Below are 55,970 nucleotides of genomic sequence, written 5' to 3' on the forward strand. Positions count from 1 at the left end.
AGGGCCAAACTCATCCTCGGTCGCGTCACGACAGACACGACCCGCGGAGTGACGGCCGCCTGACCGCGTCGGGAGGCCTCGCCACGCCTTCCGACGCTCAAGCAAACCACAAATCAAACACACAAGCGGAGTTTGAATCGCGACCCTCAGGCCGCCGCTTGCGCCGGTAGCGCCGTCTCGACGAGCTTGACCCAATAGGAACAGCCGTAGGGGATCACCTCGTCGTTGAAGTCGTAGCCGGGATTGTGCAAGGCCGCTCCCGGGCCGTTGCCGACGAACAGGAACGCGCCCGGCCGGGCTTCCAGCATGAAGGAGAAATCCTCCGCGCCCATCATCGGCGCCGCCTCGGTGCCGACCCGCTCCGGCCCGGCGATCGCAGCCGCGACCTCGGCGGCAAAAGCGGTTTCGTCCGTGTCGTTGATGACGACGGGATAGTTACGCTCGTAGCGAAGCGTCGCCGTCGCGCCGTAGGCGGCGGCCGTTGCCGGCACCAGCTCCTTCAGGCGTGCTTCGACATGGTCGCGGACCTGCGGATCGAGGGTGCGGACGGTTCCGGCGAGACGGGCCTGCTGCGGGATAACGTTGTCCGTGTCTCCGGCATGAAACTGGGTGATCGACACCACCGCCGCCTTGAGCGGATCGACCGAACGCGACACCACCGACTGGACCGCGTTCACGATCGTGGAGCCGACCAGGATCGGATCCACCGTCGTGTGGGGCCAGGCGGCGTGACCGCCAACCCCGTCCACGACGATCTCAATCAGATCCGCCGACGCCATGAAGGCCCCCGGGCGCACGGCGAAGGTGCCGAGCGGAAGGTCCGGCAGATTGTGCAGGCCGAAGATCCGCTCGATTCCGAAGCGCTCCATGAGCCCATCGTCGAGCATCGCCTTGCCGCCGGCACCGCCTTCTTCCGCCGGCTGGAAGATCACCGCGACGGTGCCGTCGAAGGCACGGGTTTCGGAGAGATAGCGCGCCGCCCCGAGCAGCATGGCGGAATGCCCATCGTGGCCGCAGGCATGCATTTTGCCGGGAACGGTCGACGCGTAGGGCTTTCCGGTCGTCTCCGTTATCGGCAGCGCGTCCATGTCGGCGCGAAGCCCGATCACCCGGCCGGATCCCTTGGTGCGGCCATGGATGATGCCGACCACGCCCGTTTGCCCGATGCCGGTCACCACCTCGTCCACACCGAAGGAGCCGAGCAACTCCGCAACCCGCGCCGCCGTTCGATGGACATCGTAAAGGGTCTCGGGATGGCGATGGAAATCGTGACGCCAGGCGGTGATTTCCGGCAGGAGATCGGAGAAGCGGTTGATGATCGGCATCTGTAGCTCCGGTTGGCTCGAGCAGGATCGCGGACACGGGGAAACCGGGTCTTGCCTCCGTCCGCTCTACCACGAAATACGATCGACTTGTTCCAGAACGCGTTTGCAGGCCAAGTGGAAACCGGTTGGCCGTCCGGAAACGCGTCGAAACAGAACTTAGACCCGCTCCGCAAGTCCGAGAAAAGGAAACGGATCTAAAACGGCAGAATGGGCCGCCAAGGCGCACCGCGCTACGGAGCCGCGAGCCACGGCGGTTCGGCTTCCCTGGTCAGAAAGTGCATCATGCCAACACCCAGCGCAGGCGGAAAGCGAACGGAGACCCGGCCCGGTGCCACGTCGTCGGGCTCGATTTCCGCTTTTTCGAGCGTGGAGAGCACCGGCGCAAGATCGCTCACACCGATGCCGTAGGCCGCCAGGAACGGCGCCGGCGGGACGGGCCCGGAAACCGCGACGCCCGCCATTTCCGGCCGACACAAGGTCACCCGGCCGCGCTCCAGCTTAAAGGTGCGTCCGCAGGCGACCGGCGAGGATCTCCGCCCCAGAAAGCGTTCCCAGCGCGTCGTGGCCGGCTCCAGGTCCGACACCGTCAGGATCTGATCCGTCAGGCTGTAGGCGCCGTTCGGGTGCTGCATCATCTCCGCGCGCCAATTGGCGGTTTCGGTGCGGTGCATGATAAACTGGATTCGCCCTTCCGCCATGGCGCCGGGCACGGTGCGCGCCACGGAAAATGCCAGGTCGACCTCGAAACCGTCCGGATCGGCATAGCAGCGTCTGAGATCGACGATCGGCTGCACCGCAAAGCCGGAGTTGGCGAGCCGCGCGCGCTCGTAGACGGCATCGCGGGTCGAGAACGTCACCAGGTGCACCCCGACATAGCGCTCCATCGCCTGCTCGAACTGACGCGCAAGCGTGGTCTCAGCCGTCTTGGCGAGAATCTGGACATAGCCCCTATGGAACATGAGGCAGTGATTCCCGGTCCCCGTCAGAACGGGTGGTCCACCCAGCGGATCGGGTGAGGTCAGCACCGTCCAGGGCGTGGTGATGAAGCCGAGCGCGCGCAGCGCTTTCGCGGCGGCCTCGTGATCCGGTACGAAATGCCCGACATGATCGAGGAAAATCGATCCAAGATCCGGTGGCACCTGACGATCTTCGCCGGCGGTCGGAGCGCTCATGAAGAGGCCTTCCCGTCGCTACGGCCCCCTTTCGGCGCAGGCCCCTCGTACAGTCTGAACTGACGCATCCCAAGACAACCAATTCCACACGCCAAAGATGTATAAATATTAAAATAACAATTCAAAGACGCAACCTTTCTGGGCGCGGCCAGAAGTCTCCGGCCAACACTCCGAAGCCGTCGCGAACCGACAACCATAGTGCGTCCTTCGTGGATGCGCACATTCCGGCCGTGCCACGGTGGTATTGGACGCATCCGGTCCCGGTACCGAGCAATTGACTGCCATTATCCCGCATTGGACCACGCCCGCCAAAGCGAAGCGAATCGTCATTTGGAGGCCGCACGTGCCGTTCGACTGAGTCACCAAACAGGCGGATCGCCCCCGACCGACCACGACCGAAACGCTTTGCGTCGCGTTCGGTTTCTGGCATCACCCAATCCGGTCGGGACGTCGAGGCGATCGCGGCTTTGATGTAACCTGTTCGGCCAGGGCCGACCTCGGCCACCTACCTCTCGTTGTTCTGAGTCCAGATGCGTCTTTTTCCGCTCGAGCCCATCCGATGGCCGCCGCCCAGTCTTCGCGAGATCGCCCGGTCGATTTCGGCGGAGGGCGTTTCGGCGGCGCTGATCGCACTGATTCTGTCGGCGACCGGCACTTTCGCCATCCTCCTCACCATCGGCAGAGAAGCCGGCCTTCCGGCCGATCTGATCGGATCGTTCGCGGCGGTGGTGTACGGCTTCGGCGGCGTGACCACGATCGTGGTGTCGCTGCTCTACCGCCAGCCCCTGACCGTGTTGTGGACGATCACCGGCGCGACCTTGCTGCCCGCCGCGCTCACCCACATGAGCTTCCCGGAGGCGATGGGCGCCTGCATGGTGGCCGGTCTCGGAATGATGGCGCTCGGGCTGTCGGGTTCCATGCAGCAGGTAACGCGGCTGATCCCCTTGCCGATCGCGCTCGCCATGCTTCTCGGCGTTTTTCTGCCGTTCGGCACCGGAATGGTCAAAAGCGTGGTGGACCTACCCGAAGTCGCCGGCCCGACCGTTCTGGTCTATCTGATCTTCGCTGCGGTTCCCCGCATCGCTCGGCGGTGCCCGCCGGTGTTCGCCGCCCTGGTGGCGGGATTGATCGCGGTCGCGGTCTTCGACCCGGTCGCCGTCGGCGATTTGCCGACGCTCCACATCGTCGACCCGATCCTCGTCGTCCCGGAGTTCCGGCTGCAGGCGATTCTCAGCCTTGCCCCGGCGATGTTGCTCACCTCTGTCGCCATTCACAACGCACAGTCGATCGCGATCCTGAAATCGCGGGGATTCGAGCCGCCGGTCAACGGGCTCGTGACCGCGCTCGGGGCTCACAGCCTGGTGACGGCCTTGTTCGGCGGCGTGCCCGCGGCGATCGCCACGGTTCACACGGCACTGTTTTCCGCCGCCGGAGAGATGGACCGACGCTATGCCAACGCGGTCGTGTTCGGCGTGTTCGCCATCGTGCTCGGGCTGTGCGCCCCGATGGTTGCCAAGCTCGCGCTTGTTCTTCCCAACGGGTTCACGGTGACGCTGGCCGGACTCGCCCTTCTCGGTGTCCTGGAAGAGTCCCTCACCCAGGCGTTTTCCGGCCCGCATCGCTTTCCGGCCCTGGTGACGCTGCTCGTCTCCGCCTCCGGAATTGCCCCTTTCGGTCTCGCCGCCCCGTTCTGGGCGTTGGTTGCGGGCGTGAGCCTGGTCTGGCTGATCGACAGGCCGAAGAAAGAAGCCTAGGTCATGGAACGGCGCCTACGCCTTGTTCCGGCGCGCGTTCGAAGTGCAAGGCAGTATCTACGTCGTCAAGATGGGTCCCTGGAGCGAACGAATTCCGACGCAAGCCGTTTCCCCACCGGTTGCAGAGGTTGCAGACTTCGCAGAGCGAAAATGACTGAGATCATTTTCGCATTCCGCACGTTTCTTTAAAAATTTCTCATTTCGTCGCGACTTCGCACGCCAAAACGACGACCAACAGTTGCAAAGCCGTACGCTGTCGCGTTTGATAGTTTGAGATCCGACTGAAGGCCCACTCATGCCGCAGATCAAGAAGCAGGCTGTTGCTGATGCGATCCTGCGTGGTGCGAGCAGGTTGTTTCGCGAACGCGGCTATAGCGGCACTTCGATGGCCGAAATCGCCCGGGCCGCAGACACATCCACCTCCAACATCTACGTCTATTTCCTCTCCAAGCTTGATATTTTGTTCGCCATCTACCAGCCTTGGCTGGACGAACATTTTCTCAAATTGGAACGAGACCTTGAACAGATCTCCGAGCCGGCCAACCGGCTCGAGCACATTCTTCTAACGCTTTGGCGCGATCTGCCGGCGGCAGACAACGGCTTCGCCAACAACATGATGCAGGCGCTGTCCACCGCCTGCCCGAACGAGCGTTACGATCCGGGCCTCCTGCAATGGATGGTAAAGCGCGTGTCGGCGTTGGTGCGCACCGCCCTACCGAGCGAACATGCCGGTCTCGCCGAGGATGATGATCTAGCCCAGATCCTGGTGATGACCTTCGAAGGCTTTTCGATGAACCGCCAGTTGCCGGGTACCGCACCGACCATCGATCCGGCGGTGCGGTTGATGGTAGGACTATTGTTGGGCGATGCCGCAAGCAGCGGATCCCGCATACAGCCGGTACAGGTCACTTCAATCCGCTGACCCAATCCACATGTGAACGTTGCCGTTGCGGACGTGCGGTGTAAATGTCCGCGCGCAAACCACACGTGATGGAAGACATGCCCGGTCCGATCCGCATCGCCCCTTCGATTCTCGCCTCCGACTTCTCCCGCCTTGGCGAGGAGGTCTCCGCCATCGACGCGGCTGGGGCGGACTATATCCACCTGGACGTGATGGATGGCCATTTCGTCCCCAACATCACATTCGGCCCGCCGGTGGTATCGGCGATCCGCTCCGCCTCCAAAAAAGTGTTCGATTGCCACCTGATGATCTCGCCGGCGGATCCCTATCTCTCCGCGTTCGCCGCCGCGGGCTCCGACATCATCACCGTGCACGCCGAAGCCGGCCCCCATCTGGACCGCTCCCTGCAAGCCATCCGGAGCATGGGAAAGCGCGCCGGTGTTTCGCTCAACCCCTCCACGCCGGAATCGGCGATCACCTACGTGCTCGACCGGATCGACCTCATCCTTCTGATGACGGTCAATCCCGGCTTTGGCGGCCAGGCCTTCATCCCGGCGGTGACCGACAAGATCCGACGAATCGCTGAGATGATCGGCGACCGCCCCATTGAGATCGAGGTCGACGGGGGCATCACGGCGGAGACGGCCGGTATTGTGGCCGAGGCGGGCGCGACGGTACTGGTCGCAGGCTCTGCGGTCTTCAAGGCCGGCCCCGACGGCTATGGCGCCGCGATCGCCGATATCCGAGCGGCGGCCGAAGCAGGCGCAGCACGCCGGAATCGATAAGCGTCTCAAAAAGCTACTTTTTCCGCTTGTCCGGCCCGGTCTTTTCGCCAGCCGAACGCTCGACCGTCCCGAGCGCATCGGCCAGCCGGGCCGACGCCGACCCCGGCTTCAGGGGCTTTTGCTGGCTCTCGTGCGGGCGCCAGCCTGAGAGCGCGACCAGATCGAAGGTGGCGCGCAAGCGGCCATCGGGATCGGAAAACTGGTCCCGATAGATCGCATCGGCACGCGCCAAAACCTCACCCGGCAGCGGCCGCCGGTCGCGCCCGGAAAGGATGTTGGTCGCGCCCATCGCCCTGAGGTCCGCGACCAGATCGCCGAGACCGCCATAACGCACCGTGTAGCGGTCCACGTCGGCCACGGGGATGGCGAACCCAGTCCGTTGCAGAAGGCCCGCCGCGTCGCGCAGATCGGCGAACGGGTGCACTCGCGGGCTTGCGCCTCCCCGGAGATCCGCCTCCGCCGCCATCAGCGCCGTGCGCAGCTCGATCAACGTCTCGCCGCCGCAAAAGGCAGCCAGAAACAGGCCGTCGGGCACCAGAATTTGAGCCACCTGAGCAAACAGGCCCGGCAAGTCCGACACGCTTTGCGCCTGCAGTAAAGAGACGACCAGGTCGGCGGAATTTGCCGCGAACGGCAAAGCCTCCTCGTCGAACACCAGGGCCGGGCCGCCATCGGCCGGATTGGCGACCAGACTGTCGGCACGCACCACCCGCTTCGCCCGCCCTTCGGCCAGAAGACGCGTCCCGAAGGCACCGGAATGCCCGCCGAGATCGATCGCGGTTTCGAAGCTGCGCTGAACGGCGGCCAGCCGGTCGAGCGTATCGTCGGCGGCCACCCTCATCAGAAAATCCGCGCCTTCGCGTGGCTCCGCGAGCGCGCGGCGCCTGCGCTTGGTCAGCAAGGCGCGGTCGAACAAATCGGCGGCCATGGCAAATCCACTTTCCAATCCGTTGGCGGAACCCGACCGCAAGCGCTCCGCCGGGACCATCGAGACGACCCGTGGCGAAGCTGCCCGTCGATCACGTTTTTCGACCCCTGATCGATTTCAGCCGAATTCCGCGTGCGGCAGAGCTACACTTTCTTCATGTGGGAAGGCGACCCCGATCTTGCCGCCCCGCCGGAGCGGCGCCCAGGCGACAGTTTCGCCGCGCTCGTCGGCAGCGCCCGACGCGGCGGACGGATGTTGCTCGACCTGGTCGTTCCGCCGATCTGCGCGTCCTGCCGCATGCCGGTCGCCGATCAAACCGGGCTGTGTTCCGCCTGTTGGTCCAAACTCGCGCTTATCGAGCGGCCCTATTGCGAGCGGCTCGGCATTCCGTTCGCCTACGATCTCGGCCCCGGCGCGTTGTCGGCGGAAGCGATCGCCGCCCCGCCCCCGTTCGAGCGTTCCCGCGCGGTCGCCCGCTACGACGACATCGCCCGGCGACTGGTGCACGCCCTCAAATATCGCAACCGCCAGGAAACGGCGATCTTGATGGGCCGGATGATGGCGCGGGCCGGCCAGGAGATCCTCGCCGACACCGATCTGATCGTCCCGATCCCCTTGCATCGAACCCGGCTGCTCCTGCGCGGCTTCAACCAATCCGCGGCGCTCGCCAAGGTGGTCGCGCGGGAGACGAACCGTCCGCTTTCCCTCGACGGGCTGTTGCGCGTGCGGGCGACCCGCCACCAGGTCGGCCTGAGTGCGCAGGAGCGTGAAAGCAACGTGCGCGGCGCCTTCCGCATTCGCCCGGAAGCGGCAATCGAGATCACCGGGCGCCGGCTTCTCCTCGTCGACGACGTCTTCACCTCCGGCGCCACCGTCACCGCTGCCGTGCGCGCCCTGAAGCGAGCAGGAGCGGCCTCCGTCGACGTCCTGGTCTTCGCCAGGGTTGTTGGCAAACTCGACCAACCCATATAACCGGTTCGGTTCTTTCCCAAGATTCCGACCGAAAAAGCATCATGGCAACCGTCACCATCTACACAAGACAGTTCTGCGGCTTCTGCGATGCCGCCAAGCGCCTGCTCGATCAGAAGGGCATCGACTACGACGAGATCGATGCCACTTACGATCCGATCCGCAAGCGCGAGATGATCGAGCGCTCCAATGGCGGGCGAACCTTTCCGCAGATCTTCGTGGGTTCCGTCCACGTTGGCGGCTGCGACGAGCTCCACGCGCTGGAGCGCGACGGCAAGCTCGATCCGCTCGTCGCCGAGGCCCGGCAATGACGACTGCGGAGGCGGAGGCAGACGGAACCGTTTGTGTCGCTGCGATCCAGATGCGCGGCACGACCGATGCTGCGCAGAACGGCGACGAGGCCGAACGGCTGATCCGGGAAGCCGCCCGCCAAGGCGCGGTCTACGTCCAGACCCCGGAAATCACCAATCTGGTCGACCGGGACGGCGCCCGCATGCGCGCGGCGATGCAGACGGAGGCCGACGATCCGACCCTTGCCCGGCTTTCCGCGCTCGCACGCGACCTCGGCATCCACATTCACATCGGCTCGCTCGCGCTGAAGGAAGGCGACGCCGCCGTCAACCGCGGATTTCTTGTGGGGCCGGATGGCTCGGTGCTGGCGCGCTACGACAAGATTCACATGTTCGATGTCGACTTGCCGGACGGCGAATCCTGGCGGGAATCGCGGACCTATCGCCCGGGCGAGAAGGCCGTGGCGGTCGCCCTGCCGTTCGCCGGGCTCGGCATGACCATCTGCTACGATGTGCGTTTTCCAGTGCTCTATCGCGCGCTCGCCGTTGCCGGCGCCGATATTCTTACCGTTCCCGCCTGCTTCACCAAGCAGACCGGCGAGGCGCACTGGCACGTGCTCACCCGCGCCCGCGCGATCGAAACCGGCAGCTTCCTGATCGCCGCGACCCAGGGCGGCCATCACGAGGACGGACGCGACAGCTACGGCCACGCCATCGTCGTCGACCCTTGGGGCAAAGTCCTGGCGGAGGGTGACACCGACCCATGCGTGGTGGTCGCCGACCTCGACCTGACGCGGGTCGCCGCCGCGCGTCGGCGCATTCCCGCGCTTGCCAACGCCCGCACATTCGAAAAGCCCGAGACGATCGTCCGGGCGGAGGCGAACACGTGATTCGCTACCGTCTCGTCTGCGACCAGCGGCACGATTTCGAAGCCTGGTTCCGCTCCTCCGACGACTGCGACCACCAGCTTGCAAGCGGCGCGCTCACCTGTCCGATGTGCGGGTCGGCGACGATCGAGCGCGGCCTGATGGCGCCGTCCATCTCCAAGGCCCGCCGGGAGGTGACCCCGCAGGCCCCGGCGCCGGAGGCCCAGAGCGACAGCCAGCCCGTGCTCGCCCCGGATCCGAAGCTTGCCGCCATGGTGAGCGCCCTGCGCGAGATCCGCGACCGGATCGTCGCCTCGTCCGACGATGTCGGAGATCGCTTTTCGGAAGAGGCCCGCCGGATCCACTACGGCGAATCCGAAGCACGCGGCATCTACGGCCAGGCCTCGGCCGACGAAGCGGCGGAGCTCTTGGACGAAGGCATCCAGGTGATGCCGCTTCCCGTGTTTCCCGACGAGCGGAACTAAAGCGTTTCCAGGCCAAGTGGAACCCGGTTGGCCGTTCGGAACCGCGTCGAAACAAGAACTTTGACCCGCTCCGCGATTTCGAGAAAAGCGGAACAGGTCAAAAAAAGAGAACCGGTAAGCCGTCTTCCGAACGCCAGGCCTGTCGGCCCCCTCCGCAACCGACGCGCGCAATCGCGTTGCTTTGCCGCAAATTTGCTGCAGCGCAGCATTCATGCATTGGTCAGGAGCGCCTTCGCCGCCTCGTGAAGCGTCGGATCGCCGACCGCGAGTGCCGTGCCGTCGGAGGCGGCCGGGCCGCCGTTCCAGGCCGTCAGCGAGCCGCCCGCCGCCGCCAGCATCGGCACGAACGGGGCGACGTCATAAAGCTGAACGTCGGCCTCCGCGACGATGTCGCCCTGCCCGGCCGCGACCATGGCATAGCCATAGCAATCGGTGCCGTAGCGGACCGTTTTGACCGCATCGGCCAACCGCTCGAAGCCAGCCTTGCGCGCGCCCTTGAACATGTGCGGCGAGGTGACGAACAGGGTCGCCTCCGAGAGCTCGGGACAGGGCCGCGTGGACAGTTCCCGCCTCTCCTCGCCATGCGCCCAGTAGGCCGCACCGCCATCGACCCAGAATCGCTCCCCCACAAAAGGCTGCGCCATCATGCCCGCCACGGGCGTGCCGCGCTCCAAAATGGCGATCAGCGTGCCCCAGATCGGCAGGCCGGTTATAAAAGCGCGGGTTCCGTCGATCGGGTCGAGCACCCAGACCCGCTCCGCCTCCGCCCGCACGATGCCGTGCTCCTCGCCGATGATCCCGTCTTCCGGAAACACCTCTTCGATCAGCGCCCGCATCACCGTCTCCGCGCCGCGATCGGCCACGGTCACCGGATCGAAGTCGGTTTCGCCCTTGCTCTCCACCGTCTCCACCTGGCGAAAATGCGGCAGAACCGCCGCACCGGCCGCATCTGCCAGCCGATGCATCAGGTCGACGGCCTGTTGCAGATCACGCATATCAGCCATGCTTGTCCTCAAAATGCTTCCGTTAAAGCCGCAAACGCCCTGCGCTCGGCTCGCCACCCGGACCCGAAAATGCCAGGAAATCCGGGGTTTTTCGAGCCTTTTCCGATTTTTCAGGCGGCGATCCCGGACGCAATCGGTTGGCCGTTTTGTACACAGATCCGCGCCCTGATAGCCCAGTTCGACGTTCGAGGCACTTGACCTTTTTGCAGTGCACTGCCAATTTACCGCAATGCGATATGACGTTGTCGTATCGCAGCCCTCCTTGGGCGTTTCCTCCCTAGACTTGGGCCGCTTCGCCAGAAGCGGCCCTTTTTTCTTGTCGGCCATATGACGGCGAATGGATCGCGTCGGTTGTGGTGCGGGGCGCGACCGGATGGGGAAACGCGGGCGCCGGATTCCGCGGCCGTCCCCTACCGATTTTTCGCCGTCGCTCTATTCGGCGGCGTCGGCGAGCGAGCCGCTCAAGGGGACGAGCTGCATCAGCCGCTCGGCGAACCAGGTCAGATCCTCGGCAAGTGCGGTGAACCCCGCCATCCGGCGATAGTGGCTCTCGTCCATATAGAGACCGCGATTGACCTCGATCTGCAGCGCGTGCACGCCGACCTGCGGGCGACCATAATGCTCGGTGATGTAGCCGCCGGCATAGGGGCGGTTGCGGCCGACCCGGTACCCCAGCTCGCTCAACAGCGCCACGGCGGCATCCGCCAACGCCGGCGCACAGCTCGTCCCGAAGCGATCGCCAACGATGAAGTCCGGCCGCGGCCGACCTTCGAACCCGCGCGCGGACGACGGCATGGAATGGCAGTCGACCAGAACGGCGATGCCGAACATCTCCAATGTCGAGCTGATCAGCCCGCGCAGCGTCGCGTGATAGGGCTTGTAGAGCCGCTCGATGCGATCCAGCCCCTCTTCCACGGTCAACCGGTCGCGATAGATCTCTTCCGCGTCCGCCACCACGCGCGCGATCGTGCCCAACCCGCCGGCCACGCGAATCGAGCGGGCGTTGATGTAGGCCGGCAGTCGGCCGACGAACATCGCGGGGTCGAGTTCGTAGGGCTCCCGGTTCGCATCGAGATAGGCGCGCGGAAAATGCGCCCGCATCAACGGCGCTCCCAGACCGACCGCGCCGGCGAACAGCTCGTCCACGAACGTGTCCTCGGAGCGACGGATCTGGACCGCGTCCAGCCGGGAGCTCCGCAGAAAGGCTGCGGGATAGGCAACGCCGCTGTGCGGCGAATTGAACACGAAGGGCGTGCGTTTTCCGGTGGGTTCCAGGATTTCGAAGGCGGGTGTCGTCTCGAAATCGTCGATCGTCCGCATTCTCAATCCTTTTTCTGAGCGCCGAACGCACACCCGCGGAAGCTCCAGTTTGCCGCCTTAGACCCGCATCTGTCCATCGCGCCGGGCCCTCCGATGGCAACATTCCGGAAACCTTGTTTTTTGACGCCGCTTTTACGTGCACCGGGCCAAGAGGGAGAGACAAGGCGGCGCGCCAAGACGCCGCGGCGGCTCAAACGTGGAAAAGGGGGCTTCGTTGCGCATCCTTTTGGCCGAAGACGATCATGATATGCGCGCCTTCCTGACCAAGGCGCTGGAACGGGCGGGCTATCATGTCCAGGCGTTCGACAATGGATGGAGCGCGTACGAGCGGCTTCGCGAGGAGCCCTTCTCGCTGCTCCTGACCGATATCGTCATGCCGGAGATGGACGGGATCGAACTCGCCCGTCGTGCGACCCGGCTCGACCCCGACCTGAAGGTGATGTTCATCACCGGCTTTGCGGCTGTGGCGCTCAATCACGAGACCGACGTGCCGCGTCCGGCCAAGGTGCTGTCGAAGCCGTTCCATCTGCGCGAACTCGTGCGCGAAGTCGGGCGCATGCTCGAAGCCGCCTGACGGCCCGGCGCGGCCGGGCGCCGCGATCCGTGTCCTTTTCCCGAATAAGCACGGGAAAATTCCAACGCCATTCTTGCGAGCGGCTGCGAACCTCGCTATACGCACGGATCTCGACGGATCGCAAACGCCATCCGGTGCCGTGATCCTTGCGCGTCGATATCCCACCTTGTCGAACAGGCCTTCGAAGGCACGCTTCGGCGATGGATCGCGCAGCTCGGTCGGGCGGTTAGCTCAGCGGGAGAGCGCTACCTTGACACGGTAGAGGTCACTGGTTCAATCCCAGTACCGCCCACCATCCACCCCCTTCCGTTCCGGCCATGCGACGCCCCTCTCACTCCGCAGGGGACGGCTCGTCGTCGCCGGTATCGGGAAGTCGACCATTCGCCGACAGAATGATAGCGACCGGCCGCAGCGACGGCACCTCCGCGCAGATAACGGTGACAACCGTCAGGACTGGAACGGCGATGAGAGCGCCGACGATCCCCCAGACCGCACCGCCGGCGAAGACCGCAAACAGCACCGCCAGCGAACTCAGATTGAGCGACCGGCTGGTAAGCTGCGGTAACAGCACGTTGCTGCAGACGATCTGGACGACGCCGAGCACGACCAGGACGATCAGGAACGGCTCCAGCGCGGAATATTGCAGGAACGTCATCGCCGCCGGCACCGTGATCCCGAACAGGGTCCCGATCGTGGGCACGAAGCTGAAGACGAAAATCAGCACCGCCCAGAACAAGGCAGCGTCGACGCCAAGCAGCGCCAGAACCGCGAAAGTCGGGACCGCCTGCAGCACGCCAATCAGAACCTGAACGCCGAGATAGTCGTAAACGCCGCGCCGCACCTTCTCCAGATAGACCCGAATCTTGCGTTCGCGCACCGGATCGCCGGCCAGGGCGGCGATCTTGCCGTCCAGCGCCTGCGCTTCTGTGAAGATGAAGATCACGTAAATCAGAACGACCAAGAGCGCCATCAGATAGGATGCCGTCGAGCCGGCGACGGTCAGCGCGAAGCGCGTGATCTGGACCCGCCCGATCAGCCCGGCGACGCTCAAATGCTCTTCCTCGCCCAAGAGCTCGCCCACCAACGCCAGCCAGCGATCGAGGTTGGTCTCGTAGAGTGTCAGATTGGCATGCAGTTCGGCGATATTTTCCGCAATAAACAGGCCGAGCGTCAAAAACACGACGAGAACGACGGCGGCCCCCAGGATTCGGGCCACCATCTCCGCTTTGCGGAAAGTGCGCGGCAACAGCATCGTTGCCTTATGGGTCGCCGCGCTCAGCACCAGGACCACGACCAGCGCCACGGCGACCGGCTGAAGCACGCCGCGCGCCGTGATCATGATCCAGATGATCGCCGCCGTGGTCACGGCTATGCGCATCGGGTCCTCGCCGTCATGTCCGGTCCTTTCGCGTCCCGACTGCCGGCTCGCCAAGGGGGGCGAGATACGGCGCCCGTCCCGGACAAGCGATTCACGCGCAAATCAGACCCGATTTTGCACCGCAATGCGAGGGGTAAGCCTACAAAAGTCGTCCCGCACCATGCGGACTTCGATACGGCTAGAGACTAGGTCATGGACTCATAAATGCGAATGTTCCGGCGCCTGAAACGGCAAAGAGATGCCAGGAGAGCCGCGAAGGGCGGGGTCTTTCCCCCGTCCGAGCGGGTTGACGAAGCAGGTCGAAGCCGTTTCGGCGTCCGAAGGAGCGAGTCGATTTGCCCGACTGCTGCGTCGCAAAATCTTGAAAACCGACCGGGTTTCCTGCGCTCTTGCTCCTGGCATTCGACCAAATCGCCTCCGCCCGGACCGTCCGGATTTATGAGTTCATGACCTAGGGTCAGAACCGAATGCTCGGGCGCCCTACTCCGCCTTCGCCACCGAGGCGTGCCAGGGCGTCAGCCAACCCCTGAGCCGAGCAATCAGCGTATAGAGCGCGAGCCCGATCAAGGTCAGGAACACGATCACACCGAACAGTTCCGGCACGCGCAGCTCCTGCAGATAGGAGACGGCGAGATAGCCGAGGCCTTCGTTCCCGCCGATGAACTCGCCCACGATCGCCCCGATCATCGCCATCACGACCGCCACTTCCGTGCCGGCAAGCACAACCGGCAAAGCCGTCGGCAGCTCCAGCATGACGAAACGCTGAAGCGGACCGGCCTGCAGGATGGTGAACACGTCGCGATCCTCCGGCTCCACGGAGCGGAACGCGACCAGCGCGTTGGAAAACACCGGGAAGAAGGATAGCGCCGCCGCGATCACGATCTTGGATTCCAGCCCGAAACCGAACCAGAGAATGAACAACGGTGCGAGCGCGATCTTCGGAATGAGCTGAAACGCCACGATGAACGGCTTGAAGGCCCATTCCAGCATCCGCACGCGCGCCATCGCCACGCCCAGGAACACGCCCAAGGCGACCGCGATCAAAAATCCGGACACCGCCTCGATCACCGTTATCCAGGCGTGGTGCCAGACCTTGGCGTCCCCGACCATGCCCACCAGGGCGTAGAGGATCTCCAGCGGGGTCGGCAGAATGAAGGCCGACACGTCGGCGGTGCGGACATAGAGCGTCCACAGGATGAAGAAGACCGCCACCGTCAGGGTGGGAAGAGCGATCCGCAGGACGCGCTGATTCGACATCAATGGGCTCCCGTCAGCCGCTCGCGCAGATGGTGCAGCATGTCGCGGAATTCGGCTGATTCCTGCACCGCCAGTGTCCGGGGATGCGCAAACGGCATCTCCACGATCTCGGTGATCCGTGCCGGGCGCGCGGCGAGCACCACCACCCGGTCGGAGAGAAAGGCCGCTTCGGTGATGGAATGGGTCACCAGGATGGTGGTGACTTTCGCCGCCTCGCAGATCGCCAGGAGCTCGAGATTCAGCGCGTCGCGGGTCATGGCGTCGAGCGCACCGAACGGCTCGTCGAGCAGAAGCACCTGAGGATCGGTGATCAGCGCGCGGGCGAGCGAAGCGCGCTGCTTCATGCCACCGGAGAGCGCCGTCGGGCGAGCCTCCTCGAAGCCCTTGAGCCCGACCGTCTCGCACAGCGCATGGGCACGTTCGCGGCGCTCCGCCTTGGCAACGCCCTGGATGCGCAAGGGCAGCGCGATGTTCTCCGCCACCGAATACCAGGGAAACAGCCGTGCGGCCTGGAACATCATACTGATCGGCCGGGTGGCCTCCGCCAATCGCCGGCCGCCGCGCCAGACCGATCGGCCGCGCACGATCACTTCGCCCTCGCTCGGACGCTCCAGGCCGGCGATGATCCGGAGAAGGGTGGTCTTGCCGCACCCGGACGGGCCGAGCAGCGAGACGAACTCGCCGCGCGGCATATCCAAGGTCGCCTCGCCGATCGCGCGGACGGCGGACGTGCCTTCCCCAAAGGTTTTGCCGACGCCGACCAGGCCGATATCGGCGGCCCCCTCAGTGGTCATCCCTTCAGCGCCCGATCGAGCAGCGCGTTGGTGTAGAGGTCGGTGGCCGGCACCTTCTTGCTTATCAGGCCGGTCTCGGCGAGCGTGGTGACGGCATAGTCCCAAACCGAAGGAACATTGCGAAGGAGATTGTCCTTGCCCTTGGCCGCCCAGTTTTCCGCGTTGGCGCGGAGATCGCGTTGGGCCGTCTCCATGTTGGACAGGCCGTTCACGTCGTATTTGTCGCCGATGATCTTCAGGATCGGCGCGAGATCCTGGGTGTTGACGATTTCCAGCGCGGACTTGTGGGTCGCCTTCAGGAACGCGACGAACTTGTCGGGATGGGCCTCCACCTCATCGGGATGGGCGACATAGACCTGCCCCGGCATGCCGTCGTCCATCGGGATCGCATAGACGCCGTCGCGCACTTCGCTCGCCTTGATCATGGAGGAGGTGTTGCCGATGAACGCGCCCGCGCGGCCGGCTTCGATCAGGGCGTAGGAGGCCGCCGAATCGGCAACCTTCACCTTTTCCACCTTGTCCGGCGAAAGGCCGTCGGCCGCCAGCATCAGATCCAGCGTCGCCTCCATGGAGCCGCCCAGGCTGGCCATGCCGACGGTACGGCCGACCACGTCCTGAACCGACTTCACCGGGTCTTCCGAAGACGAGATGATGAAGAAGGGCGAAAGCTGCGCGATGGTTGCGATCGAGGTCAGCGGGGCGCCGTTGTTGACCTTGGATACGATGTAGTTGGTGCCGCCGGTGCGCCCGGAATCCATCTGCTTGGCGATCGTCATCTGGGCGGCGAGCGCCGCGCCCTTGCCCGCCTGGATCGTGCAGTCGAGCCCCTCGTCCTCATAGAAGCCCGCGGCGGAGGCATAGAGCACCGGCGCGAAGGAGAGCGAAAAGGCAAACGGCGTAATAAAGTTGAACGTCGTCGCCGCACGTGCGCCGATGGGCATGGAAATGAGCGCCACACCACCAAGTGCCGTCGTCAGGAAACTCCGCCGGGTAAAATCCATTGCTCCGCCTCTCTGGTCAATATTGAACAATTTGTTCTTATAAAGAACATAGCAGGTTGTGGCAGCCGCTTCAATTCGCCACCTATCCCCGCAGACAGGTGAAACGCGGTCCGCACATCTGTCCATACCGGCTGAGCTGCAGGCCCGCGGCCCGTTCAACCCCAGATCCCTGTCCTGAGCAGTTCGTCCGTTGTCTTATGGAGCGTCGTCCGTTCGTCCCGAGACCAAACCTGTCTCGCGCGCCGGCCGGACGGATACGATTGCGCGCGCAACCCGCGCAAAGATTGCTCCGCCTTCCTTGCATTCCTGCGCCAGCGCAGCTATATCGTGCGCCTTCCGAGCGTACGGTCCGGCCGCGGTCGGGATCCCGCCTGAGCGCGGCGGCCTCCATTTTCTCGCAGTTCTGCGACATTCGTCGACAGTGCGAGGATGGCGCCGGCGCTCGGCTTCGGTGCGCTTTTTATGGTGCGCCGGCCGGATCCGCCGCGACACTCTACGTCGAGCGCCGCGCTTCGGGACATTTCGGCCTGGATCGGTGCCGTCCGTCCTGCCCGGAGATCGGGCCAGGAGAGAGCCGGCGTCGGTTTGGGCCACACCTCGCCAAACGCAGGGGACGTTCCCCTTCGCGAGGCGATCATCAGTTTGCTGGGATCGGACGAGCCCAGATCGAGAAGAACCGTCGAACTCAAGGGTCACCGAGATGCCCAAGCTGAAGACCAAGTCGGGCGCGAAGAAGCGCTTCAAGCTCACCGGCACCGGCAAGGTGAAGGCGCAGCAGGCCGGCAAGCGCCACGGCATGATCAAGCGGACGACGAAGTTCATCCGCAAGGCGCGCGGCACCACGGTGCTGGCCGATCAGGACGCCAAGATCATCAAGAAGTTCCTGCCCTACGCCTAAAAAGGTCGGGGCATCGGGGCGGCCGATCGGGGCTGCCCGTTAACATGAGCGAGACGGACCACGGTGGCGCGAGCGCAAACGCAAGGCGCTCCGGACCAGGTCCGAGACATTCGGAGAGCGAACGATGGCACGCGTGAAGCGTGGCGTGGTGGCCCACGCCCGGCACAAAAAGGTCCTCAAGGCCGCCAAGGGCTACTATGGCCGGCGCAAGAACACGATCCGCACGGCGCGGGCAGCCGTCGAGAAGGCCGCCCAGTACTCCTACCGCGACCGCAAGGTCCGCAAGCGGCAGTTCCGTGCGCTCTGGATCCAGCGCATCAACGCCGCCGTGCGCGAGCACGGCATGACCTACAGCCGCCTGGTGGACGGGCTGAACAAGGCGGGCATCGAGGTCGACCGCAAGGTGCTGGCCCATCTCGCCTACAGCGAGCCCGAGGCGTTCAAGGCACTGGTGGACCAGGCGCGCGGCGCGCTTCCCGCCGAGCTGCAGTAAGGCGCCGTCCGGGCGCTTCTGCCCGGGTCGGATTCCTCTACTCGACGACACGGATAAGCCTGGCCGTTGCGACGGCCGGGCTTTTTGTGTGACCGGCGATCTTCAGGCGAGTGTCGGGTTTAGAGCGGTCCCAAGCCAAGTGGAAACCGGTTGGCCGTCCGGAAACGCGTCGAAACAATCACTTAGACCCGCTCCGCAAGTCCGAGAGATGCGCGCAGAGCCGATAAGCGAAACAGCGTCGCGCGCATCATCAATAAATGCGGAACGGGTCTAGAAATTCGGCCAGAGCCCAGGCGTCGCGAGCTCCACGACATTGTCGGCCGGGTCGTCGAGATACAGGCTCCGGCCACCGGCGGGCCAACGCACCTCGCTCGCGATCGCCACGCCATGGCTCTTGAGCGTCTCCAGCCAGCGATCGTAGTCGGCAAACGAGACGTGGAAAGCGATGTGGCCCGGTCCGTCGCAACGGTGCCCGGGCACCCGGCCTCCAGGCAGGTCCTTGTCGACTTCCGCCGCAGCGCGGTCGAAGAGAAGAAGATTCTGCCCCGTGCCGGCCTTCAGCACCTTCATGCCCGCATGCTCGGCGACCAGTTCCAGCCCCAGAACGTCCTGATAGAAGGAGGCGGCCGCGTCGAGGTCGTCTGCATAAAGGACGGATTCCACGATGCCTTGGATCTCGGGTCGCATGTCCCTCGCCTTTGGCTGTCGCCTTGATCTGCGACTGAACGCATAACGTTTTGATCCGCCCCGAGAAAAGGGACGCGCAACTGCCGCAAAGGTTCCCTGTTCGTCCCAGGTCTGGTCAATTCCTTCTCACGTCGTCCGATGACCAGATCCGCTTTGTTCTCGGAGCGGGATGCGGGCGGAAAACCGGTGTCCCCTTTTCCTCATCCCGCTCTATCTTCCCGAATAAAGATACTGCCCGAGCCCGACGGTGAAGACGAGATTGCCGTAAAGACTGTGCTCGATCCACACCGGCCAGAAGGTGTGCGTGCGGTCGTAGCGCCAGGCGAACAGCACACCGCCCGCCGCCGACAGCACGATCGCGACCCAGTTGCCGAACAGAATGTGGGCCGCCCCGAACAGCACGGCGTTGGACACGATCATCGCGCCCCGATGGCCGGCAAACAGGCTTTCGTAGCGGTGGAAGAACAGAACCCGGTAGATCAGCTCCTGGCTCGCCGCCGACGCGATCGGGTAGAACACCATAATCGTCAGCCAGAGATCCGGCCGGTAGCGCGGCAGCCAGAGAAAGCTGCCCGGCGTCATCCACCGCACCGCCGCGGCCGTCGCCAGCGCGACCGGGATAAACAGCGCCAGGATATGGGCGAGCTCCAGGAGCGGCGGCCATCGCCCGAACGTCGCCCGCCAGGGAAAGGTCCGATCGCCGATGAGAAGCATCACGAAGATCGGCAGGATGACCGCCATCACCATGAAGACGCGCACGTTCAGCGCATCGGCGATCAAAAACACTGCCGGGGGCGCCACCACGAACAGGAGCACCAGCTCCGCCCATAGCCGCAGCCGGCGCCGGCGGGCCGATTTCGGGTCGCCCGAGAGGGTTTGGTAAGAGGAGATCGAGGTCATTTCCGGATTCGATTGAGAGAAAGCCGATCACGTCGAACGGCTGTGGCGAGGGTGTGACGAGGCGGTCGCATGCGACATCATGCACCCCGACGATTGCGGAAACGGCTTTCGGTTTCTATAGCTCGGGCCACGCGCCGGTTCAGCCGGCGGCACGACATCCCGGCGGGCCTATCGCACCCGCCCCGACGCCTGGACCGATGATGACCCAAACCGCCTCCGAAACCAGCCCCGAGACCTTGGCAGCGCTCGAGGCCGACCTCACCGAGCGGATTGACGCTGCCGACAGCGATGCCGCCTTGGAAGAGGTTCGCATCCACGCCCTCGGCAAGAAGGGCGTGGTCTCCGAACGGCTGAAAGCGCTCGGCGGCCTGTCGCCGGAGGAGCGCAAGACCGTCGGCCCGGCGGTCAACGGCCTGAAAGCCCGCATCAACGACGCGATCGCCCAACGCCGCACCGTGTTGCAGGAACGCGCGCTGACCGAGCGTCTGGCGGCCGAACGCATCGACGTCACGCTACCGGTCCGTCCGGCCCCGGTGGAGACCGGCCGCATCCATCCGGTGAGCCAGGTGATCGACGAGCTGACGGCGATCTTCGCCGATCTCGGCTTCCAGATCGCCGAAGGGCCGGATATCGAGACCGACTACTACAATTTCACCGCGCTCAACTTCCCCGAGGGCCATCCCGCCCGGGACATGCACGACACCTTCTTCTTCAATCCGAAAGAGGACGGCTCGCGCCTGCTGCTGCGCACCCACACCTCTCCGGTGCAGATCCGCAGCATGGAGACGGTGGAGCCGCCGATCCGCATCATCGTGCCCGGCCGGACCTATCGTTGCGATTCCGACCAGACCCACACCCCGATGTTCCATCAGGTCGAAGGCCTGGTGATCGACGAGACGGCGACCATCGGACACCTGAAGTGGATCCTGGAGGAGTTCTGCAAGGCCTTCTTCGAGGTCGACAACGCCCAAATGCGGTTCCGCCCGTCCTTCTTCCCCTTCACCGAACCGTCGATGGAGGTGGACATCCGCTGCCGCCGCACCGGCAGCGAGGTCCGCTTCGGCGAGGGGGACGATTGGCTGGAGATCCTGGGCTGCGGCATGGTGCACCCCAACGTGCTCAGGAATTGCGGGCTCGATCCCGACCGCTACCAGGGCTTCGCCTGGGGCATGGGCATCGACCGCATCGCCATGCTGAAATACGGCATGCCGGACCTGCGCGCCTTCTTCGAAGCCGATCTGCGCTGGCTGTCCCACTATGGCTTCCGCCCGCTCGACATGCCGACCCTGTTCGCCGGCCTCAGCCAGAGCTGACCGGCCGGGTGCGCCCGAATCAAGTCGGATGGCGAGGAAAGCGCAAAACCCCGCCATCTCGCCGCCCATATGGTGTTCCATCACCCTCGACTTGTGCTAAGGAACGCCTCCGACACGAGACTGATCAGGCCTGATTCCGCCCCGACACACCCGAGCGCGGAACGGGCGGTGAGCGGACCTGAGAACAGCGGATTCCGCCGAGCCGCGGCTCGATCCCCTATCAAGTGGTCGCAGGTGGCAGCGGGTCGCGTCGGCCGGCCGATCCGGGTCGCATGGCCGACCGACCCGACGAGAATAAGGAGCATTGCGATCGATGGATTCGACCTTCGATAAAGTCGCCGACATCATTGCCGAGACCTGCGAACTGCCGCGCGAGACCATCACGCCGGAAAGCCACGCGATCGACGATCTGGGCATCGACAGCCTGGACTTCCTCGACATCGTGTTCGCGATCGACAAGCAGTTCGGCATCAAGATCCCGCTGGAATCCTGGACCGAAGAGGTTAACAGCGGCAACGCGGCGGCCGAAGACTACTTCGTGCTGAAAAATCTCTGCGCCCGGATCGACGAGCTGGTCGCTGCCAAGGGCTGACAGGGCGGATGCGGCTCGAATATTTTCAGATGATCGACGAGGTGACGGTCCTGGACCGCGCCTCGAACCGTCTCGAAGCACGCTCGACGGTTCCGACCGAAAGCACCGTCTTCGAAGGTCATTTCCCCGGCTATCCGCTGATGCCGGGCGTGCTCCTGATCGAGACGATGGCCCAGGCATCGGGCTATCTGGTGCTCGCTCACAACGGATTTTCGCGGATGCCCTTCCTTGCCGGCGTCAAGCAGGGCAAGCTCAGGACATTCGTCGAACCCGGCACCGAGCTGATGATCACCGCCACGCTCACCCATGACGGTTCCGGCTTCTCCGTCACGGAGGCGGAGATCGCCGTTCAGGGCAAGCGCGTGTGCGATGCCGCCCTGACCTTCAAGACGATGGCGTTCCCGAGCCCGGATCTTGAAGCGATGATGCGCCGCCAAGCCGACGAAATCGGCCTTTCGGGGAGCGTTGACTAAATGCCGGAAAAGGACCCGCGCGACGCCGTCATCACCGGGATCGGCCTGGTTTCGCCGATCGCTGACGGGATTTCGGAGCACTACCGCCTGCTGGCCGCCGGCGAGCGCGTGCGCCCGCCCGTGGATGCGGACACCTACGCGCCCTTTCCGGTCCATCCGATCACCGAGATCGACCTCTCCACCCAGATCCCCCGGCGCGGCGACCAGCGCCAGATGGAGAACTGGCAGCGCTACGGCACCTATGCCGCCGGGCTTGCGCTGACGGATGCCGGCATTGCCGGCGAGAGCGAGATCCTGGAGCGCACAAACCTGATCGTAGCGGCCGGCGGCGGCGAACGCGATGCCTCCGTCGACGGCGACATCGTCCAGGGCTGGCGGGATGCGCCGGATCCCGGTGCGTTCCTGAACGAGCGGCTCGGCTCCGATCTCAGGCCGACCCTGTTCCTCGCCCAGCTTTCCAACCTGCTGGCGGGCAACATCTCGATCGTCCATCACGTTACCGGCTCGTCGCGCACCTTCATGGGCGAGGAGCTTGGCGGCGCCACCACGCTGGAGACCGCCTGGCGGCAGATCCGGGCCGGTCAAAATGACGTCTTCCTGGTCGGCGGCGCCTACAACGCCGTGCGCTACGACATGGTCGTGTTCCTGGCCATGTCGCAGGGACTCTGGCAGGGCGCGGACGTGCCGGACATTTGGAACCGCACCGGCCAGCAGGGCGGCATGGTCCCCGGCTCGATGGGGGCGTTCCTGGTCCTGGAAAGCCGCGATCACGCCGAGGCGCGCGGCGCGCGGATCTATGCCCGCATCGAGGACGTGGTCACCGATCGCGGTGCGCGCGACGGCTCGGAGCGTTTCCAGTCGCGGATCGAGCGCCAGCTCGGCCGGCTCGACGCCGCGGCCGGCGATGCGCCGATCGGTCTTTTGAGCGCCACCAGCGGCGTCCCGGCCGCCCTTGCCGCCGAGCGGACGATGCTGGACCGGATCACCGCCGACCGGACCGCATACGTTCGCGGCACGGGCACGGTGCTGGGCCACGGCATGGAGGCCCAAATGCCTGCGGCCGTGGCGTTGGCTGCGGCCACGCTCGGCGAAGGCTCCTTCTATCCGCCGTTCGCACAGGCGGAGATCGAGGCGGCCGCCACCGACACGCCCTCGACCGTGGCCGTGACCGGATGGGGCGCATGGCGCGGCGAGAGCCTGACCGTGCTTTCCGCCGACAACGAATAACGTCCACCGCCTGGCGGACGACCCGGGCGGCAATTCGGATGGGACACCATGAGCAGCGCAACCCACGATGAGAAGGGCCGCCCCATCGTCGCCATTACCGGCCTTGGCGTGGTCACCTCGCTCGGCCAAGGCAAGGACGACAATTGGGCGGCCTTGACCGCCGGCACCTCCGGCATCCGGCGCATCTCCCGCTTTCCGGTCGAAGGCCTGCGAACGACGGTCGCCGGCGCGGTCGACTTCATCGAGCTCGACGAGTTCTCCGCGCCCGCGCTGACGGAAACGCTGGCCGTGATGGCCGGCGAAGAGGCGCTTGCCCAGGCCGGCATGCCGACTTCCGACACCTTCCCCGGCCCGCTCTTCATCGCCGTGCCGCCAGTGGAGCTGGAATGGCGCCAGCGCCTTGCTTTGTTCGAGGCCGGGAAGGCCGGCGAAGGCTGGCATCGGATGCTCGACGGCGCCCAGCATGGCGACTGGGTGGAGATGTACCGCACCTTCTCCTTTGCCGGTATCGAGGAGCGGGTGGCCGACCGGTTCGGGACCCAGGGCGCACCGATCTCGCTGACGACGGCCTGCGCCTCCGGTGCCACCTCGATCCAGCTCGGCGTCGAGGCGATCCGGCGCGGCGATTGCGAGACGGCGCTCTGCCTGGCTGCCGACGGCTCGGTTCACCCCGAAACCGTCGTGCGCTTTTCGCTCCTGTCGGCGCTTTCGGCCCAGAACGACCCGCCGGAGAAAGCCTCCAAGCCGTTCTCCAAGAATCGGGACGGCTTCGTCGTCGCCGAGGGAGGCGGCGCCTTCGTGCTGGAGAGCCTGGAGCACGCCCGGGCCCGCGGCGCGGAGGTGCTGGCCATCGTCAAAGGCTGCGGCGAACGGGCGGACGATTTCCACCGGACCCGTTCCAAACCGGACGGATCCTCCATCATCGGCGTCTTCCGCGATGCGCTGAAGGATGCCGATCTGACCGAGGCCGACATCGACTACGTCAACGCCCACGGCACCGCGACGCCCGAAAACGACAAGATGGAATATCTTGCGCTCGCCGCCGTGTTCGGTGACGCGCTGGCCGCGATCCCGGTGTCGTCCAACAAGTCCATGATCGGCCACACCATCACGGCCGCCGGCGCGGTGGAGGCGGTGTTCTCCGTCCTCTCGCTCAGGACCGGCCGACTTCCGCCCACGATCAACTATGACGAGCCCGACCCGACCATCCCGCTGGACGTGGTACCGCATGTCGCCCGCGACGTTCCGATCCGCACGGTGATGTCGAACTCGTTCGGCTTCGGCGGCCAGAATGTCGCCCTGATCTTCGCGGCGGAACCGTTCTGAGCTTGCCTGCGATGACGGACACGACGGCCGACGTCGCCAAACGCGTCTATGTCGTCGGCGCCAGCCGCGGCATCGGTGCTGCGACCGCCTGCGCCCTTGCCGAGGACGGCTACGATTTGTTGCTCGCCTCGCGCAATACGGACGGCGCCTTGGCGGCGCTCGGCGAGGAGCTGCGCGCGCGCCATCCCGATCGCGTCATCGAAACGATGCAGGTCGACACCGGCGATCGGGCACAAGTCGCGGCGCTGGCGGCACGTCTGGAAGAGGACGAGGCCGCCTACGGGCTTCTCTACAATGCCGGCCAATCCTACGACCGGTTGGCCGCGACCATCGAGGCGGAACGCATCGCCGAACTGATGGAAATCAACGCGCTCGCCTTCATGCGCCTGGCGGCGGCGGCAATCCGGCCGATGATTCGCGCAAGGACCGGGCGGATTATCGCCACCGGCTCCGTCACCGCCACCGGCGGCGTCTCCGGCAACGCGGCCTATGCGGCGACCAAGGGCGCGCTGATCGGCTACGTTCGCACGCTCGCCGTGGAGATCGCGCGCAAGGGCGTCACGGTCAACGTGATGGCGCCCGGCTTTATCGAGACCAGCCTGATCGAGCCCTACCTCGCCTACCGCGACCAGCTCGAGCGCCAGATCCCCGCCGGCCGCCTGGGGCGGCCGGAGGAGATCGCCGACCTGATCCGATTTGTGATTTCGCCGCGCGCCAGCTACATCACCGGCGCGGTCCTGACGATCGACGGCGGGCTTTCCGCCCACCTCGTCAGTCGTCGAACCTAGAGAGCGTTTCCAGGCCAAGTGGAAACCGGTTGGCCGCCCGAACTTGCGAGAAAACAAGCGGATGGGGCAGGCCTGCCGGCGCTGCCTTCATCCCGTTAACCCATCCAAACGGAGCCCTCGACCCGATGCGCGCGCTTCAGCTCGTCTCCGATCGCAACCTCGAGATCGCGGATATCGCGCCGCCTGACTCCCCTGGCGAAGGCGAGGTCGAAATCGAGATCGGTGCGGTCGCCCTCAACCATATCGATGTCTGGGGTTGGCGCGGCATGGCGTTCGCCAAGCGCAAGCTGCCGCTGGTCGTCGGAGCGGAGGCAGCCGGCACCGTCGTGTCGGTCGGCCCCGGCGTTGACCAGCTCGGCGTCGGCCAGCGGGTCGCGATCTACGGGGCGCAGACCTGCGGCACCTGCCGGGCCTGCCGGGAAGGCCGCGAAAATCTCTGCGAGAATGTCGGCGGCATCCACGGCTTTCATCTCGACGGCTTCGCCCGCGAGCGGATGGTGACCAAGGCTCGGCTGTGCGTGCCGGTGCCCGACAATGTCGGCATGGTCGACGCCGCCTGCGCTTCCATCACCTTCGGCACCGTGGAGCACATGCTGTTCGACAACGCCGAGCTGGAAGCCGGCGAGACCATTCTGGTCCAGGCCGGCGGATCCGGCATCGGGACGGCGGCGATCCGGCTTGCCAAGCACATCGGCGCGACCGTCATCACCACCGTCGGCAGCGACGAGAAGGCGGAGAAGGCCCGCGCACTCGGCGCCGACCACGTGATCAACTATCGCACCGAGCGCTTCGAGGGCGTCGTGCGCAAACTGACGCGCAAGCGCGGTGTCGACGTCGTGTTCGAGCACACCGGTGTCGACACCTGGCAGGGTAGCCTGTTCTCGCTCACGCGCGGCGGGCGGCTGGTCACTTGCGGCTCGACCACCGGCATCACCGCCCAGATCAACCTGATGCAGCTCTTCCAGCAGCAGTACCGCATCTTCGGCTCGTTCGGCTGCGCGATTCACAATCTCAGCGACGGCCTTGCCCATATGGCCGAAGGCGTGCTGCCGGTGGTGGACACGGTGATCACCCTCGACCAGATCGAAGAGGGGCTGGCGCGGCTGGAAAGCCGAAAGGTGTTCGGCAAGATCGTCATGACGATGAGCTGATCGGTGGTTTCCCGACGCCAGCTCGCCGCGCGCGGCCTTGCGTTCGCCGATTGGCTGTTCGCCAAGATCGTGGTCGCCCTGGTCCGGCTGATCCGCCTGTTGCCGGCGCATGCTGCGGTGGCGTTCGGCGGCTTCGCCGCGCGCACGATCGGACCGCTGCTTCCCGTCGACAAGACCGGGCGGGAGAACCTGGCCGCCGCCTATCCGGACATACCCGCCAAGGAGCGCCGGCAGATCCTGAACGGCGTCTGGGACAATCTCGGCCGCACTTCAGCGGAGTTCCTGTTTCTCGACCGGATCTTCGATTTCGATTTCCACGATCCGACCGCCGGCCATTTCGAGGTCAACGGCATCGATCAATTCATCGAGATCCGCGATTCCGACACGCCCTGCATCGTGTTTACCGCGCATCTGGCGAACTGGGAGCTCTTGCCGGTCTGCGCGGCGACCTTCGGCCTCGACGTGTCCGTCCTGTTCCGGCCGCTCAACAACGAGCGGCTCGCCCGCGAGCTCGACCAGGTGCGCGGCAGCGTCATGGGCGGGCTGGTGCCCTCCCGCCCCGGCGCCGTGGCCCAGCTCGACGGCATTCTCGCCCGCGGCGGGCATGTCGGCGTGCTGGTCGACCAGCGCTTCGGGCGCGGGCTCACCCTGCCCTTTTTCGGCCGGCCGGCGAAGACCAATCCGCTGATCGCCAAGCTCGCCCGCCGCCACGACTGCAAGGTCTACGCGGCCCGCACCGTGCGCAAGCCGGAAGGCCGCTTCTATATGGAGCTCAAAGGACCGATCGAGCTCCCGCGAGAGGGCGACGGCAGCGTCGACGTGGACGCCACCATGATCATGGTCAACGAGATCATCGAGAGCTGGGTCCGCGAACACCCGGAGCAGTGGCTCTGGCTCCATCGCCGCTGGCGCATTTAGAACGCCGAGCAAAAACGGTTCCCGCTTTCCTCAACGACGACCCAAGATCGCCACGTCCGCAATCACCGGCAGGTGATTGGAGCCAATGTCCGGACCGACGCCCACCAGGCGCGCGGACAGCTCGTCGGTGACGAGGATCTGATCGATCCGCAGGCCGATCGCCGGCAGCCAGTTCGGCCAGCTCGGGGTGAACCAGGGCCCTGCCTCGGTGGGAAGCGACAGCCCGCTGCGATCCACATAGCTGCGGAAGCTGAGCGACAGCGGCGAGGCGTTGTGGTCGCCGGCGACGACCGTCGGCAGCCCGGCCGCACGGATCACCGCATGATAGTTCCGGAACGCCGCGGCGCGTTGGCCTTCGTCCGCCGGATTGTTCGGCTTCGGCGCGTGCACCCCGAGGACCAGCACCGGCTGGCCGTCGACCAGCGCGCAGCCGACGGCGGAACGCGGCCGCAGCGCAATGTCGATCTCCGGCGTCGGGCAAACCTCCAGACGCGCCCGGCGATAGATGGCGGTCGAGCCCGAGGAACTTTCCGCCATCAGCACATAGTCGGTGCCCAACAGCCGCTCCAGAAGCTGGCTCCACACCGGGCTGCGCTCCTGAACCACCAGCACGTCCGGATCGCGCTCCCACAGCGCCTGCGACAGGGCCGCCACGTCGGTGTTGGAGAATAGAAGATTCGCCGTCATCACCCGCAGCGGCGCCCCCGAGCCTCCCGAGGCGGCCGTGAGCGTGCTCTTGTAGGCGGCAAGGCCGATCCCGAGCGCCACCACCAGAACCGAGGCGGCCACCAGGAAGCCGCGCCGACGATGGAACAGCGCCACGCCGGCGAGCCAAAGCGCGAGCAGGCTCACAAGCTGCGGCAGAAAGTTGAGACCGCTGTCGACAAACCAGGAAAGCATTGCGATCCGACCTGTTCAGGCCCTTGTTCTTACGCGTGTCCGGAGGGCGAAGCGGTTTTTCCCTTCGCCCGGAAACGCTCTATAGCCCAGTCGACTGTTGGAACCGTACCCGCGCCGGTTCGCCGACATCGGTCAATGGCAGTGCCCTGTCCGGCTTGATCCAGGCGACCTGCTTGTCGCTGGATGCCGCAAGACCCGGCGGAATGCCGATCACGTCGCTCGGGGCCGTTGGGCTGACCCGCTCGATCCGCCCGCCGAACGTCGCGCCGGAATAGATCAAGGTGATCTCCACCAGCCGCCCCGGCTGCCAGGCCTCCGCCTGGTTGAAGTCGAACAGCGCCTCGATCACCGGTGTCTCTTCCCTGTCCACGAGATCCACCATCGGCGCGCCGGACGGCACCAGCTCGCCGAGCGCGGCCGTATAGCGAACCACCATGCAATTGCAGGGGCTTTCCAGCATTTGGCGCACGCCATCGATGGATGTCACATGGGCAAGCGGATCGCCAGCCTCCACGGTGGCATCCTCCACCGCCACGATCTCGTCGAGCGAGCCGGTGAAAGGCGCGGCCACCACGATTCGCGGCGCGGCAACGGCCCCGGTCTCCGCGGTGAAGACCGGTTCGATCGGAGCGAAGAAGACGAACAGGCCGATCGTCACCACCACCAGCGCCAGAATGGCATTGAACGTCCCGGAGACGAGCCGGATCATGCGCGATGCCGGCCGCCGATCGCTTTTCGCCTTGGTTTTGCGCGGGCCATCCGACGGCGCCTCGCCAACGGGCAGCGCGGTCGGCGCCCGCCCGGAAAGCAGTGCGGCCGCCAGCGTCCGCAGCATGCGAAGCTGCGACGGACTCAGCTCGGTGAAGCGAAAGCCGATGCGGTGCGGGTCGACATGCACGACTTCCGCCTGAACCGACGTGGAAATCACGAACTGGTCGAGGAACAGAGTGAACGTGCCGCCAAAGGTCTGGCCTTTGGAAAAGCCCGTCTTGGCCGCGGCGAGCGCGAAGCCCCCGATGGACCAATCCAACGTTTCGTAGCTTTGGCCACCGGTGTCGAAGCGCGCTCTAGTCTCAAGTCGGGAGGCAAGCCGTCGGCTGCGGCCGTCGACGTCGCTTGCACGCGGCTCGCCGACGCCCCATCCGGTCCCGGTCTCCTTTCGCGGGACGGCAGCTTGCGGCGATGGTCCGGCGCCGCCGCGCCGTGCCGCAAGCGACGCGGACACCGCCGCCGCCGTTAGATGCTGGGTGTCCTGTCCGCCCGCGACCGAGAAGTCATCCGTCGACCTGTCCACACCGCCAGACGCGTTCCGCTCCACCCGGCGGCCGAACAAGCTGCCCAGCATTCCGGCGCGGGTCGCCGCCCCTCCGCCTCGCGTTTGTCCATCGTCCACCGTTGACCCGCCCTTGCCGTCTTCCGGCCCCGAACCAGACCCTAACGGCACCGCCCTGTCCGGGTCGTCGCCGGCAGCTCCAAGAGGGGTTCCCGGCGGGATCATCAGTAGACGTTTCTCTGGATCGCGTAGCTGAAGTTGCTGCTGAACGGTAGCGTCTTGTTGATGTATTGGTCGACCCAGAGATTCACTTCCGCGATCCGCGAGCGCGGCACGAAGACGATATCGTAGGGCTGAAGGATCAGGTTTTCGTTGGGATCGGCACTGCCCGCGAACTGGGCGAGGTCCACCACGCGCAACATGGGTTTGTCGTCGGGCCCGCGGCGGATCAGAACGATCTTGTTGGTGCCGGCCGTGTCTTTCATGCCGCCGGCCATGATCACCGCTTCCATCACCCCGAGCGGACCCGGCATGGTCAGGGCGCCGGGTTCATTCACTTCGCCGCCAACGAAGACTTGCCGAGCGCCGAAGCTGGTCGGCACCACGCCGACGGTCGGATAGCGCAGATATTTCCGGTAGCGCTTTTCCAGCTCCTGCTCGAGCTCCTTCGGCGTCCGCCCCTCTGCCGGCACGCCGCCGATCAGGCTCAGATAGATCATGCCGTCTGGCGCGACCTGGGTCTCGGTGGACTCGTCGTCGTAGAAGGGCAGATTGATGGTGACCTGATCGCCGATCACGAAGCGGAATTGATACTCGACCGCGTCGGTCCACGGCCGGAAACCGGGCACCGTCGCAGGGGCCGCATAGGCCGTCGGCACGATCGCCACAGGTTCGTCCCCGGACGTATTGCCTACGCATCCCGTCAGCCGGGTCGAGCTGCGCAGCGACTGGGCGCACGGCTCCTGCGGGGCGTCGCTTGCAGCCATATGGCTGCACCCACCGACGACCAGCACTCCAAGGAGTGCGACTGCGCTCTGCCTCACGGTACGCCTCACAAGACCCGATACACGCGGCAAATGTCGGGCGTTAAGCTTACCATCACGTAAATGAACCCGCGCCAATTGCACCCATGTGCCGGCCAGGATCAGGACTCGTAAATCCGGAAGTCATGAGTCCTGACCCTAGGTCATCGACCCATGACCTAGACCCGTTCCGCTTTTCCCGGAATCACGGCACGGGTCTAAGTTACGGCCCCGCTCCTGTTTTGCTGTGACGGGAAGGCTGCTAGAGACTGTTACGGGCTTGGAATAGGGCTGCGCCCGCTACCGGTTTCCGGAAGGCGCAAGCAGGGGAGAGCGCGAGATGAAGCACCGCGTCGACCAGCTCCTCCGAACCCGGCCGGATCGCGTGCACTGGCTGCGCTACGTCATCAGCATCGGGCTCGGCCTGGTGCTGATCCTGCTCCTGCCCTCCTCCATGACGCTGGCGTCACGAGTCGCGATCGGGTGGTGCGGCGCGGCGGCCTGTCAGATCGCCTTGATCGTGTTCGTCATGCAGCGCTGGAGCGCCCTTTCCCTGCATGACCGGATCGTGGCCGCCTCGATCGGACAGCTCGGCTTCGCGCTGCTTCTGGTAATCGGCGCAGGTGTTTCCGTTACCGCGACGATCTGGGTGCTCAGGGTGGCGCACAGCCAGGGACCGCTGTCGGAAACCCTGCACCTGATCCTGGGCGGCGGAACGGTGCTGCTGACCTGGTTCACCATCCAGTGCATCTTCGCTGTCCGCTATGCGCATCTCTACTACGAGGAAGCCTCGGACGGACAGGAGCGCGGCCTCGCCTTCCCCGGCGGGCAGGAGCCGGACTACTCGGACTTTCTCTATTTCGCGATCTGCGCCGGGATGACGTTTCAGGTGTCCGACGTCGCCACCGTCAGCCGCATCTTCCGCAAATGGGTGACGTTCCACGGCGTGCTGTCATTTCTGTTTTCCACGATCAACCTGGCACTGCTGGTCGACATCGCCGCGAATTTGGTGGGGAGCTAGTCGCCGCGCGGCTCGCTTCCTCGCTCCGCCGGGACCTCGTCGGCGGCTCCCTCGTCGACCTGATCGGCACTTGACGGATGCGGCAGGAGCCCACGACGACGATCGCGCGCCGAGCGCAATGCGCGGCGCCCAAGGACGAGCGCGCCGAGCGCCATGGCACCCACCGCCATCGCTCCCCCGGCGACCGGACCGAGGGCGACGGTCTCGTCCTCATCCTTGCGCGTTCTGGACACCATGTCGGGTCCTCCTAACGACCCTCAATTGTAGCCGAACCAGGCCGCGGTCGAAAGGTTCCGCCCGGTCCGAAGCCGGCCATCGCGCGGACATTGGGCGCAAATTTGCGTGACCTCCGCCTCTTTTTCGCCGGTGGGGATGCGCGGCTTGCGGTGGAAGCGATCCGGGCCCGGTGCTAAAGCCGACGCGGCAGTGATCGGAACGAGCAACGAGGGCCTTCGTGAACATTCTCCTGATTGGCGGCGGCGGCCGCGAACATGCCCTGGCTTGGGCCTTGAAGAAGTCGCCCCGAGTCGAGCGGCTATTTGCGGCGCCCGGCAATCCGGGGATCGCAACGCTTGCGGAGACGATTCCCCTCAAGAGCGACGATCACGACGCCGTTGTCGCCTTTTGCCGGGAGACCGGCATCGATCTGGTGGTGGTCGGTCCGGAAGCCCCGCTCGTGGCAGGGCTCGTCGATGTGCTGGACGCAGCCGGCATTCGCGCCTTCGGCCCGACCAAAGCCGCAAGCGCGCTGGAAGGCTCGAAGGGCTTCACCAAGGAGCTCTGCGCGGAAGCGAACATTCCGACCGCCGCCTTCCGCCGGGCCGCCAGCCTCGAGGCGGCCCTTGCGGCCCTTCACGACATGGGCGCGCCGATCGTGGTGAAGGCCGACGGGCTTGCCGCCGGCAAGGGCGTCGTGGTTGCCGAAACCATGGACGAGGCCCAGGCGGCGATCGAGGCCTGCTTTTCCGGCTCGTTCGGCGCCGCCGGCGCGGAGGTCGTACTGGAGGAAAAGTTGATCGGCGAGGAGGCCAGTTTCTTCGCGCTGACCGACGGCGAAACGGTGTTGCCGCTCGCCACCGCCCAGGACCACAAGCGCGCCTTCGACGGAGACCAGGGTCCCAACACCGGCGGCATGGGCGCCTATTCGCCCGCCCCCGTCATGAGCGACGAGATGGTCGCCCGCACCTTGCGCGAGATCGTCGAACCGACGGTGGCGAGGTTGAAGGCGCGCGGCACCCCGTTTCGCGGCGTGCTCTATGCCGGGCTGATGATCACCGACGAAGGCCCCAAGCTGATTGAGTACAATGTCCGCTTCGGCGATCCGGAATGTCAGGTCCTGATGGTGCGCCTTGAGAGCGATCTCGCCGAGCTTCTGTTCGCGGCGTCGGCGCCGGGCGGTCTTTCCGGCATGACCGCCACCTGGTCGGCGCACCCGGCCCTCACCGTCGTCATGGCCACCAAAGGCTATCCCGGACCGGTGGAGACCGGATCGGAGATCAAGGGCCTCGACGCCATCGACGATCCGCAAGTGGTGGTATTTCATGCCGGCACAGCGCGCGCCGACGGCCGGCTGGTGGCCAAGGGGGGCCGGGTGCTCGCCGTCACCGCCTCGGGGACGACCATCGAGGCCGCGCGGGGGCGGGCTTACGCGGCGGTCGACAAGATCGACTGGCCGGAGGGATTTTATCGCACGGACATCGGCGCGCGGGCGATCGGCCGCTCCTCCTGATCCCCCGCCTTGCAAGCCGCGGTCGAGATCGTCATCCTCGACCGCGACCTGTTCACCCGACCCGTCCCCGGCGCAAGAGGATCTCCATGGCCGAACTGCCCGAGCTGTTTCCCGGTTTCCGATCGGAGATGGTCGACGGCGACGGGGTGAAAATCCACTGCCGGATCGGCGGAGATGGGCCGCCGCTGGTCTGTCTGCACGGTTTTCCTCAGACCCATGCCATGTGGCACAAGCTCGCGCCCGCGCTCGCGGCACGCTACACCGTCGTGCTGCCGGACCTGCGCGGCTACGGGGCGAGCGGTCTGGCGGCCACCGGAAGCGACTTCACCGCCTATTCCAAGCGCGAAATGGCCAAGGACGTGGTCGCGGTCATGAACCGGCTGGGCTTCTCGCGCTTCCGCCTCGCCGGCCACGATCGTGGCGCGCGGGTCGCCTACCGGCTGGCGTTCGACTTTCCCGAGGCGGTCGAAAAGCTCGCGCTTCTGGATATCATCCCGACCGCGGCGATGTGGGACGGGATGACCGTCGAGCGCGCCATGAGCGCCTATCACTGGCTGTTCCTGGCCCAGCACGAGCCGCTGCCGGAGCTCCTGATCGCCCGCGCGCCGGTACAATATCTCGACCACACCTTGGCGAGCTGGACCAAGTCCCACAATCTGACCTCCTTCGACGATCGCGCGCTTGCACACTACCGCGCCTTCTACGGCCAGGCCGAACGCGTCCACGCCACCTGCGAGGACTACCGCGCCGGCGCGAGCATCGACTGGGACATCGACCGGGCCGACCAGGAGGCCGGCCGCAAGATCACCACGCCGACCTTCGTGCTCTGGGGGTCGCACGGCATTCCCGGCGGCGGCAACGGCCCGCTGCAGGTCTGGCAGAATTGGGCCGAGACCGTGGACGGTCACGAGATCGATTCCGGCCATTTCCTGTGCGAAGAGGCCCCCGACGAGACGCTTGCCGCCCTGCTCCTCTTCTTCGAGGATCCGGAGGCCGAGGAGACGGGCGAGGCATCCTGATTTCCGAGAGCATGTCCCGTTCGAATTGGTTCGGCTCGAACGATACGGACGTGTTCATTGCAGTGGTTTACGGGGCGCTGTGGTGCTATCAGCAAGCACCCTGCCCGGATGGTTACCGACTGTTACGGACTGATCCATTTGGACCGGGGACGGACAAGCCTTCGCCATAGGATTGTCCGGATTTGACGGTGGGTTCGGCGCGGTCACGAGGCGACCGGATCGAATCGCCGCGAAGCCGAAAAGCGTGATCGTTTCAATGCGTTCGATGAGGTGCGGGCGGATGGGCTGAGCCTCTGCCCCGATCGCATTCCTGTCGAACGATGTCGGGTTGGGCTGCCTCGTCGCCGACGGAGGCAGTCGGTTGACGAGCATCGTCGGCCTATGGAGGACTTGAATGAGCACTTGGCTTTCCCCCATGCGCGGCGCGGCCGCCGCACTTCTGCTGTCGCTTTGCGCGGTTGCTCCGGCCGGCGCGGCGGAGACCGCCAGCCAGCAGGCCACTGATACGGCCGACGCCATCAACTATGTCGACGTGTTCGGCGATGCCGAGGTCGAGACCTTCAAGGCGCAGGTGGTCACCACCAACAAGATGGAAAACCAGGTCGTCGTGAAGACGCCGAACCGGGACGAGTACGCCATGCCGGTGCCGCCCGGCTTCGATCTCGACGAGGTGCGCGAGAACCAGTTCCTGACCGTGAGCCACCTCCAGGGCCTGATCCTGGACGTCGCCCAGAGCAAGGCCGAAGAGCCGGGCATCACCCTCGACCTCGACGTGACGCTGGCCGACCCGGACAAGCTGCCGGAAGGCCTGACCGTCCGCAACGTCACCCTGACCGCGAAGATCCTCGAGATCAGCCAGGAAAGCGGCACGGTCACCTTCGAGGCGCCGGACGGCGAGAAGCGCACCGTCGCGCTCGTCCACCCGGAGCTTCTGAAGAAGCTCGACATCAAGTCGGGCGACCTGGTCGACCTGCACTATTACGACGCGCTGGGCGTCGAGATCTCCAACACCTGATTGGTGCGTCTGGCCTGGGAACGCTTTAATACGACGAAAGCCGGGGGCGACCCCGGCTTTTTTTGTTGGATGAGCCGCGCCCGCGCAGCCGCGAGCAAGGCGAGTTGGCGTGAGCGAAAACAATCGGCGAAGCCAGCGCGCGACGGCGCGCCGGCACATTGTTCGGCCCCGTTTCCGGACGGCGAACCGGGTCCCGCTTTTCTCGGGCTTCGCGGAGCCCGCCTACTGCGCCGGATTGAGCTCGATCGCCTGCCAGCCGTCCGCGATCTCCGCGGTGAACGTGGCGTCGGGAAGCGCCTTCTCGGAGAAACGGTGGAAGGTCGTGATCATCTCCGGATCGCCGAGCTCGCGCAGATAGGTCGTCACGAGACGCTCCGGTAGCGGGGCGCTGCCGTCCGCGATCCAGAACAGCCGGTAGGCGTCGATCGTCTCCACGGCAACGACGGTGGAGATATCGTCGCCGAGCTTGCGTTCGCCCAAGACCTCCGCGCCGATCGCCGCCTCGTCCAGTTCGCTGAACGGCGTGGAGGTGACGAACGACAAGAGCGGAAACGTGGTGCCGAGCCGCTCTTCCATGGCCGTCACCAGCCCGTCGATATCGCCATCGAACGGCAACTCGATATAGGTCCCTGCGGTCGTGTTGGCGAAGGTGACATTGGCTCCGTCGAACCAGACCTTGCGCTCGCTGCCGTCGTCGAACTGGGCGTCGAGGAACAGCTTGTTCGGCCGCTTGACCGCCACGTGGTAGCTGGCGGCGCGCTTGCCCGCCGGGCCGTTCAGGGTCGGCTCGTCGAACAGGCTGGAGGCGTTGAACTCGAAGCTCGTCAGGCCGCCGAGATAGGTGGCCATGTCGCCAACGGCGGCCAGGCCCGCTTCGGCGGAGGCTTCGGCCGAAGGTTTGGCCTGCGTGTCGTCAGATTGCGCGAATGCCGGGGTGGCAGAGAACAGCGCGGCCGCGAACAGAGGCGCGAGCCCGCGCAGGAATGTCCGGTTCAGTCCCATGATCGTCGATATCCTCGATGAATGCGTGTCGCAGGCGAGCGGGCGCTTACCAGCGCCGGTCGACGCGGCGCGTGGTCCGCCGGGCGGTCCGTCGCGCGACGCCGTTGACACCTGCGGGACCGTAGACCGGATGCGCATAGGCCGGCGCCGGCACATAGGCCGGGTGGCTCGGATAGACCCAGTAGGGTGCGCCGACGGCGGTGTAGTACATCGCAGGCGCCGTTAGCGTGTCGGTGTTGACGACCACGGTGGCGCCGGACTTGGTGTAGACTGTCACCTGGGCGGCATGGGCGAGGTCCGCTCCCACCAGGGAGACGACGGCGGCCAGCGCGACGACGCGGGCCGTGCGGCCGAGCCCCGGCCGGGTCAGGTTGATCGCTTGAGACATGAAGACGGTATCCTCCTTGGGTTCGTCGAGCGAAGGCCGAGATCGAGCCGGTCCTCGACGGCCACCGCGAACCGCGCGCGGATCGCAGCAATCGGGTTTCGAGGTCGGAAACTGTGATCTGAAGAAACCATCGGATGGCTGAGAACGGACAGTCGATCCGCAATCGTCGTCCATATGCAGGTCGGCCCCGTCAGAGCCCTTCCGGCTGTCTGCCCAACGGCAAATCAGCTCCAACCGATCGTTTGCGTTTCCGGCTGGCGAACCGCTTGTCCCTTCGCCTGGAAGCGCCCAGAAGTCCCAACACCCTCGAATCTAGTGTCTTCGTCGCCCTTGGGGCCGACCTATATCGGGCTTTGATAAAGAAAACTTGAACGCATGCCCCCGGGATCTTACTGGAACGCGACTTCCTCGAACGAGCGAAGCTTGCGCGAATGCAGGCGTTCGCGCGGCATGGAGCGCAGGCTTTCCAGCGCCCGAATGCCGATCGCGAGATGCTGGTCGACCTGGCGCCGATAGAATGCGCTCGCCATGCCGGGCAGCTTGATCTCGCCGTGCAGCGGCTTGTCGGAGACGCACAGAAGCGTCCCGTAGGGCACCCGGAACCGGAATCCGTTGGCCGCGATCGTCGCCGATTCCATGTCGAGCGCGATCGCCCGCGACTGGGAGAAGCGGCGCAGCGGTTCGCGGTGGTCTCTCAGTTCCCAGTTGCGGTCGTCGATGGTGGCCACCGTGCCGGTGCGCATCACGCGCTTCAGCTCGTAGCCCGACAGCCCGGTGACCGCGGCCACCGCCTCCTCGATCGCTACCTGCACTTCCGCCAGCGGTGGGATCGGCACCCAGGTCGGCAGATCGGCGTCGAGCACATGGTCCTCGCGCACATAGCCGTGGGCCAGCACGTAGTCGCCGAGCCGCTGAGTGTTCCTCAGCCCGGCGCAATGGCCCAGCATCAGCCAGGCATGGGGCCGCAGCACGGCCACGTGGTCGGTGATCGTCTTGGCGTTGGAGGGCCCCACTCCGATGTTCACCAGCGTGATCCCGGAATGATCGCCCCGCACGAGATGATAGGCCGGCATCTGCGGCATCCGCTCCGGCGCCTGCCCGCTGGTCGGCGATGACGCGCCGGCCGGCGTCACGCAATCGCCAGGCTCCACGAACGCGTCGTAGCCGTCGCCGCCGGCCGCCATCCGCTCGCGGGCGTGGCGCACGAAGGCATCGACATAGAAGGCGTAGTTGGTGAACAGCACATAGTTCTGGAAAGAGGCTGGGTTCGTCGCCGAATAGTGCCGCAAGCGGTGCAGCGAATAGTCCGTCCTGGGCGCGGTGAACGGCGCAAGCGGCATCGGCGCGCCGGCCACCCGCTCCAAAGCGCCGTTAACGATCGCATCGTCCATGTGCGTCAGATCCGGCACGTCGAAGCGATCGCGCAGCGGCCAGGTCACGTCGCCCGCCAATGCGCCTTCGACATTCATTCCCTCCGGATAGGCGAAATGGATCGGGATCGGCGTGGCCGATTCGCCGATCGTGACGGCCGCGCCGTGATTCTGGATCAAAAGGCTGAGCTGCTCGATCAGATAGGCGCGGAACAGGTCCGGGCGGGTGATTGTGGTCTGGTGGGTGCCCGGCCCCGGCACGAAGCCGTAGGCGAGCCGGGAATCGACGCGGGCAAAGGATTGGGTCGCAATCCTGACCTCGGGATAGAATGCCCGAACGCGCTGGTCCGGCACGCCGCCGCCGGCCACCACCGCCTCGAAGCGGTCGCGCAAGAAGGCGGTGTTCCGCTGATAGATCGCTTCCAGCCGCGCCACCGCGGCATGGGGATCACGAAACGCCTCCGAGGGCCAGGGCGCCGGTTGATCGAGATGCGCGCCGGCAGGCTGGGAATTCGGCTCGCGACCACTCATGTCCACTCCCTCGGCTGTTGTCGTCTCTTTATAGCGGACCATGCTGCACGCCCTTCCCGCCGGTTTCTTGGCAGAGCCGGACCCGGTTCGGCAAGGTTTGGTTAACCTTTTGAAATTCCTCAGAAATTAACCACGTATTCATACCCGTTGACGCATAACGACCTTGCCAATTGCGTAGGGTAATGCGTCGCAATGATGAGCAATCAAACCGGGGCGTCCGCCCGGGCGTCCCGGTCTCTCTCTTTGAATGGCGTTCTCGATCGCGTCCATCTGGGCGAAGCGGTCGATGTGATGAACGGCCTTCCCGAAGCGTCGGTGGATGTGGTCTTCGCGGATCCACCGTACAATCTCCAATTGGAGGGTGCCCTCACCCGGCCCGACCATTCCAGGGTCGACGGGGTGGACGCCGCCTGGGATCGCTTTTCCTCGTTCGCCGACTATGATGCCTTCACGCGAGCTTGGCTCGCCGCGGCCAAGCGCGTGCTGCGTCCCGGCGGAACGCTGTGGGTGATCGGCTCCTATCACAACATTTTCCGCGTCGGCGCCACGCTGCAGGATCTCGACTACTGGATCCTCAACGACGTGGTCTGGGTGAAGTCGAACCCGATGCCGAATTTCCGCGGCCGGCGCTTCACCAATGCCCATGAGACCATGATCTGGGCGGTGCGCGACAGCCACGAGACCAAGTACACCTTCAATTACGATGCGCTGAAAGCCTTCAACGACGGTCTGCAGATGCGCTCCGACTGGACGCTGCCGCTGTGCACCGGCCAGGAGCGCATGAAGGACGACGACGGCCACAAGCTGCATCCGACCCAGAAGCCGGAAGCCCTGCTCTACCGGGTGCTCCTGTCGAGCTCCAATCCCGGCGACGTGGTGCTCGATCCGTTCCTGGGCACCGGCACCACGGCCGCCGTCGCCAAGGCCCTCGGTCGCCATTTCATCGGAATCGAGCGCGAGGCCGACTATGCGGCCGCCGCCCGCGCCCGCATCGAGGCGGTGCGTCCCGCGCCGGAGCAGGGCCTGAAGACCATGCTCGGCAAGCGCGCCGCGCCGCGGATTCCGTTCGGTGCCGTGCTGGAAGCCGGCCTGGTGCGGCCGGGCGAACGGCTCACCTGCCCCAAGGGCCGACACGAGGCGATCGTGCGCGCCGACGCCACCCTGGAGGCCGGCGCCCATATCGGCTCCATCCACAAAGTCGGTGCCGCCGTCCAGGGCCTCGACGCCTGCAACGGCTGGACCTACTGGCACTTCGAAAAGCGCGGCAAGCGCCAGCCGATCGATGCGCTGCGCGAGGAAATTCGGGCCACCACGGCAAAGGCGGCGTGATTTTTAGAGCGTTTCCAGGCCAAGTGGAAACCGGTTGGCCGTCCGGAAACGCGTCGAAACAATGACGTAGACCCGCTCCGTAAGTCCGAGAAAAGCGGAACGGGTCTGGCCCTCGAAACCGCCGTCCATAGAATACGGAAGCCCTGGCCCAAACATCGCTCACTCCCGCGAAAGCGGGAGTCTATGGGGCGGAAGACATCGAATTCAGGGCCGCAGACTGATCGCGCCGACAGCTAGAGTCGTGCGGGGCGGCACCTTCGCGGCGAAACCTCCAGCTCCCTATGAACTCCCACTTTCGCGGGAGCAAGCGGAGCGAGAGGCGACGCAAGTTACACTTCACAGGCTTCCCTCAAGCGTAACGCTCAACCGGTCTCCGTCGCCGCCGCGACGACCTTGCGCATGACCGTCGGCAGCGCCTCCCGGCCGAGTTTTGCCGGCGGTGACCACCAGGCCTCCGCCGGTGCGGCGATCTTCGACCCGACGCGGGCCCGGTAAACATCCAGCACCAGATGGAAATGGGTGAAAGTATGGGTAACCGGCGCGGGCAGCCGGACCCACTCGGCTCTGAGCGGCGGACCTTCGGCCTCCACCTCCCCTTTCGCCGAGGCCCAGCCCTCGTTCGGAACTTCCGCCATGCCGCCCAAAAGCCCCTTGTCCGGCCGACGGCGCAGCAGCACCGCGCCATCCGAGCGCACCGCGACATAGGCCTTGCCGGTGCGGGTGGGCTTTTCCTTTTTCGGCGCCTTGACCGGAAAGCGCTCCGGATCGCCTTCGGCATGCGCCTCGCACCCTTCAGAGATCGGGCAGAGCGCGCAGGTCGGGCGTTTGGGCGTGCAGATGGTGGCGCCGAGATCCATCATCGCCTGGGCAAAGCAGCCGGGACGCTTTTTCGGGGTGATCTCGGCGACGTATTCGCGCACCAGCGCCTTCGCCTTCGGCATCGCCGTTTCGATCCGGCGAAGCCGGCTTACCACCCGCTCGACATTGCCGTCGACCACCGGGGCGGGCTCGTCGAAGGCGATCGCGGCGATCGCCGCAGCGGTGTAGGGCCCGATTCCCGGCAATTCGGCGAGCCCGGCCGCCGTTTGCGGAAACCGGCCGCCATGATCCGCCGCGACGATTTCCGCACAGCGTTTCAGATTGCGCGCGCGGCTGTAGTAGCCGAGCCCCGCCCACTCCTGCATGACGGAATCGGTGTCGGCGGCGGCCAGATCCTCCACCTGCGGCCAGCGCGTCACGAAGCGGCCGAAATAGGGGCCGACAGCAGCGACCGTAGTCTGCTGCAGCATGATTTCCGACAGCCAGACGCGATAAGGGTCCGGGCGCTCGCCCTGCTTGCGCCGCTCCGGCCCGATCCGCCAGGGCAGGCGCCGTGCATGGCGGTCGTACCAGGCAAGCAGGGAATCGGCGGTCGTGGAACGGGAGCGGATCGCAGCGGTCATGGTTCGCGTGTCGCCCAAGGCCGGACCAAGATCAAGCGTTGCTGCCCGATGGCTGCCACGAAGTGGCGTTTAGGATAGATACGTGCGGGCGGCTCGCCGCAGCCGGGTTTCAAGCGGGATGGCGCGCGCCTGGACCCGGCATTCCGGCCGATCCTGCCCAGTATATCGCAACCGAGGACGGACCGATGGCGCCCGCCAATCGCCCCAACGATCGACGCACCGGCCCACGCCGCCGGCGGGCCGTGCCGCTTTCCGACCTGATCGGCGACGCGCTGACGCCGGCCGCCCGTAAGCGCGGCTTTGCGTCGGCGGCGATTCTCACCAACTGGGCCTCCATCGTCGACGAGCAGACCGCCAAGACCGCACTTCCCGAAAGATTGATCTGGCCGCGCCGGACCAAGGCCGACCCCGATGCGGCCGGCGGCGCGACCCTCGTGGTCGCCACCAACAGCGCCTCCGCCCTGATCCTGCAGCACACCGCGCCGCTGCTGATCGAGCGGCTCAACACCTTCTTCGGCTGGCGCGCGGTGGAGCGCATCAAGATCGTGCAACGCCCGATTCCCGTGCCGAAACCGGAGCGGCAAGCGCTTCGTCCGCTTTCGCGGGAAGAGGAAGACCAGCTTGCGACACGGCTTGCCGGGGTGGACGACGAACCGCTCAAGGCCGCGCTGGAGCGCCTGGGCCGCGCGGTGCTCTCCTCCCACGCCAACCCCGGCAAGAGCGAACCGGGCAAGCCGTGATCCGGTTGACGCCTCGCCGTTGTCCGCCGAGAAATGGCGCCGTTTTGAGCGCCGGGCAAAAAAGTGAGTACCGGTTTTCGCGAACGCCGGCGCTTCGCGTTCGAAGCATATGGGTTTCAAACGGCGTCCGTTCCGGGCGCGTGAACGAGGAGAACTGACGTGACGCTTACCCGAAGGACCGTCCTCGCCGTTGGCGCCGCGCTCGCGCTTGCGGCGTCCGCCCCAGCCGCCTTCGCCCAGGGCGCGGAGCAGACCGTCGACGTGAAGGAACTGATGGCCGAGGGCCCTCTGCCGGACATGGCGATGGGATCGGAAGACGCGCCGGTGACGATCGTCGAGTACGCCTCGCTCACCTGCCCCCACTGCGCCCACTTCCACGACGCCACCCTGCCTGAGTTGAAGGAGAAATATATCGACACGGGCAAGGTCTACTTCATCTTCCGCGACTTCCCGCTCGATCCGCTCGCCGCGGCCGGCGCCATGCTGTCGCGCTGCGCTCCGGACGATCAGTATTTCGAGATGACGGATCTCCTGTTCGACAAGCAGCGCCAGTGGGCCTACTCGAAGGACCCGGTGTCCGCGCTCCTGAATCTCGCGAAACAGGCCGGATTCACACAAGAAAGCTTCGAGGCGTGCTTGACGAATCAGGAGCTTCTCGACGGAGTGAACGAGGTGAAGGACAAGGCGGCGCGCGACTTTGGCGTGAACTCGACGCCGACCTTCTTCATCAACGGGCGCATGCTCAGGGGAGCGCGTGATATTGAGGAGTTTTCCAAGGTCATCGACGAGGAGAGCGGTAGCTAGTCGGTATCCTGCCGGGAAGGTGCCGCAGGCATGAAGTTCGCTCGGCTGCGTCTTTCCGGCTTCAAGTCCTTCGTCGACCCGGCCGATCTCCTGATCGAGCCGGGCATGACCGGGGTGGTCGGGCCGAACGGCTGCGGCAAGTCGAACCTGGTCGAGGCGCTGCGCTGGGTGATGGGCGAAAGCTCCTACAAGTCCATGCGCGCCTCCGGCATGGACGATGTGATCTTCGCCGGGTCCGGCAAGCGGCCGGCGCGCAACGTCGCCGAAGTCTCCATCCTGCTCGACAATTCCGACCGCACCGCGCCGGTCACCTTCAACAGCGATGATTCGCTGGAGATCAGTCGGCGGATCGAGCGGGATTCCGGCTCGGTCTACCGCGTGAACGGACGCGAGGTGCGCGCCCGCGACGTCCAGCTCCTGTTCGCCGACGCCTCCACCGGCTCGCGCTCGCCTTCCATGGTCCGCCAGGGCCAGATCGGCGAGCTGATCAACGCCAAGCCCACCTCGCGCCGGCAGATCCTGGAAGAGGCCGCCGGCATCTCCGGCCTTCACGCCCGCCGCCACGAGGCAGAGCTGCGCCTGCGCGCCGCGGAGCAGAATCTCGACCGGGTCGAGGACGTGGTCGGCGAGATCGGCTCCCAGCTTGAAAGCCTGAAACGCCAGGCGCGCCAGGCCACCCGCTATCGGTCGCTCTCCGCCGAGATCCGCAAGATCGAGGCGCTGGTGCTGCATCTGCGCTGGCGCGCCGCCACCGAAGCGACCCGCGCCGCCGCCGAGACCCTGGGCGAAGCCAAGGAAGCCGCCTCCGCCGCTTCCGATACCCAGACCACCGCGGCCCGCGACCAGGCGGTCGCCGCCGCCAAGGTGCCGGAGCTGCGCGACAAGGAAGCCGCCGCCGGCGCCACCTTGCAGCGCCTGAAACACGCCGCGACCGCGCTCGACGACGAGGAGCGGCGGATGCGCGAGCGACTCGCCGAACTGGAGCGGCGGATTTCCCAGATCGCCTCCGACATCGCCCGCGAAGCCACCGTGCTGTCCGACGCCGAAGAGGCGATGGCCCGGCTCGACGAAGAGGCCAAGACCCTGGCTGCGGCGGACGCGGGCGCGGAGGAACGGCGCGCCGAAGCCGAGTCCCGGCTTGCCGACGAACAGGCCGCTCTGACGCAGGCCGAAGCCGCCCAGACCCAGGCCACCCGCGCGGAAGCCGAGGCCAGCGCGGAGCGCCGGCGGCTGGAGCAGGACCGCACGCGGACCGAGCGCGACGTGGAACGCCTGACCGCCGAGCGCGACAAGGTGCGTACCGACCTGACCAAGATCCAGGCCGAGCTCGACAAGACCAGCGGCGTCGCGGAAGCCCGCGGCCATCTGGAGGCCGCCGAAGCCGCCGAGCAGGACGCCACGACGGCCGCCGAAACCGCGACAGCGGCCGCCGCCGAGGCGCGCGAGAGAGTGGATGCCGCGCTCGGCCCCGTCAGCGAGCGGGAAAAAGCGATCTCGGCGTTGGAAACCGAGGCGCGGACGCTGAAAGCGGTGCTGGCGACCGCCGGCGACGACCGCTTTCCCCCGGTGGTCGACGCGATTTCTGTGGATAGCGGGTACGAAGTCGCTCTCGGCGCCGCCCTTGGCGACGATCTCGATGCCGCTCTCGACACCGACGCCGCGATCTACTGGGCCGCGACGCCGGAAGACGCCGGGGACCCGGCACTGCCGGAGGGGGCCGAGGCCCTTTCCGCCCATGTCCGCGCCCCGACGGAGTTGCAGCGCCGGTTGCGCCAGATCGGCGTCGTGGACGCCGGCGACGGCGCCCGACTGCAGGCATCGCTGAAGTCCGGCCAGCGGCTAGTCTCCCGGCAGGGCGACTTCTGGCGTTGGGACGGACTCACCGCCCGCGCCGACGCCCCCACGGCGGCCGCCCAACGGCTTGCACAGAAAAACCGGCTGGATGCGCTCGCCGCCGAGATCGAGACGGCCAAGGCGGCCTTGGCGGAGGATCAGGCCGCTCTCACCCGCGCCCGGGACAGCGCGACGCAGGCCGCCAACGCCGAAAAGGCCGCCCGCGACAAGGTTCGCTCAGCCGCCGAAGCCACCCGCGCGGCCCGCAACCGGCTCGCCGCCGCCGAAAAGGAAGCCGCCCAGCTTGAAAATCGGCGCAGCGCGCTTGCGGAAGCCGCCAGCCGCGCCGAAGCCGCGCTGGCCTCCGCCGAAGAGGCCCGGGAGGCCGCCCGCACCGCCTTTGAGGCCGCGCCCGACCTGACCGCGCTGGCCGATTCTCGTCAGGTCGCCGACACCAAGGTCGCCGAGCTGCGCAAGGCCGTTTCGGAAGCCCGCTCCCGGCTTGACGGAGAACGCCGCGAAAACGAGCTCAGGAGCAACCGCAAGGCGGCGATCACCCGCGAACTGGCGAGCTGGCGCAACCGAATCGAGACGGCCGCCTCCCACCGCGGCGAGCTCGACACGCGGAAGGCGGAGGCCGAGGCGGAGCGCGCGAAGCTGCTCGACCAGCCGGAGGATCACGATCGTCGCCGGCGCGCGCTCGCAAATGAAATCGCCGCGGCGGAAACCGCCCTCGCCGAAGCCTCGGATGCGCGCAGCACGGCCGAAGCGACGCTGACGGAGGCCGACCGGGCTGCGAAGGCCGCGCTGGAGACCTTAAGCGGTGCCCGCGAAGCGCTCGTGCGCGCGGAGGAGCGCCTGACCGCCGCCCGCGACCGGGAAACCGCGCTTGCGGAAGAGATCGAAGAAACACTGGAATGTTCGCCGCAGGAGGCCGCGCGAATCGGCGGGCTGAACGCGGACGCGCCGGTTCCCGACATGGCCAGCGCGGAGACACGGCTCGACCGGCTGAAGGCCGAGCGCGAGCGTCTCGGTGGTGTCAACCTGCGTGCCGAGGAGGAATTGCGGGAGCTGGAAGAGCGCCGCGACACCTTGACGCGGGAACGCGACGACATCGTGACCGCGATCGCCCAATTCCGTCAGGCGATTTCCAGCCTCAACCGCGAGGCGCGAGAGCGGCTGATTGCCGCGTTCGATACCGTCAACAACCACTTCAAGACGCTGTTCACCCACCTGTTCGGCGGCGGCGAAGCGGAATTGACGCTGGTGGAGGCCGACGATCCGCTGGAAGCGGGTCTGGAGATCATCGCCCGGCCGCCCGGCAAGAAGCCGCAGGTTCTCAGCCTTCTGTCGGGCGGCGAACAGGCGTTGACGGCCATGGCGCTGATCTTCGCGGTGTTCCTCACCAATCCGGCTCCGATCTGCGTGCTGGACGAGGTCGACGCCCCGCTGGACGATGCCAACGTCGAACGCTTCTGCGACCTGGTGGCGGAGATGACGCGGCGCACCGAGACCCGCTTCCTGATCATCACCCACAATCCGATCACCATGGCGCGGATGCACCGCCTGTTCGGGGTCACCATGGCCGAAAAGGGTGTTTCCCAACTCGTCTCGGTCGATCTGGAGACCGCCGAACGTTTCCGCGAGGCGGTCTAGGGTCAGGACCCATAAATCCGGACGTTCCGAGCGGAAGCTCGCTAAAACAATAACTTAGAGGCGTTTCGTGTGTCCGTGAGGCGCCGAACGGCTCAAGGGTCGGCGAGCCAGCCAAGCCCCTTGGAACACTGAACATTCCAGGGCCGTCCACCGCAGCTTGACTCTGTCTTTGCGCGCTGCATAACGTTCGCCGCGACTTAAGGGGTTGGTGGTGGCCTTTTACCCGTGTCCGCCAACGGCTTTCGGGCATGCGTCGGGGGTCTCCGGTGTGTGCCGGCGGGCCGGGTACACTGTCGAGTGGATATGGCGGGCGAAGACGACCAGCACTCCAAAGCCTCCGACACGGGCGACCTGTCGGACCGGCTGCAACAGCTCAAGGGCAAGATCGCGGCTCAGCGAGCGTCCGAAGAGAAGCGCTCCGGACGGGGATCTGGGCCGTCAAGCACCTTTACGGGCCTCGGTCAGGCTTTGCGGCTGAGTTCGGAGTTTATCGGCGGCATCGCCGTCGGGGCCGGCCTCGGCTGGTTTCTTGACGAATGGCTCGGCACTTCGCCCTGGGGCCTCATAGTTTTTCTTTTACTCGGCTTCGCAGCCGGTGTTGTGAACGTGTTGCGATCGGCGGGGTTGATCCAAACCCCGGAACCCGGCAAAAGGCGGGTCAACGAAGACGGAGGCGACGGTCAATAGCGGCCGGCGCCGACAGCGAGGAGAACGGGGCAAGTGGCGGCAGAAGGCGCGCTCGATCCGATCCATCAGTTCGAGGTTCATCCCATCGTCGACGTTCAAGTCGGCGGGGTCGACCTCTCCTTCACCAACGTCTCTTTGTTCATGTTGGTCACGACCGGCATCGTTGCCGCCTTCCTGATCCTGTCGACCGGCGGGCGCGGCCTGGTGCCGACGCGGTGGCAGTCCATGGCGGAGATGAGCTACGAGTTTTCCGCCTCGATGCTCAGGAGTTCGGCGGGCGCGGAAGGCATGCGCTTCTTCCCGCTGGTGTTCTCCCTGTTCATGTTCATCCTGGTTGCCAACCTGATCGGGATGTTCCCCTATTTCTACACCGTCACCAGCCAGCTCATCGTCACCTTCGCCTTCTCCATGCTGGTGATTTTGACGGTGGTCGTGGCGGGTATCCGGCGCCACGGCTTCGGCTTCTTCAAGCTGTTCGTGCCCGAAGGCGTGCCGATGGCGATCCTGCCGCTGGTCAGCGCGATCGAGGTGATCTCGTTCATCTCTCGTCCGGTCAGCCTCTCGGTTCGTCTGTTCGCCAACATGCTTGCCGGCCACATCACGCTGAAGGTGTTCGCCGCCTTCGTCGCCGGGCTGGGCGCGCTTGGCGCGATCGGCATCGTCGGCGCGATCCTGCCGCTGATCATGACGGTAGCCATCACGGCCCTGGAGTTCCTGGTCGCCGCGCTGCAGGCCTATGTGTTCGCGGTTCTGACCTGTCTTTACCTGAACGACGCGCTGCATCCGTCGCACTGACGGTCCGCGCCCGACCAACCCGACTAAATTTCCACGTGAAGGAGCAAACCTCATGGAAGCTGAAGCTGCGAAGTTCATCGGTGCGGGTATCGCCTGCCTCGGTCTCGGTGGTGCCGGTATCGGTCTCGGCCACATCTTCGGCAACTATCTGGCGGGCGCGCTGCGCAATCCGTCGGCTGCCGATGGCCAGTTCGGTCGTCTGATCTTCGGCTTCGCCGTGACGGAAGCGCTGGGCATCTTCTCGCTTCTGATCGCGCTGCTGCTCCTGTTCGCCGTCTAATCTCAGACGGTTCGTCTACCTCGTTTGGTACGGCCGGCGTTCACTAGAACGCCGGCGGAAGAGGACGTAACGCGATGGCCAGCGAAGGCTTGGCGCGGCAGGCAGCCGAAGCCGCCCACACAGCACCCGTTGATGCGCCGATCGGTGCGGAGAGTGCGTTTCCGGCGTTCGACGCGGCAACGTTTCCGTCCCATCTGTTCTGGCTCGTCGTTTCCTTCGGATTGCTCTACTTCCTGATGATCCGGGTCATCGTGCCCCGGCTCGGCGGGATCCTGGAGGACCGGCGCGATCGCATCGCCGGCGATCTGGGCGAAGCGGAACGGCTGCGCGAAGAAACCGACGCGGCGATCGAGGCCTATGAGACCGAGCTTGCCGAAGCCCGGAAGAAGGCCCATTCGATCGCTTCCGATCGGCGCGAGCAGATCAAGGCGGATATCGAGGCCCGCCGCCGCAAGGCGGAGGCCGATCTGAACGAGAAGATCGGATCGGCGGAGACTCAGATCGCCGAGATCAAGCAGCAAGCGCTTGGCGAGGTCGAAGGCATCGCGACCGATGCCGCGGAGGCCGTGATCGACACCATCGGAGCGCTCAGCGTCGATCGGTCGGAAATCGCGACCGCCGTCAAGGCGGCGAAGGAGTAGCCGAGATGGGACCCGCTGACGCTTTTTGGGCGCTGATCAGCCTGATCATCTTTCTGGCGATCCTCGTCTATTACGGGGTGCCCGGCCTGATCGTCCGCTCGCTGGACGGTCGCGCCGACCGCATCCGCAAGGAGCTCGACGAGGCGCGCCGCCTGCGCGAAGAGGCCCAGGCGTTGCTGGCGGACTACCAGCGCAAGCGCCGCGAAGCCGAGGAAGAGGCCGAGCAGATCGTCGCCGACGCCAAGTCCGAAGCGGAACGCATGACCGAGGAGGCGAATGCCAAACTCGAGGACATGATCGCACGGCGGACCAAGGCGGCCGAAGACAAGATCTCCCAGGCCGAGAACCAGGCCGTGGCGGAAGTTCGCGCGCGCGCCGCCGATCTGGCGATCGCCGCTGCGGAGCGGATCCTCTCCGACAAGGTCAAGGGCCAGGTGGCCGACGACCTGGTCGCGCAGAGCATGGATTCGGTGCGCAATCGGCTGAATTAAAAATTGCAAGAAGGGGAAGCGGATCCGCTTCCCCTTTTTTGTGCCTTCGGGCCGTTCTGACCAGCCGCGAAACCGGAATGGTTTTACGTCAGCGTCGGCCCCGCATCCTTCTCACCGGCGCACGCCTGAAGCCGCTTCAGCACCGGGTCGATCAGATCGGCATCGAACAGCGTGCCTCGCCCCACCTCGAAGGCCAGACGCACGTCTTCAAGGCTCATCGGCTCCTTGTACGGACGCCGCGACAGCATCGCGTCGGCGATGTCCGCCAGCATCACCAGCCGCGCCTCTCGGCAGATGCGGTCCCCTACGAGGCCGTGGGGATAGCCGCTTCCGTCCAGCCGCTCGTGATGCTCCGCCACGACCCGAATCACCGTCTCCGGGAAGCCGAACGCCGCCACGAGCCGGACCCCGTGGTCGACGTGCGCGCGCATGGCGGTTTCTTCGATCTGCGTTAGCGGTCCCGGCTTGTAGGTCAGCCCCTGCGGAATGCGCATCTTGCCGATATCGTGGAGGAGCGCCCCATAGGTCGCCCAGCGCACCTGGTCCTCGGGCCAGCCGAGATCGGACGCGACAGCCTTGGCGATGGCGGCGACGCGGCGCAGATGATCGACCGTTTCCGGCTCGCGCTCGCCAAGGGCCGCCAAAAGCTCCTCGCTTTTGCGGGCTGCCACGGCAGGATCATCGCACGAGCTGGTCGCAGCCAATCGCCTCCTCCCTCCAGGGTTCCGCACACACCGATCGACGCCGCTTCCGCGCGCATCTCTCATCCTGACGAACCAAGGTCCGGCTGCAATCGCTCCGGAGGCGTCCGCTTGCGCGCAAGCGGCGCCTTGGCCGGCGAAACGACCCTAAGAAACCGGATCTCCACAGAGACAATCGGCGGCGCGTCCCGCCCCTCCCCTCAGCGCTTTTGCAGCGTTGTTTTTAAAAGAAGATCAGAAATATTCGAAACTGTCACGCAATCCGTCGCGCCGTCCATCGGTTCGACGCAGTCGTGACGCACCGAACAGGCAGCCGACTGCGCAATTCCAGCCGCTGCGTAGTCGTCGATCAGCGCGCGCGTACCGAATTCGCGAGCGTTTCTTGTCCGCTACGCCATGCGGCGACGGCTGAGCGCCTTGACGCGCGCAGCGAGACTTTGCGCATCGCGGTCGGGTGCGCCAATCGGATCGTTGCTCTCGCCCTTGAGCGGGGTGTCGTCGCCGTCGGCCAGCGCCTCACGGCGGATCTTGGCGGCCATTACCGCGATCTCGGAGGCCATATCCTGGAGCCGCTCCCGCAGCACCGCCGTCTCCAGACGATCCATGTCGCCATGGCCATCGGCATAGCGGGCAAGCGCGGCATTCTCCGCCCTCAGACGTTCCAGCTCATGACGCAGATCGTCGCTCACCGGCCCGTCCGCCTGTGAGGAGGCGACCGTCACCGCCGTGGCAACGGGAGCGGTCGCGACCGGAGCCGGGGTATCGGCGGTGGCCGCAGAGGCCGCCGCAGCGCGCGCCGCTTCGCCGGCCGTCTCCGCCTCCGCAACCGCCTTGCGGAGGCGCTCGATCTCGCTCTCCAAGCCCATCCGCCGGCTCTTTTCCTGAGCGAGCGCGTTGTTGGCGTCGGTGAGGCTGCGCCCCAGGCGGGCGATCTCTTCCCCGTCGGCGAGACGTTGCTCCGGCGCCTCGGCCGGTGCCGCCGACACGGCAGGTGCGGCGGGTGCGGCATGTTTGGCCTGCTCGGCCACGGCCTCGGCCTCCATCCGCCGGCTCTTTTCCTGCGCAAGGGCCGCGTTCGCATCGGCCAGGTTCGCGCGCAGCGCCGCCACCTCGTCGCCGCTGACGCGCGCAGACCTGAGGTCCGACAGCTCCTGCGACAAGAGATCGATGCGCGCCCGTGCGGACTCCGCCATCACCCGATCCTGGTCGCCGCGCGAAAGATGCTCGCGCAGACGGCGTTCGGCTTCCGCCCGGGCCTCGCCCGCCTCCTTGAGGCTTCCGGCCTGCTCGCTAAGACGGCGGGCGGCATCGGCACGCTCGGCTTCCGCCGTCTTGGCGCGATCCTCCGCGTCATGCAGCCGGTTCTCGGCGTCCGCCGCGGCCTTCTCACGCTCGGCGAGCTTGCGTTCCGCCTCGCCGCGTTGCGCTTTTTCCGCCGCCGCAGCCTCGTTTGCGCGGCTGAGGCTGGTGCGCAGGGCTTCGACTTCCTCGCCGCTAACCTGTGCGGCGCGCAGGTCGTCGAGCTGCTGGGTAAGGGCGGCAATCCGCGTGGCGGCGGTTCCGGCCTCCTCCTCGCGCCGTGCGAGCTGACCGCGCGCCTCCGTCAAGGCCGCCTGCACCTCGTTGAGCTGTGTGCGCAGCTCCTCCGCGGCCCGCTCGGCTTCCGCGATCCGATTCGCCTGGGCCGTGGCTTCGCGCTCGCGCTCGGACGCCCGGCTTTCCGCGGTCGACGCGCGGCTGCGCTCATCGGCCAGTTCCCGTTCCAGCCGCGCCTGCGCCGATTCCGCCTCCACCGCACGCTCCAGCGCCCGGTTCAAATCGAACTGCAGCTTGTTGTCGCGGGCGATCTCCAGCCGCGCCTTGGCGAGCTGCTCCTTGGTCTCTTCCAGGCGCTGCTCCATCGCCCGGAGTTCAACAGCATGTTCGGCACGGTAGACGTCGCGTTCGGCCCGCGCTTCCGCCTGCGCCAACGGCTTGGCGCGCTCGGCCTGCTGGCGCGCGCGCTTCGCCGCCCGTCGCCAGAACAGGGCGAACACCAACGCGAGGACAAACCCGGCGAGCGGGCCATAGGTCACAAGCAGCGACAGCCGATCGTCCACATCATCCTCCGAACCGCTCGCGGACGGCAACGCCCCGCGCACCGCCGACACTCGGTCGACGACCCGGACCACACATCCCGGTGCCCTCTCTTAACGCGAACAACAGGATCGGGCCACTTCACTGTTTTTCAGTGGTTGCAAGCTGAACGCCACCGGCACGCCAAGGTCAAATGGCCCCTCAAAACGGGTTCCAGGTGGGCTTCCGCGTGAACTTCAGATAGCCGAGATTGATCCCCAGCCGGGCGCCCACGCCGGAGCGAACCGGCAGAATATAGGTCGTGTCGGCGGCCAGCAGCGTCATTCCAAAGCCGCCGACCAGATAGGCGGAGCCATTGACGCCGACATAGCGCTGGAAAATCGCCTCGACCGACGGCAGATCATAGACCAGCGTCATCACCCGGGCGCCATCGCCACCGAAATCCCAACCAATCGACGGCCCCTGCCAATACACCTTGGTTTGACCGAGCCGGGTGTAGAGCGTGCCTTCGCCATAGCGCAGGCCACCCACCAGCGCACCGGACGCTTCCTCGCCCAGAATATAGGCGTTGGGCGCGCCATAGCTGGAGAACGCCTTCTCGATGATGGTGGCCAGCCCGCCGGACACTTCGCCGAAGAATTTATGGCCGGCCTGGGAGATCTCGTCGGGGCTATAGGTCTCGCCCCCCGGCTGGTAGGGGGTCGGCTCCGGCCCCGCGGCCGGCTCCAGGGACTGAGGAGCACCCGGCTGGGTCTGATAGGGAGCGGTCGACTGCGACGGCTGGAGAGATTGCTGCGCCTGGGCGGCGAGCGGGATCATCAGGGTAGCGACCAGGGCAAGAAGCGCCACGATCGGACGGACGGACGGGGAAGCAAACGACGGCGCGGTCATGTCTTCAGTCTCCGGCAAGCAGCATGGTTGGCAGGTCCAGCTTGCGCGTGTAACGCTCGCAGATCCGCGCGAATCGCTTCATCGTCCGCGACCTCCACCACACACAAGGGAATTCGATTTCGTGTCCAACGACGAGATCCTTGGCTCCGTCGACCTTGCGAGCCTTCTGGCGAGCCGGATTTGCCACGACGTGGTCGGTCCGGTTGGCGCGATCACCAACGGCCTGGAGCTTTTGGAGAGCGACGATTCGGAAGAAACGCGCGAGCTCGCCATGCAGCTCGTGGAGAAGAGCGCGCGCCAGGCCTCCGCGGCGCTGCAGCTCATGCGGCTGGCCTATGGCGCCGGCGGATCCGCCGGCTCGATGATCGACCTTGCCGACGCGACCAAGCTGCTCACCCATCATTTCGAGCATGAGCGCGCGGACCTGGAGATCGAGCTGCCGATCGCGGTCGCTCCGCGATCCGCGGTCAAGGTCCTTTTGAACCTCGCCCTGTTCGCGGTCCGCGCGATCCCGCGCGGCGGCCTCATCCGGGTTGCGGCGGAGATGGACGGCGAACGCATGAAAATCCGTGTGGATGCGGAAGGGATCAACGCCCGGATTCCCGACACCACGGGTCTTCTGACGGGCGAGACCGATGAAGGACCGATCGATCCGCACTCGATCCAGCCCTATCTGACCCGGCTCCTGCTGCGGGAGGCGGACATGAAGGCGACTGCGGCACTCGATGGCGAGCGCTTCACGCTGACGGCGGCCTGAGGGCCGTCGGAACGGCGATTTCACGACCCGGTCGCTCGGATCGAAAGATCTGGTGCATAGAACGCGTTCGAATACGCCGGACCAGGACGGCGGCACACCGCCGGCCGAGACGCGAAGCGACCGGATTGCCCCGGAAATACCTGATGCCTCAGGCCGTTTCCTTGGCCACTTCCTCGTCGACGTCGAGCTCCCGAAGGACATAGCCGCGACCCCATACGGTCTCGATGTAGTTCTTGCCCCCGGTCGCTGCGGACAACTTCTTACGCAGCTTGCAGATGAACACGTCGATGATCTTGAGCTCCGGCTCGTCCATGCCGCCATAGAGATGGTTCAGGAACATCTCCTTGGTCAGCGTGGTGCCTTTGCGCAGGGAGAGGAGTTCCAGCATCTGGTACTCCTTACCCGTCAGGTGCACGCGCTGGCCGCCGACCTCCACCGTCTTGGTGTCGAGATTGACCGCAAGCTCGCCGGTACGAATGACCGACTGGGCGTGTCCCTTGGAGCGACGCACAATCGCATTGATGCGCGCGACGAGTTCGTCCTTGTGGAACGGCTTCGTCATATAGTCGTCGGCTCCGAAGCCGAGACCACGCACCTTGTCCTCGATATTGCCGAGGCCCGACAGGATCAGGATTGGTGTCCCGACCTTCGAGACACGCAACGTGCGCAAGACCTCATAACCCGACACATCCGGCAGATTCAGATCGAGAAGGATGATGTCGTAGTCATAGAGCTTTCCGAGATCGATGCCCTCCTCACCGAGATCGGTGATGTAGACATTGAACTTCTCGGAATTCAGCATCAGCTCGATGCTCTGCGCCGTGGCGCGGTCGTCCTCGATTAGCAAAACGCGCATGCCAATCCCCTCGTGCCACCCGCCCGCACATCTGTGAATTTCGTCGCAGTCCGGGCTTTCGGTGCCAACGTGGTCCGTTCCCCGATTCGAGAGACTGACCCATATTGGTTAACAAATGCCGAAACCGGCCTGAAGGCCTGTACCGACGCTAATTCACGGTTCATTTTAACCCATTGCCAGACAGGCATTTTTCCCGCCAGTCGATTGGGCCCGCCAGCGCCCGCGCAAGCGAGAATGGCAAACCGTTTTCTAAAATGTGTCCGGCCGCCTGCCCGCGTGGGCGTACGACCGACCCAGCCCGCATGGTGAACAAGAGCCGTAAACGAAGCGTTACCAGCTAAGATTCGCTTCATACCCATTTCCGAAAACCTAACGGCGAGCCCGGAATCACGGCATTTTCCGCCAACTCTTTGGAAACGATCTCTCGCTAGGGTCGGCTTCCGGTATGGGGAGTAAGGGCGTCATGAAGCCGCGAGAAAGCTCAGTCAGAAACAAGGAGTTCGAAGTCCGGGAGCTGGAACGCCAGCTCGCGCAATCGGACGCGATGATCGCCGATTTCCGTCGGATCGCCGACGATCTCGACAGCCAGATTGCGGCTGAAGAGAAGCGCACCGGCGTCTTCGAACCCACGCATTTCGCCTATTCCACGGCCGCGCGGGCGGCCCGGCAACGGCGCGACAAGCTGATGTCGTCGATTGCGGATCTGGAAGAACGCCGCGCCATCGCGGCGGAGAAGCTGGATCAGGCGCGCGAGGTCTATCACTCCATGGTGCATGCCATCGACGCGGCCTAGTTTCGATCGCTTGAGCATGTCCGGATTTTCGGGACGGCACGCCGGTTCGCACGTCGCCTTCAAACGCCTCCGAGGACGCGCGGTCGTCAGGACAGATCCGCCTCGGCGAACACGTCGCTGATCCAATCGAGGAAGACCCGCAGACGCGGGGCGGTCTGTCGGTTCTGGGAGTAGAGCACGCTCAGGGGCGTAGGCGCGGGGCGGATCGCAGCCAGTACCTCGACCAGCCGTCCCTCGGCCAGGTCGGCGGCAAACCGATAGCGCGGGGCTTGCATGAGGCCATATCCCGCCCGGGCCAAGGCCACCACCGTATCGGAGTTGTTGCAGGTCACCCGGCTCGGTAGCCGGATCTCGCAGAC

Annotated in this window: 57 protein-coding genes and 1 tRNA gene (1 of these 58 running past the window's edge); 34 read left to right on the plus strand and 24 right to left on the minus strand. The window is 65.8% G+C overall.

The genetic code is table 11. From position 1 onward, the window contains the following. Positions 1-146 precede the first annotated feature (146 nt). Together HNS03_RS20295 and HNS03_RS20300 are read right to left on the minus strand one after the other, a co-directional pair. Entirely contained in the window at positions 147-1,325 is a 1,179-nt protein-coding gene (locus tag HNS03_RS20295) for a M20 aminoacylase family protein (protein ID WP_367197876.1), read from the minus strand. Between the two features lie 230 nt (positions 1,326-1,555). Then, positions 1,556-2,497, minus strand: a complete 942-nt coding sequence (locus tag HNS03_RS20300; protein ID WP_367197877.1) for a VOC family protein — start codon at positions 2,495-2,497, stop codon at positions 1,556-1,558. 530 nt (positions 2,498-3,027) lie between these two features. Here HNS03_RS20300 and HNS03_RS20305 point away from each other — a divergent pair. From HNS03_RS20305 to rpe, 3 genes are all read left to right on the plus strand, one after another. Beyond that, positions 3,028-4,251, plus strand: a complete 1,224-nt coding sequence (locus HNS03_RS20305) for a benzoate/H(+) symporter BenE family transporter (RefSeq protein ID WP_367197878.1) — start codon at positions 3,028-3,030, stop codon at positions 4,249-4,251. A gap of 295 nt (positions 4,252-4,546) precedes the next feature. Then, the gene (locus HNS03_RS20310) at positions 4,547-5,173 is read left to right on the plus strand and encodes a TetR/AcrR family transcriptional regulator (protein WP_367197879.1); all 627 of its coding nucleotides are present in this window, start codon (positions 4,547-4,549) and stop codon (positions 5,171-5,173) included. Between the two features lie 77 nt (positions 5,174-5,250). Then, the gene (gene rpe, locus HNS03_RS20315) at positions 5,251-5,937 is read left to right on the plus strand and encodes a ribulose-phosphate 3-epimerase (protein ID WP_367197950.1); all 687 of its coding nucleotides are present in this window, start codon (positions 5,251-5,253) and stop codon (positions 5,935-5,937) included. Between the two features lie 13 nt (positions 5,938-5,950). Here the strand turns inward: rpe and HNS03_RS20320 are convergent, their stop codons facing one another. After that, a complete protein-coding gene (locus tag HNS03_RS20320) occupies positions 5,951-6,865 on the minus strand; it encodes a class I SAM-dependent methyltransferase (protein ID WP_367197880.1) in 915 nt (304 codons plus the stop codon). Between the two features lie 132 nt (positions 6,866-6,997). Between HNS03_RS20320 and HNS03_RS20325 the strand changes: the two genes are divergently transcribed. From HNS03_RS20325 to HNS03_RS20340, 4 genes are read left to right on the plus strand one after another with little or no spacing between them, the layout of a single operon-like run. Then, positions 6,998-7,837, plus strand: a complete 840-nt coding sequence (locus HNS03_RS20325) for a ComF family protein (protein WP_367197881.1) — start codon at positions 6,998-7,000, stop codon at positions 7,835-7,837. A 41-nt stretch (positions 7,838-7,878) separates the two neighbouring features. Then, on the plus strand, positions 7,879-8,145 hold the full coding sequence (gene grxC / locus HNS03_RS20330) for a glutaredoxin 3 (protein WP_367197882.1): 267 nt from the start codon (positions 7,879-7,881) through the stop codon (positions 8,143-8,145). Then, a complete protein-coding gene (locus HNS03_RS20335) occupies positions 8,142-9,014 on the plus strand; it encodes a carbon-nitrogen hydrolase family protein (protein WP_367197883.1) in 873 nt (290 codons plus the stop codon). Before grxC ends, HNS03_RS20335 begins: the two co-directional genes overlap by 4 nt. After that, positions 9,011-9,475, plus strand: a complete 465-nt coding sequence (locus tag HNS03_RS20340) for a DUF1178 family protein (protein WP_367197884.1) — start codon at positions 9,011-9,013, stop codon at positions 9,473-9,475. The genes HNS03_RS20335 and HNS03_RS20340 overlap by 4 nt, the downstream gene beginning before the upstream one ends. 209 nt (positions 9,476-9,684) lie before the next feature. Here the strand turns inward: HNS03_RS20340 and hisN are convergent, their stop codons facing one another. Beyond that, positions 9,685-10,479, minus strand: coding sequence for a histidinol-phosphatase (gene hisN / locus HNS03_RS20345; RefSeq protein ID WP_367197885.1), 795 nt, complete (start codon positions 10,477-10,479; stop codon positions 9,685-9,687). Positions 10,480-10,911: 432 nt separating this feature from the next. Beyond that, the gene (locus HNS03_RS20350) at positions 10,912-11,799 is read right to left on the minus strand and encodes an N-formylglutamate amidohydrolase (protein WP_367197886.1); all 888 of its coding nucleotides are present in this window, start codon (positions 11,797-11,799) and stop codon (positions 10,912-10,914) included. Positions 11,800-12,013: 214 nt separating this feature from the next. On the opposite strand from HNS03_RS20350, the gene cpdR reads away from it, so the two are divergent. After that, complete coding sequence (gene cpdR, locus HNS03_RS20355) at positions 12,014-12,373, plus strand: cell cycle two-component system response regulator CpdR (protein WP_367197887.1); 360 nt, start codon at positions 12,014-12,016, stop codon at positions 12,371-12,373. A gap of 220 nt (positions 12,374-12,593) precedes the next feature. Then, positions 12,594-12,668 (plus strand) — tRNA-Val (locus HNS03_RS20360). A 36-nt stretch (positions 12,669-12,704) separates the two neighbouring features. Here HNS03_RS20360 and HNS03_RS20365 read toward each other — a convergent pair. The 4 genes from HNS03_RS20365 to HNS03_RS20380 all read right to left on the minus strand — a co-directional run bounded on the left by HNS03_RS20365 (position 12,705) and on the right by HNS03_RS20380 (position 16,803). Continuing rightward, on the minus strand, positions 12,705-13,751 hold the full coding sequence (locus HNS03_RS20365; RefSeq protein ID WP_367197888.1) for an AI-2E family transporter: 1,047 nt from the start codon (positions 13,749-13,751) through the stop codon (positions 12,705-12,707). A gap of 480 nt (positions 13,752-14,231) precedes the next feature. Then, complete coding sequence (locus HNS03_RS20370) at positions 14,232-15,008, minus strand: ABC transporter permease (RefSeq protein ID WP_367197889.1); 777 nt, start codon at positions 15,006-15,008, stop codon at positions 14,232-14,234. Beyond that, a complete protein-coding gene (locus HNS03_RS20375; RefSeq protein ID WP_367197890.1) occupies positions 15,008-15,802 on the minus strand; it encodes an ABC transporter ATP-binding protein in 795 nt (264 codons plus the stop codon). The genes HNS03_RS20370 and HNS03_RS20375 overlap by 1 nt, the downstream gene beginning before the upstream one ends. Beyond that, a complete protein-coding gene (locus tag HNS03_RS20380; RefSeq protein WP_367197891.1) occupies positions 15,799-16,803 on the minus strand; it encodes an ABC transporter substrate-binding protein in 1,005 nt (334 codons plus the stop codon). The genes HNS03_RS20375 and HNS03_RS20380 overlap by 4 nt, the downstream gene beginning before the upstream one ends. A 700-nt stretch (positions 16,804-17,503) precedes the next feature. Here HNS03_RS20380 and rpmI point away from each other — a divergent pair. Together rpmI and rplT are read left to right on the plus strand one after the other, a co-directional pair. After that, positions 17,504-17,701: a 50S ribosomal protein L35 gene (rpmI, locus tag HNS03_RS20385; RefSeq protein WP_367197892.1), complete on the plus strand. Its 198-nt coding sequence runs from the start codon at positions 17,504-17,506 to the stop codon at positions 17,699-17,701. Between the two features lie 124 nt (positions 17,702-17,825). Then, entirely contained in the window at positions 17,826-18,194 is a 369-nt protein-coding gene (gene rplT, locus HNS03_RS20390) for a 50S ribosomal protein L20 (RefSeq protein ID WP_367197893.1), read from the plus strand. A 270-nt stretch (positions 18,195-18,464) separates the two neighbouring features. Here rplT and HNS03_RS20395 read toward each other — a convergent pair whose 3' ends face one another. Both HNS03_RS20395 and HNS03_RS20400 read right to left on the minus strand, forming a co-directional pair. Next, positions 18,465-18,881: a VOC family protein gene (locus HNS03_RS20395; RefSeq protein ID WP_367197894.1), complete on the minus strand. Its 417-nt coding sequence runs from the start codon at positions 18,879-18,881 to the stop codon at positions 18,465-18,467. A gap of 210 nt (positions 18,882-19,091) precedes the next feature. Next, positions 19,092-19,781 (minus strand): CPBP family intramembrane glutamic endopeptidase, encoded by a 690-nt coding sequence (locus HNS03_RS20400; RefSeq protein WP_367197895.1) that lies wholly within the window; start codon positions 19,779-19,781, stop codon positions 19,092-19,094. A gap of 200 nt (positions 19,782-19,981) precedes the next feature. On the opposite strand from HNS03_RS20400, the gene pheS reads away from it, so the two are divergent. From pheS to HNS03_RS20440, 8 genes are all read left to right on the plus strand, one after another. Beyond that, positions 19,982-21,094: a phenylalanine--tRNA ligase subunit alpha gene (pheS, locus tag HNS03_RS20405; RefSeq protein WP_367197896.1), complete on the plus strand. Its 1,113-nt coding sequence runs from the start codon at positions 19,982-19,984 to the stop codon at positions 21,092-21,094. 313 nt (positions 21,095-21,407) lie between these two features. Next, positions 21,408-21,686 carry an acyl carrier protein gene (locus HNS03_RS20410; RefSeq protein ID WP_367197897.1) on the plus strand — a complete coding sequence of 93 codons (279 nt, stop codon included), beginning with the start codon at positions 21,408-21,410 and terminating at the stop codon, positions 21,684-21,686. A gap of 8 nt (positions 21,687-21,694) precedes the next feature. Beyond that, on the plus strand, positions 21,695-22,159 hold the full coding sequence (locus HNS03_RS20415; RefSeq protein WP_367197898.1) for a 3-hydroxyacyl-ACP dehydratase FabZ family protein: 465 nt from the start codon (positions 21,695-21,697) through the stop codon (positions 22,157-22,159). Beyond that, positions 22,160-23,386, plus strand: coding sequence for a beta-ketoacyl-ACP synthase (locus tag HNS03_RS20420; protein ID WP_367197899.1), 1,227 nt, complete (start codon positions 22,160-22,162; stop codon positions 23,384-23,386). A 48-nt stretch (positions 23,387-23,434) separates the two neighbouring features. Beyond that, positions 23,435-24,712, plus strand: coding sequence for a beta-ketoacyl-ACP synthase (locus tag HNS03_RS20425; RefSeq protein WP_367197900.1), 1,278 nt, complete (start codon positions 23,435-23,437; stop codon positions 24,710-24,712). 11 nt (positions 24,713-24,723) lie between these two features. Beyond that, positions 24,724-25,500 (plus strand): SDR family NAD(P)-dependent oxidoreductase, encoded by a 777-nt coding sequence (locus HNS03_RS20430; protein WP_367197901.1) that lies wholly within the window; start codon positions 24,724-24,726, stop codon positions 25,498-25,500. 125 nt (positions 25,501-25,625) lie between these two features. After that, positions 25,626-26,651: a zinc-binding dehydrogenase gene (locus tag HNS03_RS20435; RefSeq protein ID WP_367197902.1), complete on the plus strand. Its 1,026-nt coding sequence runs from the start codon at positions 25,626-25,628 to the stop codon at positions 26,649-26,651. A 3-nt stretch (positions 26,652-26,654) separates the two neighbouring features. Continuing rightward, complete coding sequence (locus HNS03_RS20440) at positions 26,655-27,569, plus strand: lipid A biosynthesis lauroyl acyltransferase (RefSeq protein ID WP_367197903.1); 915 nt, start codon at positions 26,655-26,657, stop codon at positions 27,567-27,569. A 30-nt stretch (positions 27,570-27,599) separates the two neighbouring features. Here the strand turns inward: HNS03_RS20440 and HNS03_RS20445 are convergent, their stop codons facing one another. The 3 genes from HNS03_RS20445 to HNS03_RS20455 form a co-directional block, all read right to left on the minus strand. Continuing rightward, positions 27,600-28,469: an endonuclease/exonuclease/phosphatase family protein gene (locus HNS03_RS20445; protein WP_367197904.1), complete on the minus strand. Its 870-nt coding sequence runs from the start codon at positions 28,467-28,469 to the stop codon at positions 27,600-27,602. A gap of 79 nt (positions 28,470-28,548) precedes the next feature. Further along, a complete protein-coding gene (locus tag HNS03_RS20450; RefSeq protein ID WP_367197905.1) occupies positions 28,549-29,862 on the minus strand; it encodes a PilZ domain-containing protein in 1,314 nt (437 codons plus the stop codon). A gap of 104 nt (positions 29,863-29,966) precedes the next feature. Beyond that, complete coding sequence (locus HNS03_RS20455) at positions 29,967-30,728, minus strand: polysaccharide biosynthesis/export family protein (RefSeq protein ID WP_367197906.1); 762 nt, start codon at positions 30,726-30,728, stop codon at positions 29,967-29,969. A 376-nt stretch (positions 30,729-31,104) separates the two neighbouring features. On the opposite strand from HNS03_RS20455, the gene HNS03_RS20460 reads away from it, so the two are divergent. Further along, positions 31,105-31,785, plus strand: a complete 681-nt coding sequence (locus tag HNS03_RS20460; RefSeq protein ID WP_367197907.1) for a DUF1345 domain-containing protein — start codon at positions 31,105-31,107, stop codon at positions 31,783-31,785. Here HNS03_RS20460 and HNS03_RS20465 read toward each other — a convergent pair. Beyond that, on the minus strand, positions 31,782-32,021 hold the full coding sequence (locus tag HNS03_RS20465; protein WP_367197908.1) for a hypothetical protein: 240 nt from the start codon (positions 32,019-32,021) through the stop codon (positions 31,782-31,784). The genes HNS03_RS20460 and HNS03_RS20465 overlap by 4 nt on opposite strands. Before the next feature lie 218 nt (positions 32,022-32,239). Between HNS03_RS20465 and purD the strand changes: the two genes are divergently transcribed. The 3 genes from purD (at position 32,240) to HNS03_RS20480 (ending at position 35,548) form a co-directional block, all read left to right on the plus strand. Next, on the plus strand, positions 32,240-33,514 hold the full coding sequence (gene purD, locus HNS03_RS20470) for a phosphoribosylamine--glycine ligase (RefSeq protein WP_367197909.1): 1,275 nt from the start codon (positions 32,240-32,242) through the stop codon (positions 33,512-33,514). 86 nt (positions 33,515-33,600) lie between these two features. After that, positions 33,601-34,533 carry an alpha/beta fold hydrolase gene (locus tag HNS03_RS20475; RefSeq protein WP_367197910.1) on the plus strand — a complete coding sequence of 311 codons (933 nt, stop codon included), beginning with the start codon at positions 33,601-33,603 and terminating at the stop codon, positions 34,531-34,533. Positions 34,534-34,927: 394 nt separating this feature from the next. After that, entirely contained in the window at positions 34,928-35,548 is a 621-nt protein-coding gene (locus tag HNS03_RS20480; RefSeq protein ID WP_367197911.1) for a hypothetical protein, read from the plus strand. 222 nt (positions 35,549-35,770) lie between these two features. On the opposite strand, the gene HNS03_RS20485 is transcribed toward HNS03_RS20480, so the two are convergent. The 3 genes from HNS03_RS20485 to HNS03_RS20495 all read right to left on the minus strand — a co-directional run bounded on the left by HNS03_RS20485 (position 35,771) and on the right by HNS03_RS20495 (position 38,839). Then, the gene (locus tag HNS03_RS20485) at positions 35,771-36,550 is read right to left on the minus strand and encodes a DUF2092 domain-containing protein (RefSeq protein ID WP_367197912.1); all 780 of its coding nucleotides are present in this window, start codon (positions 36,548-36,550) and stop codon (positions 35,771-35,773) included. A gap of 46 nt (positions 36,551-36,596) precedes the next feature. After that, positions 36,597-36,938 carry a hypothetical protein gene (locus tag HNS03_RS20490; RefSeq protein ID WP_367197913.1) on the minus strand — a complete coding sequence of 114 codons (342 nt, stop codon included), beginning with the start codon at positions 36,936-36,938 and terminating at the stop codon, positions 36,597-36,599. 389 nt (positions 36,939-37,327) lie between these two features. Continuing rightward, complete coding sequence (locus HNS03_RS20495; protein WP_367197914.1) at positions 37,328-38,839, minus strand: AMP nucleosidase; 1,512 nt, start codon at positions 38,837-38,839, stop codon at positions 37,328-37,330. Positions 38,840-39,031: 192 nt separating this feature from the next. On the opposite strand from HNS03_RS20495, the gene HNS03_RS20500 reads away from it, so the two are divergent. Further along, positions 39,032-40,168: a site-specific DNA-methyltransferase gene (locus HNS03_RS20500; protein WP_367197915.1), complete on the plus strand. Its 1,137-nt coding sequence runs from the start codon at positions 39,032-39,034 to the stop codon at positions 40,166-40,168. 362 nt (positions 40,169-40,530) lie between these two features. On the opposite strand, the gene mutY is transcribed toward HNS03_RS20500, so the two are convergent. Continuing rightward, entirely contained in the window at positions 40,531-41,610 is a 1,080-nt protein-coding gene (gene mutY, locus HNS03_RS20505; protein ID WP_367197916.1) for an A/G-specific adenine glycosylase, read from the minus strand. 185 nt (positions 41,611-41,795) lie between these two features. Between mutY and HNS03_RS20510 the strand changes: the two genes are divergently transcribed. The 8 genes from HNS03_RS20510 (at position 41,796) to HNS03_RS20545 (ending at position 49,537) form a co-directional block, all read left to right on the plus strand. Further along, positions 41,796-42,350: a DUF721 domain-containing protein gene (locus tag HNS03_RS20510; RefSeq protein ID WP_367197917.1), complete on the plus strand. Its 555-nt coding sequence runs from the start codon at positions 41,796-41,798 to the stop codon at positions 42,348-42,350. A 159-nt stretch (positions 42,351-42,509) separates the two neighbouring features. Continuing rightward, positions 42,510-43,154 (plus strand): DsbA family protein, encoded by a 645-nt coding sequence (locus HNS03_RS20515; protein WP_367197918.1) that lies wholly within the window; start codon positions 42,510-42,512, stop codon positions 43,152-43,154. A 30-nt stretch (positions 43,155-43,184) separates the two neighbouring features. Beyond that, positions 43,185-46,643 carry a chromosome segregation protein SMC gene (smc, locus tag HNS03_RS20520; RefSeq protein WP_367197919.1) on the plus strand — a complete coding sequence of 1,153 codons (3,459 nt, stop codon included), beginning with the start codon at positions 43,185-43,187 and terminating at the stop codon, positions 46,641-46,643. A gap of 303 nt (positions 46,644-46,946) precedes the next feature. Then, entirely contained in the window at positions 46,947-47,330 is a 384-nt protein-coding gene (locus HNS03_RS20525; protein WP_367197920.1) for an AtpZ/AtpI family protein, read from the plus strand. 33 nt (positions 47,331-47,363) lie between these two features. Beyond that, entirely contained in the window at positions 47,364-48,125 is a 762-nt protein-coding gene (locus HNS03_RS20530; protein ID WP_367197921.1) for a F0F1 ATP synthase subunit A, read from the plus strand. 52 nt (positions 48,126-48,177) lie between these two features. After that, complete coding sequence (locus HNS03_RS20535) at positions 48,178-48,405, plus strand: F0F1 ATP synthase subunit C (protein ID WP_018700796.1); 228 nt, start codon at positions 48,178-48,180, stop codon at positions 48,403-48,405. 74 nt (positions 48,406-48,479) lie between these two features. Then, positions 48,480-49,046, plus strand: coding sequence for a F0F1 ATP synthase subunit B (locus tag HNS03_RS20540; RefSeq protein ID WP_367197922.1), 567 nt, complete (start codon positions 48,480-48,482; stop codon positions 49,044-49,046). 5 nt (positions 49,047-49,051) lie between these two features. After that, on the plus strand, positions 49,052-49,537 hold the full coding sequence (locus HNS03_RS20545) for a F0F1 ATP synthase subunit B (protein WP_367197923.1): 486 nt from the start codon (positions 49,052-49,054) through the stop codon (positions 49,535-49,537). 83 nt (positions 49,538-49,620) lie between these two features. Here the strand turns inward: HNS03_RS20545 and HNS03_RS20550 are convergent, their stop codons facing one another. The 3 genes from HNS03_RS20550 to HNS03_RS20560 all read right to left on the minus strand — a co-directional run bounded on the left by HNS03_RS20550 (position 49,621) and on the right by HNS03_RS20560 (position 53,205). After that, positions 49,621-50,241, minus strand: a complete 621-nt coding sequence (locus HNS03_RS20550; protein WP_367197924.1) for an HD-GYP domain-containing protein — start codon at positions 50,239-50,241, stop codon at positions 49,621-49,623. Between the two features lie 386 nt (positions 50,242-50,627). Next, positions 50,628-52,409: a hypothetical protein gene (locus HNS03_RS20555; protein WP_367197925.1), complete on the minus strand. Its 1,782-nt coding sequence runs from the start codon at positions 52,407-52,409 to the stop codon at positions 50,628-50,630. Positions 52,410-52,515: 106 nt separating this feature from the next. After that, positions 52,516-53,205, minus strand: coding sequence for an EipA family protein (locus HNS03_RS20560; RefSeq protein ID WP_367197926.1), 690 nt, complete (start codon positions 53,203-53,205; stop codon positions 52,516-52,518). 121 nt (positions 53,206-53,326) lie between these two features. Here HNS03_RS20560 and HNS03_RS20565 point away from each other — a divergent pair, with 121 nt between their 5' ends. After that, positions 53,327-53,962, plus strand: a complete 636-nt coding sequence (locus HNS03_RS20565; protein ID WP_367197927.1) for a histidine phosphotransferase family protein — start codon at positions 53,327-53,329, stop codon at positions 53,960-53,962. Positions 53,963-54,110: 148 nt separating this feature from the next. Here the strand turns inward: HNS03_RS20565 and ctrA are convergent, their stop codons facing one another. Continuing rightward, entirely contained in the window at positions 54,111-54,818 is a 708-nt protein-coding gene (gene ctrA, locus HNS03_RS20570; RefSeq protein WP_367197928.1) for a response regulator transcription factor CtrA, read from the minus strand. Positions 54,819-55,281: 463 nt separating this feature from the next. Between ctrA and HNS03_RS20575 the strand changes: the two genes are divergently transcribed. Further along, complete coding sequence (locus HNS03_RS20575; RefSeq protein WP_367197929.1) at positions 55,282-55,611, plus strand: hypothetical protein; 330 nt, start codon at positions 55,282-55,284, stop codon at positions 55,609-55,611. 86 nt (positions 55,612-55,697) lie between these two features. On the opposite strand, the gene HNS03_RS20580 is transcribed toward HNS03_RS20575, so the two are convergent. After that, positions 55,698-55,970 carry the 3' portion of a LysR family transcriptional regulator gene (locus HNS03_RS20580; protein WP_367197930.1) on the minus strand. The gene runs 624 nt beyond the window's last position, so only the last 273 of its 897 coding nucleotides appear in the window; its start codon lies off the right edge, out of view — the gene reads right to left on this strand; it ends in the stop codon at positions 55,698-55,700.

The sequence above is a fragment of the Amorphus sp. 3PC139-8 genome (assembly GCF_040750475.1).
In the GTDB taxonomy this organism is placed as follows: domain Bacteria; phylum Pseudomonadota; class Alphaproteobacteria; order Rhizobiales; family Amorphaceae; genus Amorphus.

Coding starts and splice junctions, on each gene's coding strand:
- HNS03_RS20295 (WP_367197876.1), bottom strand. CDS start 1,325: ATGCCGATCATCAACCGCTTCTCCGATCTCCTGCCGGAAATCACCGCC.
- HNS03_RS20300 (WP_367197877.1), bottom strand. CDS start 2,497: ATGAGCGCTCCGACCGCCGGCGAAGATCGTCAGGTGCCACCGGATCTT.
- HNS03_RS20305 (WP_367197878.1), top strand. CDS start 3,028: ATGCGTCTTTTTCCGCTCGAGCCCATCCGATGGCCGCCGCCCAGTCTT.
- HNS03_RS20310 (WP_367197879.1), top strand. CDS start 4,547: ATGCCGCAGATCAAGAAGCAGGCTGTTGCTGATGCGATCCTGCGTGGT.
- rpe (WP_367197950.1), top strand. CDS start 5,251: ATGCCCGGTCCGATCCGCATCGCCCCTTCGATTCTCGCCTCCGACTTC.
- HNS03_RS20320 (WP_367197880.1), bottom strand. CDS start 6,865: ATGGCCGCCGATTTGTTCGACCGCGCCTTGCTGACCAAGCGCAGGCGC.
- grxC (WP_367197882.1), top strand. CDS start 7,879: ATGGCAACCGTCACCATCTACACAAGACAGTTCTGCGGCTTCTGCGAT.
- HNS03_RS20335 (WP_367197883.1), top strand. CDS start 8,142: ATGACGACTGCGGAGGCGGAGGCAGACGGAACCGTTTGTGTCGCTGCG.
- hisN (WP_367197885.1), bottom strand. CDS start 10,479: ATGGCTGATATGCGTGATCTGCAACAGGCCGTCGACCTGATGCATCGG.
- HNS03_RS20350 (WP_367197886.1), bottom strand. CDS start 11,799: ATGCGGACGATCGACGATTTCGAGACGACACCCGCCTTCGAAATCCTG.
- HNS03_RS20365 (WP_367197888.1), bottom strand. CDS start 13,751: ATGCGCATAGCCGTGACCACGGCGGCGATCATCTGGATCATGATCACG.
- HNS03_RS20370 (WP_367197889.1), bottom strand. CDS start 15,008: ATGTCGAATCAGCGCGTCCTGCGGATCGCTCTTCCCACCCTGACGGTG.
- HNS03_RS20375 (WP_367197890.1), bottom strand. CDS start 15,802: ATGACCACTGAGGGGGCCGCCGATATCGGCCTGGTCGGCGTCGGCAAA.
- HNS03_RS20380 (WP_367197891.1), bottom strand. CDS start 16,803: ATGGATTTTACCCGGCGGAGTTTCCTGACGACGGCACTTGGTGGTGTG.
- rpmI (WP_367197892.1), top strand. CDS start 17,504: ATGCCCAAGCTGAAGACCAAGTCGGGCGCGAAGAAGCGCTTCAAGCTC.
- rplT (WP_367197893.1), top strand. CDS start 17,826: ATGGCACGCGTGAAGCGTGGCGTGGTGGCCCACGCCCGGCACAAAAAG.
- HNS03_RS20395 (WP_367197894.1), bottom strand. CDS start 18,881: ATGCGACCCGAGATCCAAGGCATCGTGGAATCCGTCCTTTATGCAGAC.
- HNS03_RS20400 (WP_367197895.1), bottom strand. CDS start 19,781: ATGACCTCGATCTCCTCTTACCAAACCCTCTCGGGCGACCCGAAATCG.
- pheS (WP_367197896.1), top strand. CDS start 19,982: ATGACCCAAACCGCCTCCGAAACCAGCCCCGAGACCTTGGCAGCGCTC.
- HNS03_RS20410 (WP_367197897.1), top strand. CDS start 21,408: ATGGATTCGACCTTCGATAAAGTCGCCGACATCATTGCCGAGACCTGC.
- HNS03_RS20415 (WP_367197898.1), top strand. CDS start 21,695: ATGCGGCTCGAATATTTTCAGATGATCGACGAGGTGACGGTCCTGGAC.
- HNS03_RS20420 (WP_367197899.1), top strand. CDS start 22,160: ATGCCGGAAAAGGACCCGCGCGACGCCGTCATCACCGGGATCGGCCTG.
- HNS03_RS20425 (WP_367197900.1), top strand. CDS start 23,435: ATGAGCAGCGCAACCCACGATGAGAAGGGCCGCCCCATCGTCGCCATT.
- HNS03_RS20430 (WP_367197901.1), top strand. CDS start 24,724: ATGACGGACACGACGGCCGACGTCGCCAAACGCGTCTATGTCGTCGGC.
- HNS03_RS20435 (WP_367197902.1), top strand. CDS start 25,626: ATGCGCGCGCTTCAGCTCGTCTCCGATCGCAACCTCGAGATCGCGGAT.
- HNS03_RS20445 (WP_367197904.1), bottom strand. CDS start 28,469: ATGCTTTCCTGGTTTGTCGACAGCGGTCTCAACTTTCTGCCGCAGCTT.
- HNS03_RS20455 (WP_367197906.1), bottom strand. CDS start 30,728: ATGGCTGCAAGCGACGCCCCGCAGGAGCCGTGCGCCCAGTCGCTGCGC.
- HNS03_RS20460 (WP_367197907.1), top strand. CDS start 31,105: ATGAAGCACCGCGTCGACCAGCTCCTCCGAACCCGGCCGGATCGCGTG.
- HNS03_RS20465 (WP_367197908.1), bottom strand. CDS start 32,021: ATGGTGTCCAGAACGCGCAAGGATGAGGACGAGACCGTCGCCCTCGGT.
- HNS03_RS20475 (WP_367197910.1), top strand. CDS start 33,601: ATGGCCGAACTGCCCGAGCTGTTTCCCGGTTTCCGATCGGAGATGGTC.
- HNS03_RS20480 (WP_367197911.1), top strand. CDS start 34,928: ATGAGCACTTGGCTTTCCCCCATGCGCGGCGCGGCCGCCGCACTTCTG.
- HNS03_RS20485 (WP_367197912.1), bottom strand. CDS start 36,550: ATGGGACTGAACCGGACATTCCTGCGCGGGCTCGCGCCTCTGTTCGCG.
- HNS03_RS20490 (WP_367197913.1), bottom strand. CDS start 36,938: ATGTCTCAAGCGATCAACCTGACCCGGCCGGGGCTCGGCCGCACGGCC.
- HNS03_RS20495 (WP_367197914.1), bottom strand. CDS start 38,839: ATGAGTGGTCGCGAGCCGAATTCCCAGCCTGCCGGCGCGCATCTCGAT.
- HNS03_RS20500 (WP_367197915.1), top strand. CDS start 39,032: ATGATGAGCAATCAAACCGGGGCGTCCGCCCGGGCGTCCCGGTCTCTC.
- mutY (WP_367197916.1), bottom strand. CDS start 41,610: ATGACCGCTGCGATCCGCTCCCGTTCCACGACCGCCGATTCCCTGCTT.
- HNS03_RS20510 (WP_367197917.1), top strand. CDS start 41,796: ATGGCGCCCGCCAATCGCCCCAACGATCGACGCACCGGCCCACGCCGC.
- smc (WP_367197919.1), top strand. CDS start 43,185: ATGAAGTTCGCTCGGCTGCGTCTTTCCGGCTTCAAGTCCTTCGTCGAC.
- HNS03_RS20525 (WP_367197920.1), top strand. CDS start 46,947: ATGGCGGGCGAAGACGACCAGCACTCCAAAGCCTCCGACACGGGCGAC.
- HNS03_RS20535 (WP_018700796.1), top strand. CDS start 48,178: ATGGAAGCTGAAGCTGCGAAGTTCATCGGTGCGGGTATCGCCTGCCTC.
- HNS03_RS20540 (WP_367197922.1), top strand. CDS start 48,480: ATGGCCAGCGAAGGCTTGGCGCGGCAGGCAGCCGAAGCCGCCCACACA.
- HNS03_RS20545 (WP_367197923.1), top strand. CDS start 49,052: ATGGGACCCGCTGACGCTTTTTGGGCGCTGATCAGCCTGATCATCTTT.
- HNS03_RS20560 (WP_367197926.1), bottom strand. CDS start 53,205: ATGACCGCGCCGTCGTTTGCTTCCCCGTCCGTCCGTCCGATCGTGGCG.
- ctrA (WP_367197928.1), bottom strand. CDS start 54,818: ATGCGCGTTTTGCTAATCGAGGACGACCGCGCCACGGCGCAGAGCATC.
- HNS03_RS20575 (WP_367197929.1), top strand. CDS start 55,282: ATGAAGCCGCGAGAAAGCTCAGTCAGAAACAAGGAGTTCGAAGTCCGG.